Here is a 57,202-nt window from a genome sequence, read left to right on the forward strand (position 1 = left end):
TTTCACTTAAATCTTTTCCATCAGTCCTGATTGACAAAGAGCCACAATAGTTCATCACACTCTTTTATAAAAATTATTAAAAAAAGTAGTTGCCATAAATGACAACTACTGATTAATTACATTGATTAAGCTTTTTCAACGTTAGTAGCTTGAGGGCCACGTTGACCTTCTTCTACGTCAAATGTAACTGCTTGGCCTTCTTCTAAAGTTTTGAAGCCGTCACCTTGGATAGCTGAAAAATGTACGAATACATCGTTTCCGTCTTCTGCAGTGATGAAACCAAATCCTTTTTCTGAGTTAAACCATTTTACTGTACCGTTATTCATAATAACTTTACCTCCATGACACATTACGTGTTTAATTGTAATAATAGATGATGTGAAATGAAGAATGTACCAGTATTGGATAACTCAAGATTTGCATATCAATTTATTACACTACTACCATAACACGAATTCTACTATATCACAATGATTTTTACTGATTTTCCTTAAATTATTTCTTTTAACCATGTATCCGTTTGCTCAAGATAGTTTTCTAACTCATTTTTAGTCAGATAAGGGACGCGTCCATAAAAATGATGCCCAATGATTTGAACGTCTGTCCCGTTAAAGATCCATCCAGAAGTGAGTAATTTTATAGCTTTTGTTAGCTCCGTGTCCTCATTTGCTTGAGGCTAACCAGTCGGTGTCAAAAACAACGCCCTCTTCCCCGCAAAATTCTTTCTTAGGTTCTTCAGACTCAAAGCTATAGGCAAAGCCGTTTTGAAAGACACGATCAAAGTAGCCTTTCATGATAGCAGGCATCCCATTCCACCAAATTGGAAAAACATAGATAGGTAAGCCAATTTGCAAAATTTTTTCTTGTTCAACTAAGACATCTGGTGGAAATATTTCTTGGTCTCTAACAAAATTACCCTCTTCGACGTGAATCGTATCCTCACCTGCCAGAACTGGTTGGAAATTTAGTTGATACAAATCACGTACTTCTACTTCCAGTCCTTTTTCACATAATGTATGCTGGACTTACTTTAGCAATGCGGGCGAAAAGCTTTCTTTTCTAGATGGGCATAAACAATCAGTGCCTTCATTTCATCTTCCTTCTTTCTGTTTACTTTCTACTTTTATTTTACCGTTTTTTGGTGTTAAATAGATAAATACCGGAAATTATTTTTTGCAAAGGAAGTTGTACTATGAAACGTTATCTTGCCCCCATCTTTCTGATTGCCGCCTGTGTAGGCGATGCTTCACTGCCGTATATCTTAGGATTCGTTTATCCGTCCTTCAGTCAGAGTGCGGATATCATTAGTATCCTGGGGGAGCCAAATAGCCCAGTCCAAACTCTCTTTAATCAGTTATCGATTGTGACTGGTTCACTTTTTGTCTTAGGAGCACTGGGATTGCCGGGATGCTTTAAGCAAGATCATAATCGTCTAGCTATTAATTTAATGAGTATATCGATAGGTGCTTATGGACTATTCGACTGCATCCTTAGTGGCTTAGTTGTCATCAATGACAGAGAAACTTTTTTCAATCCAATCTATCTTTTGCACTCAGCTGTTACTGGTATCGGTATGCTTGGTTTACTGGTTGCTGCTTTAATCAGTGGCTGGCTTGCTAAAGAACGCGGACAAATGAAGTGGGCTACTTTCTTTTGGACCTGTTTGACACTTGGCAGTTTATGCATCGTTTTCTTTCTTACTTATTATGTACCATTCTTACATGAAATCTTTGCTACCACACGTGGGCTGTGGCAGCGTGCAAGTCTATTCTTTTTATATAGTGCTGCAATCGGCGTCTCTCAAAAAGCTTGGTCTACTGTCAAAAAGGATATCTATCAATTTTCATAAAACGGCGCGCAAAAAGACCATACCATCCAAAAGATTGAGAATCAATTTCTGGATGGTATGGTCTTCTTTTAGCTGAACAATCCTGTCTCAGCCTTTTTTTTGAAATAAATGATTATTTCAATGTTACTGAAGCGCCAACTTCTTCTAAAGTAGCTTTTAATGCTTCTGCTTCTTCTTTAGAAATGCCTTCTTTAACTGGTGCAGGAGCGCCGTCAACTACAGCTTTAGCTTCTTTCAATCCTAAGCCAGTAGCTTCACGTACTGCTTTGATAACTTTCACTTTTTGGTCGCCAGCAGCTGTTAACTCAACAGTAAATTCTGTTTGTTCTTCAGCAGCAGCAGCACCAGCTGCAGCAACAGCTACAGGAGCAGCTGCAGATACGCCAAATTCTTCTTCGATAGCTTTAACTAAGTCGTTTAATTCTAAGATTGTCGCGCCTTTTAACTCTTCGACAATGTTTTCAATGTTCAATGCCATGATTGGTTTCCTCCATTTAGTTGGTTTTTTCTTTGTTTTTTATTCAATGATTATGCGGCAATTAAGCTGCATCGCCATCTTCTTTTTCTGCAACTGCATTGATAGCATAAGCCACGTTGCGGACTGGTGCTTGCAGTACAGATAGTAGCATAGAAAGTAATCCTTCGCGACTTGGCAATTTCGCCAATGCAGTGATTTCTTCAACTGATGATACTTTGCCTTCGATGATACCACCTTTGATTTCTAAGGCTTTTGCATCTTGTGCAAATTCATCAATAATCTTAGCTGGTGCAACAACATCTTCATTACTGAATGCAACGGCAGTCGGACCAGTAAATACTTCTTCTAATCCTTCAAGACCTGCTGCTTTAGCGGCACGAGTTAAAATTGAGTTTTTGATCACTTTCATTTCAACGTTCGCATCGCGCAATTGTTTACGTAAACGAGTCACTTCGTCAACAGTCAGACCACGGTAATCTACAACAACAACAGATGATGCTGTTTTAAATTTTTCCGTTACTTCTTCAACGATAGCGGCTTTTTTAGCAATAGCTGCTTCACTCATTTTTTTCACCTCCTGATTTTGATGGAAGAGTTTCTTTAAATAAAAAAACTCTATGCCACCGTAGACATAGAGGGACAATTGAATTATCTTCAACGTTTGTCCTCGGTAGGAATTATGACTAGGTCACCTACTGTCTTCGGTACAGTTAATTATTAACCTTAGATACCTTACCATACGCAAGGTATCTAAGTCAAGTTAATTAGCTAATTAAAAAGAAGTTGCATCCACGTGAATACCAGGTCCGAATGTAGTCGTTACTGTAATGTTCTTCATGTAAATACCTTTAGCAGCAGCTGGTTTCGCTTTTACTAATACATCGTGAATTGTTTTGAAGTTTTCTACTAATTTAGCATCTTCAAATGAAACTTTTCCGATTGGTACATGGATATTTCCAACTTTGTCCACACGGTATGTTACTTTACCGGCTTTTACTTCGTTGATTGCTTTTGTTACGTCCATTGTTACTGTACCAGTTTTAGGGTTAGGCATTAATCCTTTTGGTCCTAAAACGCGTCCAAGTTTACCAACTTCAGCCATCATGTCTGGCGTTGCAACAACAACGTCAAAGTCAAACCAGCCACCTTGGATTTTTTGAGCTAGATCAGCTTCGCCAACGTAGTCAGCACCAGCAGCTTCTGCTTCTTTTGCTTTTTCGCCTTTAGCGAATACTAAAACTTTTTGTGTTTTACCAGTTCCGTTTGGTAATACAACAGCACCACGAATTTGTTGGTCTGCTTTCTTAGGATCGACATTTAGACGGTAAGCAACTTCAACTGTTGCATCGAATTTTGCGATATTTGTATCTTTTGCTAATGCTACAGCTTCTTCAACAGAATAAGCTTTAGTCGCATCAACTTTTTTTAATGCTTCTTGCATTTTTTTGCTTTTTTTAGCCATGTGTGTTTCCTCCTTGAATGTGGTTATAACGGTAGAACCTCCCACGTGTTCTTTATCTTTCAATAAAGAGCCGACTGAGAAGCTACTTCCTTAGGGTTGGTTGAAACTTATTCAACAACGATCCCCATGCTTCGTGCAGTTCCTTCAACCATGCGCATAGCTGCTTCGACGCTAGCTGCGTTTAGGTCTTCCATTTTTAATTCAGCGATTTCTTTTACTTGATCGCTAGAAACAGTTGCAACTTTAGTTTTGTTAGGCTCACCAGAACCTTTTTCGATTTTTGCAGCTTTCTTCAATAATACTGCAGCTGGTGGTGTTTTTGTTACGAATGTAAATGAACGGTCTTCATATACAGAGATAACAACTGGAATAATTAAACCTGCTTGATCAGCTGTACGAGCATTGAATTCTTTTGTGAATCCCATGATGTTCACACCTGCTTGACCTAATGCAGGACCTACTGGGGGAGCTGGTGTTGCTTTACCTGCAGGAATTTGCAATTTAACGATTTTTTCAACTTTTTTTGCCACGAGACATACCTCCTTAAGTCCGTGATGTGGTTAATTGGAGATACGTATTTCTCCTCCCACGTAAACCATGCCTATAAATAATTATTTACACGCACGATGATATTATAGCAAATTTTCAAATCATTTCAACTAATTTTTCTTATTTTCTTGCTTTTATAGGTAAACTAGTCGCTCCTCTTTCTATACTATGCTACACTACAATCGTAACTTTAAGATAAGGTGGAAAAATATGGAACAATTAAATTATCGCAGTGTATTTGATATTATTGGACCAGTAATGGTGGGACCTAGTAGTTCACACACGGCTGGAGCGGCACGCATCGGCAAAGTCGTTCGCAATATTTTTGGTGAACAACCCGATACTGTGGATATTTATTTATATGAATCATTTGCCAAGACGTATCGCGGGCATGGTACGGATATTGCTTTAGTTGGTGGCTTGTTAGGAATGGATCCAGATGATAGCCGGCTAGGAGATTCCTTAAAAATTGCCTATGAATCAGGAATGGAAGTCCTATTTACTCCAAAAAAAGAAAAAGCTGAGCATCCAAATATGGTCCGTATGGTCGTCTATAAGGGTGAGCACAAGCTTTCCGTCACAGGCATCTCGATTGGTGGCGGCAATATTCAAATCTCTGAAGTGAATGGCTTTAAGCTCTCACTTTCACTGGGAACACCTACTTTCATTATTGTTCACCAAGACGTACCGGGAATGATTGCCAAAGTAAGTCAATTATTGTCTGAGGCGACCTTAAATATCGGTACGATGACCGTGACTCGTGAATCAAAAGGTGAAAAGGCCATTATGATTATTGAAGTAGATGAACGCAACAGTGACGTGTTAGAAAAAATCCGTAAGTTAGAGCATATCTATAGTGCCGCTTACTTTGATTAAGGAGTCAAGACATGTTTTATTCAATTGCAGATTTAGTCGAGCAAGCTAGTAACTACCCGACTGTGGCCGAGTTAATGTTGGCGACTGAAGAAGAAATGACTGGCCGAACGCGCGAGGAAATATATCGCTTGATGGAGCGTAATTTAACCGTTATGGAACAATCCATCGAAGAAGGTGTCGCTGGGGTAACGTCAGTGACCGGTCTGACTGGTGGCGATGCGACCAAAATGAATCACTACTTAGCAAGTGGCAATTTTATGAGTGGAGAAACCATTTTAACCGCAGTACGCAACGCCATCGCCGTGAATGAAGTCAATGCCAAAATGGGATTAATCTGTGCAACGCCGACTGCTGGTAGTGCTGGGGTCGTCCCTGGAGTTTTAATGGCTTGTCGTGAAAAATTACAGCTGACACGCGATCAACAGCTTGATTTTCTATTTACCGCTGGAGCATTTGGTCTGGTGATCGCTAACAATGCATCTATTTCTGGAGCTGAGGGCGGCTGCCAAGCTGAAGTCGGATCTGCTAGTGCGATGGCAGCTGCAGCATTGGTGGCAGCGAATGGAGGTAGTGCCCATCAATCCGCACAAGCAGTGGCAATTACGCTAAAAAATATGATGGGGCTGATTTGTGATCCAGTAGCTGGCCTAGTGGAAGTCCCTTGTGTGAAGCGTAATGCACTAGGTTCATCACAAGCTTTCATCTCGGCTGATATGGCATTAGCCGGAATTGAAAGTGTCATTCCACCAGATGAAGTCGTGGCAGCAATGTATCAAGTCGGTCGTCAAATGCCATCGATGTTTCGCGAAACGGCAGAAGGCGGCTTAGCCATGACACCTACTGCTCAAAAATTAACCAAATCCATCATGGGCTAATAAAAATGAGAGAGGATCAGCTACAAGTAAAAAGACCAGTAAATCCTTACGTTGTTTCTCAGCCTTTGGATTTTCTGGTCTTTTTCGTAAAAGCTATACACGTTCGGCACATCCTTTTTACTGCCATAAGAAATATACAAGCAAGTTGTCGACTGTTTGATTTTCATGGAGCTGGCTATGTTGTGCCTTCGACCCTTTTACTATTTTATAAGTCACTGAGATGCCTTGGTTTTTTAGCAATGGAACAATGGCTAAACTACTCGCTAATGGAACAATCCCATCGCTCAAGTCGGTATCACTTAGTTGACCGCTAATGACTTCCACCACAAGCGAGCGATCTAATCTAGACGCATCGACTAAAAATTGTTGATAGCGTGCGGATTGTTCACTCGGACCATTCGCCAACAAATCTGTTTGAGACTGCGAAGAAAACGTATCGAGAAACTCATTAAACGGACCAGCAATCAAGACAACTTTGGCAACATTGGGTTGTTGATCTTCTTTTGCATGCTGCTCTAGATAATCAATCGTACTGACCGCTCCCATCGAATGACCGACAAGATTCACCTTATCAATCTGATACGTTACATTGAGGTAATGCAAGACTGCCGCAATCCAAAGTGATTGATTGGTTTGGGTGCTTTTGTTGCTTTGAAAAATCACTTGAATCATGGTATTTCCTTTGTCATCTGACAATTTTCCTTCTGCCGAAATGGTGCCATCTTCTTGAACAGTTAGCGTTAATTCTTTTTTAGCCTCACCCTTGTCTTTTAAGCGTTGCATCATCGAACCAAAAGAAGAAGGCCCCCCACCATAGCCATGAAAAAAGACAGTCGGTGTCTGGCTTTCTTTGGTCGTCTTCTTCGTTGACTGGGAAGAGCTACAAGCACTCAGAACGAATAAAACAAGTATGATGACTATTCCATAGCCAATTCGTTTCATTTCTTTCCCCTCCCTAAAAAAAAGCCGCTGTTTTACAAACAGCGACTCAGCGACTAGATATCATCTACTTGATCAAAATCAAGTTCTGTACTTGTTTCACGACCAAACATATCAATATTTACTTTTAATTTTTGACGTTCTTCATCAATTTCAGTCACTTGTCCTTCTAATCCAGAGAAGGCACCTTCGATAATTTTTACCGTTTGGCCCAAGGCAACTTTTAATTCTACTGTACGTGTGCTCATGCCTAATGAACGCAAAATGCTGTTGATTTCTTCTTGCAATAATGGCGCTGGCTTGCTTCCGGCACCATGAGAACCGACAAACCCAGTCACACCTGGTGTATTACGGACAACATACCAAGATTCATCAGTCATAATCATTTCAACTAGCACATAGCCAGGAAAAGTCTTATGCACGATTTCTTTTTCTTTTCCATTTTTCACTTCTTTTTCGACTTCTTCTGGTACCACTACTCGAAAAATGTAATCACCCATACGCATACTTTGCGCACGAGACTCGATATTGGTTTTTACTTTATTTTCATAGCCAGAATACGTATGCAACACATACCAACTTTTTTCTACTGATTCCATCATTTGGACTCCTTTGTCTTTTTTCGTAAAATAAAAAAACCTCAGTACACCCGAAGTTTTTCTCTCGTCTGCATTATACCATGCACACCGTAATTCTGCCACTTTCCTTAAACAATTATTTAAGGATCCAAGCAAAGAGTTGTTGAATACCTGTATCCATCAAGAAGAATAATACCGCAAAAATCAAGGACGTCTCAATGACGACTAATGTATCCTTACGTAATTGTTTTCCTGAAGGCCAAGTAACTTTTTTCATTTCTTCTCTGACACTACGAATAAATTTCATCCCGATGCCTCCGTCTACTTTGTCTCTCTATGAATGGTATATTGATTACAATATTTACAGAACTTATTAATCTCTAAGCGAGTACCTTTTTTCCCCTCACTCACAGACTTAGAATAATTCCGAGAACCACAAACTGAACAAGCAAGTGCCGCTTTTTTGGTTGCCATAAACTTACCTCCTGCCCGTTTCTCATTCCACCAAGTAAAAATAGCATTTTTTCCTATTTCTGTCAAACGACACTTCATGTTACTTGCAATTCTTCTAGTTAAACTTTTAGGTGGAGTGTGTTATGATAAAAGTGAAAATTTATTATGGAGGTATGGTTATGCTTTTAAAAACGATGGTCTACAAAAAACAAGACCTAACAACAGTTACAGAGGACGCTTCATTAGAAGAAGCATTGCAAATATTAGAAGATTCCGGCTATCGTTGTGTGCCAATTTTGGATGCATCCGGAAAGATTTTTAGAGGCAATATTTACAAAATGCACATCTACCGTCACAAGGCAAACGGTGGCGATATGTCATTGCCAGTAACTCATTTATTAAAAAATGCAACCAAATTCATTTATGTCAACTCTTCATTCTTCAATGTCTTCTTTAGCATTAAAGAATTACCTTATATTGCTGTCTTAGATGAGAATAATTATTTCTACGGCATCTTAACTCATAGCTCATTACTTTCTGTCTTGGCTCAATCTTGGAACATTGAACAAGGAAGCTACGTCTTAACGATTGCTTCGACTGGTAAACAAGGTGACTTGGCGATGATTTCTAAAATTGTCTCAAAGCATTGCAGTATTGCAAGTTGCATCACACTAGATATTGGCAAGGATGAATTTATCCGTCGTACATTGATTACTTTGCCAGCGGGTATCTCTGTTCAATTACGAGACAAAATTATCGAACAACTCGAAAACAAATTATTTAAAGTAGTCGAAATTGAAGATCTTCAAGCTGACTTTTAATGGCCTAAATGCCTAAAAGTAGTACATTCAAAAAGGGAGTGTGACAAACTTTCGTCACACCCCCTTTACTTTTAAATTCGTTGGTCAAATTTAACGACTTTATTCACACCATACATAATTGGTGCTGAAATCGCCATAATGATTGCTTCACTTAAAGCTGTTGTGCCATAGGTCGGCCAGAATGGTAAATCCGCAGTCCACATTAACATTAACGCAATCAAGAACATACTTACTGTAAAGAAGACACAGTTCCAAACTAAACGCCAGATGTCACTTTTTACAAAGCGGCTAATACCAATTGTCGCAAGCAAAGCTAGAAAAGTCTGAGCCCCACCAAATAAAACATCCATTGGTCCATAGCCAAAAAAGAGATTGTATAAGACTACTCCACCAAAAACACCCCAAATAAATTTGCGATTAAAGACGACCAAGTGATTCAAGCTCTCCGAGAGTCGAAACTGAATGGCTCCCGATTGGTACGGTAAAATAAAGCATAAGACGACATACAACGCCATAATAATCGCGTTGCCTGCCAGTGTGCGAACAGAGCTGCTCGTTTTTTGTTGCATAGATTTTTCCTTCTTTCTCCTAGTTTTGATAACGCGGGATGGTTGATGAACCGCGAGAATATCCTTATTGATTTTAGGGAATCCCCTTGAAAAAGTCAAGAGGCAAAGACGACTCTTTTTGAGTATCTTTGCCTCTTTTTTTAACTTGCTTTTAGCCAACGCTCATCATTAGAAGTTTGTGGTGTTGGTTGATTAGTTGATGACGCAGGTTTTTTGGTTGTTTTTTTATTTGGTTTTACCAATACAAAGCCAATCATTAATAGACTATACGTAACAAGTAGCAATCCTTGTAATCCAATGAATAGATGGTTTACCGTCGCAGATGCTGACAGATGAAATATATGCTTTAAACAAAATTGTAAAAAAGCTAGTCCCAAAGAGCTGATAATTAAGTGATAATATTTCATTTTTTCTACTCCTTCTCCTCAAAGAAGTATACCAGAGGACGACGGATGTATGCAACTTTTGTTTCTCAGTCGTCCATGACGAACGCCGGATCATTTTCCAAAAATGGTCCTGACTTATCGAAAAGAATGCAACATGATATAATAGATTCCAGAAATGAAAGGATTGGAGTTAGCTATGAAAAGAATTTACCATGTCATCATCAATCCGGTTGCTGGTGGCGGCAAAGGACAGACAGTTGCAAAAAAAATTCTTTCTGAATTAAAAGAAAATGACTTTACTTATTATGATTATCAAACAGAATACCCAAACCACGAAGCTAGGATTGTTCAAACTTTATTGGAACAGCATCTACTACAAAGTTTTCCAGAATCTCGACGCTTAGGCGCTGAAGAGAAATTTCCAATGCTTTTAGTGATCGGCGGTGATGGCACGTTGCATCATGTAATCAATCAGCTCCATGCATATGGCGTGGATTACCCGGTCGCCTACATTCCTGCTGGTAGCGGCAATGATTTTGCCCGTGCTTGTCACTTACCAGAAGATCCTATTGAACGTTTTTGGCAAATTGTCCAGACCCGCTCCCCTCAGCTTGTTCCTATATTAAGCTATCAGGATCGAATTCAAGGTGATCGGCAAGTCTTCATGAATAGTTTAGGGATTGGCTTAGATGGAAAAATTGTCAAAAAAGCCAATGAACGATCCCGAAAGAAAAATTTGAATCGCTGGCGTTTGAGTCGCTTCAGTTACTTGAGTGTTGCTTTTAGTAGCTTTTTCAAGCAAAAAGGCTACCCTGCTCGCATAGAGTTTAATGGCCAGTCGATTACATTGGCAAAAACGTACCTTTGTACCATTGCAAATCATCCTTATTTTGGTGGCGGCGTTGCTATTGCACCGCAAATTGCGCTCAACAAGCCGGAATTTGAGCTAGTTATTGTTGAAAAAGTCGCTTGGTTTAAATTGGCTCACCTAGCTTATTGCGTAATACGAAAAAAAGATTTTTATTCGAAGCATTTCCATCACTACACGGCGAAAAAAATCCACCTGGTCACCACGACACAAGAAGATACCCAAATTGATGGTGAGTCGATGGGGACTCGTTGTTATGATTTGATTGTCGAAGTGACCAAACAAACTTTTTGGTAAAAAACAAGCACCTAATCTGAAACGTGCCAAATGCTGACGTTTGGCGACTACTCAGATTGGGTGCTTGTTAGGTTTGGCTGACAAAATCTTGTGGACGAATTCCTTCCATGCCAATCATAGGATCAATTGTTTGCTCCAAAATTGCCGTCAACGTTAACCGGGAATCTTTTGGCATATCTGGAGCTTGTTTTTTCTCATCTTTATTGGGTACGTCTCTCGTTGTTTTGACTTTCTCAAAAGGTTCATCTGTGTAAAGTGCTTGTTCAGTTTGATCCAACTGATTCATTTGCTCTTTCGTATAGCCAGCTACCTCTTGAATGCGTTCGACCAATGTCGTTAAGCGCAAATGAGATTCGACTTGCACACACCGCTGATAGGAATCATATTCCCCTAATAAAATCAGCATTTCTTTACTTCGCGTCACCGCTGTGTATAAAAGATTGCGTTGCAACATGCGACTGTATTGGTGCACCATGGGTAAAATCACCATTTTGAATTCACTACCCTGAGATTTGTGGATGGAACAACAGTACGCTAACGTTATTTTATGCCAGTCATTTCTTCGATAAGAGACTTCATTGGCATCAAATTGAATATGCAACTCGTCCACCTTGTCTTCAGAATCCTTGGCATATGTAATCCCAACAATAACGCCCATATCACCATTAAAGACATTGTCTTCAGGGGCATTGACTAATTGCAATACTTTGTCACCAATCCGATAAGCCGTCTCTTTGTAGCGAACTTCTTTTTTGCGTCCGTCGTTTGGGTTAAAGATTTGTTGCATCATATTATTCAAGGCATCAATCCCCGCGACTCCCCGATACATCGGCGCTAAAATTTGAATATCTTGGGCCGTGAAGCCTTTCGCTTTTGCTTTCTCTACAATTTTCGCAATAATGGGTTCAATTTGATGGGCCTGACATGGAAAGAATGAGCGATCTGGTTGATTGATTTGAAAGTTTGCTGGCAGCGAGCCATCTTTGATTTCATGGGCGAGCGGAATGATGGTCGATTCGACGCCTTGACGATAAATTTCTGTCAATTCTTTTTTCGGAAACTGCGCAATCTTCAATAAGTCATGCATCACCTGTCCAGGTCCGACAGAGGGGAGCTGATCTTTATCGCCGACTAAGATAACTTGCATATTGGTCGAGATTGCCTTAAACAGTGTATTCGCCAGCCACGTATCGACCATCGACAACTCGTCAACAATCAACAAACCACCTTCTAATTCCTTTGGTGGCAAGCTCGTCGTCGCTTGCTCGCGTCCATTTAACCCCAACAAACGATGAATCGTTCCACTTGGTAGGCCTGTCGTTTCATTCATCCGCTTGGCTGCTCGGCCAGTCGGTGCAGCCAGCAACACAGGAAAGGTCTCATCTGTATAACTAGCTGGATCCAAATCCAAGTCATTTAGCTCAGCAAACAGCTGGACGATGCCATTTATGACCGTCGTCTTCCCCGTACCTGGTCCACCAGTCAAAATAAAAAAAGGTGAATGGATTGCTTCAATGATGGCTTCTTTTTGTGACGGGCCATAGGAAATACCTAAGTTTTTTTCGATTTTTTTGAGCGTTTTTGTTACTTTTTTATCATCATACTGAATCGTTTTTTTGCGATTCATTAAGCGATGCAAGGACGTGGCAATCCCCCACTCCGCAAAATACAAACGATTGTCATAAATATTGGTATCTTGCTGCTGCAACTTTCCTTCTTCAATTAATTCAATCACACAATCTGCGACTTGCTGCGGATTCATCTCTACTGGCCGACTAGTTTCAAGTAAGGAGATGCTTTGCTCAAGCAGTCGCTTCGCCGGCACGTAAGTATCACCTGATTGGACAGTTGCTTGGATGATTTGATGCAAAATTGCCGCACGCATGCGCGCATTTGAAGTGGCACCAATACCGAGCTGTTCGGCAATCCCGTCCGCTTTTTTAAACCCAATGCCGTCAATGTCCTCTACTAATTGGTACGGATTTTCTTCGATAATTTCCAGTGCTTGATTGCGATATTTTTGATAAATAGCAAATGACAACTGGCTACCAAAGCCATACTTAGTTAAGCCAACTATAATCTGATCCATCCCGTGGTTCAGCCGCAATGTTTCTAAAATAACGCGACGCTTTTTGGCATTTAATTGTGTAATGGTATCCAGCAAATCAGGATTGTCCAAAATCTGCTCGATTGCATCATCGCCTAATGCGTTCACAATCGTCTCAGCTGTTTTCTTCCCAATACCGGGAAACTTATCACTTGATAAGTACGAAATCACTCCTGAGGCAGATGTCGGCTGTGCTTTTTGGTAGGAATCGACCTTTAGCTGTACCCCGTATTTCGGATGATCCACCAGTTCTCCGACAAAACGATACCCTTCTTCTTCTTGGACATCACCAAAACTTCCCGTAGCCACAATTTCCGACTCACGAAAATCAGCTGTCGTTGCCTCGATGGAGACGAGGAGGACTTTGTAAAAATTAGCGGGGTTTTGATAAAAAATAGCGGCAACCTTGCCCACAAATTCGACTTTTTCTGACAATTGGTTTCCGCTCCTTTCGTTTATAGCAATGAATCAAGTGATGCATCCTTCTCTAAAAACGAAGCATCATTCCAAAGTTTTAGTTGATATGGTAGTTGCTTGGTTTCAGTCTCTAGAATCGTTAGGCTATTGTTATACAATCCACCCATCGAACGATACTCTGAAGCTGGCTTGCCAAGCAATGCTTGCACGGCTGCAGTCATGGAAGAACCATGACCGACGAACAAGACGGGACCCGTATGCGCGCCGACTTTTTCGGTAATAAAAGCTGTCATGCGCTCAATCATCGCCGCGACTGTCTCACCTTCAAAAGGCGTAGGATCGTATTGATCCATATGAAACCGCATGTTTCCAAGCTCAGTCGGGTATTTGGCAAGCATCTCATCAATCGATTGCCCTTCTAAAATACCATAGCCCATCTCTAATAGAGCATCTGTCGGCGTAATCGCGACTGACTTTGTCAATTGCTTGTTAATTTCTTGTGCTGTGACTTGTGCTCTCGGAGCTGAACTACAATAGATATGCTCAAATGGCACATCCGCTATATGCTGCCCGAGCGCTTGTACCTCTAAGAAGCTACTTGGCAAAAGCGGGGAGTCCCCCTTCATGCCTTGAAAGCGACGCTCCAAATTCCACTCAGTCTTCCCATGTCTTGTAAAATAAAGATCCATCTGCCCTCTCCACTTCCATCTTAATAAGAATCTAATTTATCATTGGTGTAATGGTGCGCTTTTTCCAACTTAGGAAAATCTTGCTGACGCAATGCTTCATACAATACCAAAGCCACTGTATTGGATAAATTCAATGAACGAACGTGCTCGTCATTCATCGGGATACGTATGCACTTTTCTACATTCTCACGCATGAAGTCCTCTGGTAACCCTGTCGTCTCTTTGCCGAATAAAAAGAAATGCTCCTGATTGTCTGCGTAATTCACTTCCGAATAGGTCTGATTGGCAAACTTGGTCACTAAATGTAACGGCCGTTCCCCTAAATAAGTCAAAAAGTCGGCTAAACTTTTATGATACGTAATATCCACAGCATCCCAATAATCAAGACCTGCGCGTTTTAAGTGTTTGTCATCTGTTGAAAAGCCTAGTGGTTCAATTAAATGCAGCGGCGCATTTGTGGCAGCGCACGTCCGAGAAATATTACCAGTATTAGCTGGAATTAATGGTTCGTATAATACAATATGGTTCACAATGAAGACTCCTTTATCGTCTTGGTTTAATATATAAAAAAAACGTACCAACTCGGTGATCAAGCACGGCGAGTTGTTACGTTAGTGAAGCTTTTTTCACTAACTTTTATCAGAACAGGATGCTGATAAAAACCAATGAAAAATGACTTGAGAACAATATATCACTCCCGTGTTATTTATGCAAGGGTAAAATAAAAAAAATGTAACTATTTCATTCCTTTCGTTCCTATTAACAAATCTAAATCAATTGTTATTTTTTTCAAAGGATGTTGGTAGAGCTCTTCTTTCTTGGATTCAGTAGCATTCCACTCGAGCGGAGACATTTCAAGTAAATCTCTTTGACGCTCTTTTGGAATAGTGAAAACGTATGAAAATCTTTCATGGCTTGCGTCTGGAAACTCTTGGAAGAATTTAGCCAGTACGCGCTCATTTGAATAGGTCTGTTTGTGAAGGTCATCTGGATAAAACCCCTGGCGTAATTCTTTCAAGTAGTTCGCATTGGGTATTAGCTTGATTACCTTACCACCTGGAGAAAGTATCCGAGCAAATTCTTGGTAGTTCGATGGTGAAAAAAGATTTAAAACGGCCTCAAATGCACCATTCGTAAAAGGCAAATTCGTTAAATCAGCCGTACACCAAAAATCACCGTTCGGTTGACTTGATGCTTGGTAAACACCCTCTTTGGCAATATCAAAGCCAATACTTACCGAAGGAGTGCCTTGCTCCGTCAATAAACTCAAGAAGCTTCCTTCACCACAACCCACATCTAACACCCGCGTGTCGGCTAACTCTTTTGCAATCCTCTCTATAACAGGCCGATACATTCCCGAGCGAATCATTCGCCCGCGAGCATGAAACAACTCTGCATCATAGTCACTATCAATCGCATGAGTAAGAAAATACAGCGTGCCTTTCTTTGAGACGTCAAACTGATGATTCGATTGACATTTTAATCCTCGCGGTTGTTCACTCATTGGAGAAAAACAAATGGGGCAACGAAACAAGTCCTGATGTTGCCAGACAAATTGTTGTCCGCGTTCAATTTTTTTTAACATGCTTTCCCTCCACTCTTGTTCTTACTTTAGCATAACTTTATGGTAAAATGCTAGAGTAAGAACAAGAGTGGAGGAAACACAAAAATGATCCAAGAATTTTGCGCGGAAAACTTTACCGCCATCCCAAAAGCTTTGCGCGAAGGTGTACAACGAATTGAATTATGTGACAACTTAGCAGTCGGTGGCACCACTCCTAGTATCGGGGTGATGGCAGAGAGTCTAGCCTACACTTCAGAACAAGGCATCCCTCTAATGGTAATGATTCGTCCAAGAGGCGGTGACTACGTCTATAATGACATAGAGTTAAAAATTATGGAACGCGACATCCTCGAAGCCAAGAAAATCGGCATCGATGGCATCGTGATTGGCTGCTTAACCCAAGAGCATTTGATCGATGAAGATGCGATGCTAGATTTACTTGAGCAAGCTCAAGGATTACAAGTAACCTTTCATATGGCCTTCGACGAGATACCAAAAGACAAGCAGCTAGCGGCGGTAACTTGGCTGGCAGAGCAAGGTGTGACGCGCATTCTTACTCACGGCGGCCCACTCGATCAACCCGTTGAAACCTTTTATCCAGCATTAAAAGAACTGCTAGCCGCAGCCGACCCACGGATGACTTTTATTATCGGCGGGGGTATCACCGCTCAAAATAAAAATCAAGTCCTATCGACACTTGGTTGCGTCGAACTACACGGCACCAAACTCATCAACCTAACTGCTAAAGATACGAAATACTAGCAAAACACCACAATGAATTACAAACAAAGACCGGCCAATCCAAGTGGTTCAAAAACACTTTTGGATTGGCCGGTCTTTTTGTAGCTGATTTCGTCTCAGCTTCGTTTTATTTAATAAAATAGTTCATAAAGATACTCGCAATATTGAAATAAATCAACACACTAGTCAAATCGCTTAAAGTCGTAATAAATGGACCGCTTGCGACCGCTGGATCGAATCCTAATTTATCCATTAACATTGGAATCAGACTACCTGCTAAATTCGCGACCGTAATGGCACACATCATCGCCATCCCAATCACAAAACCTAAGATCGGGTTACCTTTCCAAACGGTGACAATCAAAAAGATCGTCAACCCGGTAACTGCTCCTGTCACTAGACCCGTCAGCACTTCTCCGATAATCGTGTTCCAGATTGTTTTTTCTTTGTCGTCATTGATCGCCAGACGCCGAACAGCGACCGCCAGTGATTGCGTCCCAGCGTTTCCGGCCGTACCAGTAATCAATGAGATAAAGACCGCTAAAATACTGGCCTCACTGACTAGTTCTTCATAGCGGCTAATTAACGAAGCCGTGGCCATCCCTAAAAACAATAGCGTAATCAGCCACGGAAGACGCCGGCTGGCAGCTTTTACTGGATTTTCATAGACTTCTTCTACGTTAACTCCGGCTAGTCCTGAGTAGTCACTCGCAGCCTCATCGTCGATAACGTCGATAATATCATCGACCGTCACAATCCCCAACAAACCACCATCATAATCAATGACCGGCAACGCTAGGAAATCGTAGTCCCGAAACGTTTGGGCGACGTCTTCTTGGTCGTCCCCTACATGGACACTAATGACGCGCTTACTCATGATATCTTCAATCATGCGATCATCGTCATTAACAATCAAATCTCTTAAAGACAACACACCCACTAAACGTTCTTCTTGATCAATCACATAAATATAGTAGATGGTTTCGGCCATATCTGCTTGCGATTTTAGCACATACATGGCCGAACGAACCGTTTGATTGGCCACAATTGAAACATACTCTGTGGTCATAATGGATCCGGCTGTATCATCCTCATAATGCAATAGATCTTTGATTTCAGTGGCTTCTTCACTATCCATCAGTGTTAAATATTGAGCTAGCTGGTGCTTAGGCAACGTCTTCATAATGTCAACGGCATTATCCGTATACATATGCCCAAGCATTTCAGCGGCATAGGTCGGGCGCATTTCTTCCAAGTAGTTCTTCATCTCGTCCGTGTCTTCCAATGAATCAAACATATCCGCTAATTCTTTTGGTGATAAGTAGGCGTAGACTAAGCGACGTTTGGCGGCATCGAGAGACTGGTAAAACTGCCCTTGTTCATATATATGGAGAGCTAAAAAATTTTCCCGAAAGGCTTGCAACTGATTCTCTTGCAATGCTACTTCCAGTTGTTGAAATTGTTTGGCTAAATTTTCTTGTGTTTCTTCCAATCCTCTCACCTCACTTAAAATGTCGCCTGAATGACGCGTGCCATATCTTCAGGTAATGGCTGTACAAATGACAATGCTTCCCCGGAAAATGGATGGGTAAAATGCAACTCATAGCAGTGCAATGCTTGCCGCATTATCCCTAAGTCTAAGCGACCACCATAAAGATCATCACCAAGCAATGGACACCCAATCGATGCAAAATGAACACGGATTTGATGGGTTCTCCCGGTATGCAATTGGATATCGACCAAGGCGATTTGCTGGTATTTTTTTTCTAACCAATATTCCGTCTTGGCATAACGTCCATCCGTTACGACTTGTCGTTGAATCAACGAAGCATCGTTGCGGCCAATTGGCGCAATAATTTCTGCATGATTCTCAAGCGCATTTGCTTCATCAAACACGAGCGCTTGGTATTTTTTAGTAAACGATTTGTCGCGTAATTGAACATCGAGCTTGGCATGAGCAAACCCATGCTTGGCAAAGACCATCAATCCAGTCGTATCTCGATCCAATCGAGTCACGATATGAACGACTTGATTCGGATAGTTCTTCCGCTTGTAATAACCCTTCACTCGATTGGCCATCGTTTGATTCGGATGATATTGGGCAGGGATGGATGGGACATTGGCTGGCTTATTGACAATTAAGAGATGATCATCTTCAAAAACAACCTCAATTGGTGCATTGTCTACCAACAATGTCTCATGTTCCTTTTCATCGGGCGTCACAATCGTCACTATATCCCCTTCTTGAAGAAAATACAAGACATTTTCAACACGCTGATTCACTAAAATCGCGCCACCTTGAAACTTAATTTTAGCAAGCAATCCCCGAGAAATGCCTTGCTCCTTTAAAAAATACTTCACTTGCTGTGTTTCAGCTTTTTGAAAGGTATACTCAAACCTCATTCTTCTATCTCTCCAATAAATGCATCGCGCACGCGACGCCAAAAATGTGTATGCCGATAAGATGCAAATTGAATCTTTTCTTCAGCAATTCGATAAAAGATCGACTTAATTTCCTCTTGTTGTAACTGAAATTGATCTACCGTAACCAAGCATTCAGCACTATCTTGCATCCGTAACTCGATCCATTCATGGCTGGCAATTACCATGGGTGAGCCAAGTGTCCGAAAAACACGGTTATTCAATGAGGCAATCTCGGCAAGCTGAATGGCATTGATTCGTGGATGCAAGACCGCTCCTCCAATGCTTTTATTATACGCTGTCGATCCTGTTGGCGTCGATACGGACAGGCCATCGCCACGAAAGCGCTCGAATAGTTCATCACGAATGTATATATCTGCGACCATCGTAGAATCAGTCCGTTTGACAATTGATTCATTCAGCGACAAGAAATGCTTCGTGGGCTTACCATTTCGATACGTAATCCGCACGTCTAATAAAGGATAACTGACACTCTCGTCTTTTCTTGTACTTAACAGCTCAATTAAATCATCCAACTCATAATCACGCCAATCAGTATAAAAACCTAAATGCCCCGTGTGCACACCAATGAAGCGCACTTGGTCCAATTTGTGGCTATACAAATGAAAAGCAGACAAAAGTGTACCATCCCCACCTACCGAAATAACTAGTTCTGGATTTCGTTGATCGATGGTATGGCCAGCAGCTACTAATTTTTCTAATAGTTCAGCTGTAATTTGTAAGGTGTGTTCAGTCTTATTGTGGACCACTGCTATCTTCAATTTTACCATGCTCTAGTGTCCTTTCTGTCTCGTCAGAATGCGCACGATGCTCGCCTTTACCTCTAATAAATAAATGTTGCGCTTCTTGAATTTCTTCGCGAATACTAGACATCTCTTCGTCTAATTGATAGGCTGCTTCCGCTGCTCGTCGCAAACGATTGCCGATTTCTGGTGGGAAATCTCCTTGATATTTATAGTTTAGCGAATGTTCAATTGTTGCCCAAAAATTCATCGCCAATGTGCGAATTTGAATTTCAGCTAATATTTTCTTTTCACCAGTAACTAATTGGACTGGATACTCGACGACTAAATGATACGACCGGTACCCACTGTTCTTTTGATTGCTGATGTAATCACGCTCAATTAATACACGCATATCATTGCGATTGCGAATAAGCTGCACGACTTGATGGATATCTTCTGCAAACTGACACATAATTCGTAAGCCAGCAATGTCAGACATCTCTTCTTCCAAGCGGTCAAATGGGATATTTCTTAATTTACTTTTGGTGACGATACTATCGACAGGCTTTACCCGCCCCGTCACAAATTCAATTGGTACATGCTTATTTTGTTCACGAAACTGTTTGCGAATGCCCCGTAACTTCACTTTCAATTCTGAGACGGTCTGCTCATACGGCGCTAAAAAATTATCCCAATCACGTTCCATTTGGATCCCTCGTTTCTTTTAAACATACAGGCTTATCTTATCATAATTTAGAGAAAATCTTTAGTCCTATTACTTTCTTTACAAAAAGGAAAGCTCTTAGAAAGTTGACAGATTGTCTTCTTTCAAGTAAAACCAAAGAAAACACACAGAAAGAAGGACCCTTATGAGTGAACAACTTGAAATCGAATGGAAAACTGCCTTAACCAAAGAAGAATATACTCGCCTTTTAACAAAGCTAAACATCACGGAATTTTTCATCCAGACAAATAGTTATTTCGATACCCCGACTTTTACCTTACAATCCAAAAAGTGTGGCTTGCGTATTCGTCTATTAGATACTTATGCAGAACTCACCTTAAAATCTCCTCAACCAGTCGGAAAGCTCGAAACAACCGATCAACTAACGCTCGCAGAAGCCAAAGAATTGTTGCAGCTAGGACGGATTCCAAATGAAGGCGCAGTGGCACAAGCTTTAGAGACACTTGGGATACATCCAGCTGAGGTCGTAAAATTTGCCGAATTGACCACCAAACGTGCCGAACTACCGATCAATGAAGGACTATTAGCCATTGATGAAAGCTGGGCTCATAATCTCCATGACTATGAGTTAGAGCTAGAAGTCGATGAGGCACATGCGGATCAGGCTCATTTTTTAAATCTTTTAAACAACTGGAATTTGACCTTTCATCCAACAAAAAATAAAATTCAGCGTGCAAAAGAAGCCGCTGATTCAACAAAATAAACCAGCGAGACACAACGAGCTACTACAATAAAAAGACCATAACATCCAAAAGTTTGAGAAACTACTTCCGGATGTTTTGGTCTTTTCGTTACTATTTATGAATGCTTTCTCAGCTTCTTTTATCAGAAGCTCGTTTTTACATAATTAGAAACAAATTAATTTTCTAATTCTTTTACTAATGCTTCCAATTCATTCAGACGTTGTTCAAAGACTTTCATCGCATCAACAATATAATCAGCTTTAGTCATATCCACGCCTGCTTTTTTCATTACTTCTACTGGATAATCACTTGATCCAGATTTCAAGTAAGCAAGATAGTTCGTTAATGCTTCAGGTCCTTCTGTCAAAATCTTGTGAGACAAAGCCGATGCAGCAGAGAAGCCTGTTGCATATTGGAACACGTAATAATTATAGTAGAAATGCGGAATTCTAGACCACTCAAGCTTGATTTCATCATCATTTGATAACGCTGGTCCATAATACTTGTTGTTCAATTCCCCATAAGATTCACTTAAAAACTCGGCCGTCAGTGGCGTCCCTTTGGCATCTTCCACATGCATAAAGTGTTCAAATTCAGCAAATTGCGTTTGACGGAAGATTGTTCCTTTAAAGCCATCTAAATAGTGATTCAAAATATACGCACGTACTTTTGGATCTGACTCAGTCTTTAATAGGTACTCTGTTAAGAGATTTTCATTTGTTGTTGAAGCAATTTCTGCCAAGAAAATTGGGTAATCACCGTAGACATATGGTTGGCTAGTACGAGTAAAGTAACTATGCACGCTATGACCCATTTCGTGAACCAAGGTAAACAATTGATCCAATGTATCATGCCAATTCATTAAGATGTATGGCAAGGTGTCATACGCACCAGAAGAGTAAGCACCACTGCGTTTGCCTTTGTTTTCGACAACATCAATCCAACGATTGTCAAAAGCAGACTTCACGACTGCTAAGTATTCTTCACCCATTGGCGCTAATGCTTCTAAAGCTTTTTCGACCGCTTCTTCATAGGTATAAGAAATTGACGCTTCGCCTAATAATGGTGTGTAGACATCATACATATGCAATTCATCGACAGCCAATAAGCGTTTGCGTAATTCCATATAGCGATGCAACAACGGTAAATGCTCATTTACCACGTCAACCAAAGTATCATAAACAGATTCAGGCACGTGGTTACTGCTTAGGGCCGCTTGGCGAGCACTCTCAAAATGGCGCGCAGATGCTTTGAAATTATGGGCTTTTATATTTGTACTTAATGTAGAAGCAAAGGTATTTCGAAATTGTTTATATACTTCATATAATCCCTTAAAGGCTGCTTCACGCACATCGCGATTCGTACTTTCCATTAATTGACCATAAACACCATGAGACAATTGAATAGTCTCGCCATTTTCACCCTTGATTGTCGGAAATACTAAATCAGCATTGTTTAATACAGAGAATGTTTTGCTTGGTGAGCCGAAAATTTCTCCAGAAGCTGCTAATAATTCTTCTTGCTCAGCAGGTAAAACATGATCACGATTCGCAACGATGGTCTCAATAAAATGACGATACGGTGCTAAAGCCGCTTCTTCATCAAAATATCCCCAAATCACATCATCCGCTAATGAAAGAACTTCTGGTTCAAACCAACTCAATGCGGCTCCTACTTGAGCAGCTAGATTTGTTGCACGTGCATTTAGCGCTTGATATGTCGTATTGGCAGTATCCTGATCATTTTTTAAATGACTATACACATAAAGTGTTTCTAATTTTCTGGAAATACTTAGCAAATAATCAATCGCACTTAAAAATGCACTTGCCCCATTTGTTAAGGTCCCTTTATATGTATCGGCTTCCTTCAATTCTTCTTGTACTGTGGCAAAAGCAGCTTCGAATGCTTCATCCGAGGCAAAAATCTTCGTTAAGTCCCAAGTCAATGCTTCAGGTACTTCTTCTCGTATTGGTAATTGTTGCACTTCTGACATAATTAAAAACTCCCCTTTTCGCTTATTTCTGTGATGATGGTAGCTTTTCTCACAGAAGACTTTATTGTATCATACTATATTTTTTTTAGTAGATGCATTTTATTTTTTCATATACTTGGCTAATTGCTGACACTCTTGATACAGTTCAACACATAACTGCTCGCAATCAAGATACGGCCACCCTTCTAATAGATTTGTCTTTTGACATGCGTGCCGCCAGTCATCAAAGGTTGACCAATAGCAAAAATAGGCCCGTAAGACCAATAGTTCATGTGTAAATAAAAAGCCATATCGACTCGGACTATAGCACCAATTAGGAAGCGAAAAAATTGACAGACCAAGCTCATAAACTTTTTGTTGCAATGTCAGAAATGTTGGGTTCAACTGCATAAGCTGCCGTTGTAACCAATGTGGATAAGACTCAGTCGTGTGTAGTGATTGACAGACCGCTCGTTCAAATTTCCACTGGTGCGCCGGTGTTTTTGAATAAACTTGCCATGTATAACCGACAGGATAAGACCATTGCATCCCTCGATAACAAAGCAGCTTCTCCTGACTCACATCTAAGCCAAAGCTATAAAAAGTAGTAGCAGAATTCAGTTGACAGCATGCTTTTTGGAAATGCGTCCAGTGGCGCTTCGGCTGTAACTTTGAGCCTAGGATCCAGATTGGTTGATATTGTGCCTGGATATACCCTAACGTCCGCTCCTGAAAGCGCGAAAAAGGTAAAGGAGAACATTGAAATTCAAGTGCCCGCTTATCCGCTAATAAATCAGGTCTTTGTTTCAGTTCAGGTAAATAAGCTTCAATTGTTGCAGATGAGACGAATTGTAGCAACAATCGCTTGCCCTGCAAATGTTCCACCGTCTCCCCTTCAGAATACGTCTGACAGGTCGTCCCTTTACAATGTGCAAAATGAGCAATTTTTTGCTCTCCTGCTTTTAGCAGGACAGGAGATTGACAGCCTGGACAGTGTAACCTTGGTCGCTCACGCTTCTTTTTTTTCGCCAGAAGTGCTGCGTCAATATATGAACCATCTTTCGACTGTGCCAATAACATTGTCATCCCTCCTGCCTATATATACGCAAAAAGGCCACCAAATCCAAAAGTTATATCTCAAACTTCTGGATTTGGTGGTCTTTTTATAGCAGCGCTTTTGTCACAACCTAGTTTAAACGGTGTTCTAAAGCAGCTCTCTTGAAATAACTAAAAAATTCCCAAAATTTGAAAAAACAATTTTTGAAATTTCTGAGTTATTGCTCAGAGCTAAGCGCTTTTGTCACAACCTAGTTTAAAGGGCAAATTGTTCACGGATAAATGGTAAGGCGTCATTTTTTACAATTACTTGACCATGCTCGTCCAGAACAGCTTTTGTAATTGTGGATTTTCGGCCAAATTCTGAAACATGTGCTAGAATATTTTTCTTTTCTGCTTCAAGAACATCCTCACCTAAAAACTGAATAGCCAAATAATATTGTTGGTTCATCGCGTAGAGGGTCGTATCGACCTCTTCAAGTTGAACTTCGTGGGCCAACCAGACAACCATTTCAAAATTGGCTATTTCAATAATAAGTGATTGCTTTGGTAAAAGTACAGGGTGCGTCGGCTTCTTATCAGCATCTTCTTTTTGTGCTGCAAGCTCTTGCTCCAACTCTTCTAACCCAGCCTCTTCGAAATCACTCTCATCATCCATCTTGCCAAACCATTCAGGTAATTCGCCATCTTCGTCACGGAACGCTTTAAATGATTCATTTAACTCTTCAGCATTGCTTTTGCTAATAAATAATTCAAGGCCGTCCCCTTTTGGCATGACTTGAAACGTCACAGCTTCACTACCTTTGAATTCTTCATTGACATCTACTTCTTCTAAAATGCTATAGAAAAAACTCTCAATTTCGTCTTTATTTCCTAATAAGTCTAAAAAAGTGAATCCTCTCGCAGCTAAATCTTCGCCTTTTATTAAGACACGGATTGTATTTTCATTGATGTGCTCCATTTCCATCTTAGCTACACCTCACTTTACGATTTCTAGCTACTTTCATTGTAACGAATCTTACCAAAATGTAAAGGATTTATCACTAACTCAATGTTAGGAAACACAAAAAAAGATGTAGCTACTCACTCGTAACTACATCCGATCGCTGCCTATAAACCAGCCATCAATTGCGCTTGCCGCAACTCTAATTGACGAACATCTCTTGGTAAGAAACGACGAATTTCATCTTCGTTAAATCCAACTTGCAGGCGCTTTTCATCGACCATAATTGGACGACGTAACAATCCTGGATTTTCTTGAACGAGCTTTAATAACTCATTCAATGGCAAATCATCTAAGTCCATATTTAACTTTTGAAACACTTTAGAACGGGTAGAAATAATTTCTTCTGTCCCATCTTCAGTCATCTGTAAAATGGTTTGAAGCTCATCAATATTTAATGGCTCTGAAAAAATATTTCGTTCGACAAAAGGAATTTCGTGTTCTTGAAGCCATGCTCTGGCTTTTCGGCAAGAAGTACAACTTGGGGAAGTATACAATGTCAACAACGTAATCACTCCTTTTTCTATTCAACCATATGCAACATATTGTTTCAATTTCATAAGTTTATTATACAGGACAAAAAATTAAATTACTAGCTATTTTTTCATGCTTTTTCATTTCATCATCGTAAAAATTGATGAAAAACTTTGTGATTGTAAGCTTTCTTTCATATGTTAAGACTGTGTTAAAACTAGGTAACTATCAGAAACTTATTATATAACAACTACAAAAAACTGTTTTATTCACAAAGTTTATTAAAGCTGAATTCTATTTTTCTTATTAGACTTAGCAAGACAAAAAAGTCAGGTATCCTTTTTTCTTTATGAAATATAGGTTTTCTTTCTTTTTAGCTTCCTTTCGTAATCAATCACTTCGTCACAGGCTCCTTCACCTGTCCCCTTATGTGTCACTTCTCCCAAACTGAGATTCATACAATCGTCGATAGGCACCATGAGTAGCCATCAATTCTTCGTGTGTCCCTTGCTCGACAATCCCCGCCGGACTGACCACAATGATCCGTGTCGCATGACGTATGGTAGCCAAACGGTGGGCGATAATCAAGGTTGTTCGCCCTTTTGCAAGTTGATTTAAGGATTCTTGAATCACTTGTTCTGTCTCGGTATCTAGTGCCGAAGTTGCCTCATCTAATATTAAAATAGGTGGATTCTTTAAAAACATACGGGCAATTGCTACACGTTGCTTTTGACCACCGGATAACTTAACGCCGCGCTCCCCAATAACCGTATCCAAGCCATCAGGTAATTGATTAATGACAAACTCTAAGTGAGCTAGCTTGACTGCGCGCTCTACTTCCGCCTCTGCCGCTTCTAATTTCCCGTATAATATATTTTCTCGTATCGTACCGGGAAATAAAAAGACATCTTGTTGGACGGTACCGATTTGTTCCCGTAGTGATTGCAAGGTAATGTCTTGAATGTCTATGCCATCAATCGTAATTTTTCCACCCGTGCGCTCATAAAAGCGTGGCAGCAAATTACAGACTGTCGTTTTCCCAGAACCACTTTGTCCGACAAAAGCAATCGTTTCTCCTTTTTTGATGGAAAAGGAAACATGGTCTAAGACTGGATGCTGTGGATCATAGGCAAATGATACATTGTCGTAGTGTATATACCCAGCTAATTTTGTGACAGGTTTCGCGGTTGGTGAGTCTTGAATTGCTGGTTTGCGGTTAAGCTCTTCATTTAAACGTTTGAAGCCGGCAATTCCTTTTGGGTAACTCTCAATCATAATATTGACTTTCTCAATCGGTCGCACAAAGACATTAGACAACAAGATAAAACTCACAAATTGCCCACTAGTCAGCTCACCGCGCAAAGTGTAGTATGACCCAAATACCAATGCAAACAAATTCATTAGGCGAATCAGAAAATAATTATACGCTGAACTAATACCCATCACACGATAAAACGTGTGTTTGGACTGGCGATACAACTCACTCAGATGATGAAATCGTTGCTTTTCATGCGCTTCATTGGCAAAAGATTGTGTTACACGGATGCCACTGACTGATGCTTCAATCCCCGCATTAAATTCACCGAGATTTTCATAAATCTCAGTATTGACAGTCGTCATCTTCTTATTAAAGAAATACATGGAAAATGTAATAAAGGGCACCAGTAGAATCATGGCAATCGCCAAGGAAGCATGCATTCGAAACATTAAGTAAAATGAACCAACCAACGTCATAATTGTTATAAAGACATCTTCGGGCCCATGGTGAGCTACTTCGGATATTTCAAACAAATCCGTCGTCAACCGACTCATCAATTTACCAGTCTTCTGGTTGTCGTAGTACTCAAATGATTGCTTTTGTAGATGAGAAAATAACTTCCGTCGCATGTCTGTCTCGATGTTCACACCTAATGCATGACCGAAATAGACGACAATATATTGCAAGAACGTATTCAAAATATAAAACAATAATAAGCCCAAACAGGCTAGTAAAATATAGCGGAAATTATTATGTGGCATAATATCATCGATCACCACATTCACAGCGACAGGAAATGCTAACTCAAGCGCCCCTGCCAATACAGCACAGCCAAAATCTAATAAAAATAAGCCCTTATAAGGCTTGTAGTACGCAAAAAACTGTTTCATGACACGCAATAAACTCACTCCTTTTCTTTCTCAATGATTATACCTTAACTGAGAATAATCACCACCTTCACTTGCTTGGCGAAAAAAATAAGGTCGTGGCAAAAGCAGATCCATCGGCTTTAAGTAAAAAATCCTCAAAAATTTTAAAATCAATTTTTGGGATTTTTGTACTTATCGCTCGGATCTATGCGCTTTTGTCACACCTCTATTCGTCGCCCATACTTAATATCAAACGAATATCTTCTTCGGTCATTTGTTGTAGCTGTGCTTCGTTTCCTTGGATTACTTTTTGGAATAATTCTCGTTTTTCATTTTGCAAATCATCCATTCGTTCTTCAATTGTGCCTTCAGAAATCATGCGCCAAATTTCGACCACTTGCTTTTGACCCATCCGATGCGCACGACCTGCTGCTTGCTCTTCAACAGCAGGATTCCACCAAAGATCATAGAGAATCACGGTGTTGGCTCCTGTAAGATTCAGTCCCGTGCCGCCAGCTTTTAAGGAAATCAAGAAAACATCAGCTTCACCTTCATTAAACGCATCGACCATCTCAATTCGATCTTTCGGCGGCGTACTACCACGCAAGTAAAAATGACTCAGCCCCATCTCATCTAACTCATCGGCAATCAAGCTCAACATACTTGTAAATTGAGAAAACAATAAGACTCGACGCTTGTTTTCCTTCGCTGCAAGCAATAAATCTTTAACTTGCTCTAACTTACCTGAACCACCTTGATACTCGTCCACAAAAAGTCGTGGGTCGCAACAAATTTGGCGCAAACGGGTCAATCCAGCCAAGATACTGATACGGTTCTTTTTAAAGGTGCTCGAGTCCATCTGACTAATTTCTTCTTGCATTTGCCGCAAGTAGGCTAAGTAGATCGTCTTTTGGTCGGTCGTCAGTGTGCTGTAATAATTCATCTCAATCTTTTCAGGCAAATCACTCAATACCGTCGCTTTGTCTCGACGAAGCACAAACGGCTGAATCATTTGTGCAATCTTTTCGGCTGAAAATTGACGATATACTGCTTTAGCTGGGAAGAATCCTGGCATAATCAATTGGAATAACGACCACAATTCATCCAAGTTGTTCTCAATCGGTGTCCCACTTAATGCAAAACGCTGACGAACAGATAGCGAGCGCAGTGCTTGAGCCGTCTTCGTGCCACTGTTTTTCACCATTTGCGCTTCATCTAAAATCAAATACTCTAATGCACGCGCCTGATACTGGTCTATATCTTGACGCAGACTAGCGTACGAAGTGATGTAAATATCTGCTTTTTGCTGCAACAACGCTTCACGTTCTTCTTTGGTGCCATTCACTACGACTGCATCCAAACTCGGTGCAAACTTACGAATTTCTTGCAACCAATTGTACGTCAAGCTGGCAGGTGCGACAATTAATGCTTGTAAAGATTCGTTTGCTTGCTTTTCCGATAATAAGTAACAAATCGCCTGCAATGTCTTACCAAGTCCCATTTCATCGGCCAAAATCCCGCCAAATTGATAGGAACTTAACATTTTTAGCCAACGATAGCCGGCCACTTGATAATCGCGCAACTGCGCATTTATGCCTTGAGGTAACTCGGCCGCAAATAACTCTGGATGGACCAAATTTTGTGTCATTTGCTTAAAGTCGTCACTGTATGAGACGTTCGTACCCAATACTTGCTGGACATGGATACTTTGATTTTTCGGTAGCTGAACAACCCCATTCTCAAACTGAAAGCCCGCTCGCAATTGGGCAAGGACTTGTGCCGTTTGTTGGAATGCTTCTGTTTCTAACGATACGACTTGACCACTTTCCAACGTATAAAACCGATCGTGCTGCATCAGACTGCGTAACATCGCATCAATTTCATGATCTTGAATCCCGGTCACATCAAAACGAATCGACAACCACGAAGACTCTTCATCCACCAAGACATCCGGCGCTAAAAACTTGCCATCCAAATACAATTCACGCAACTTTTGACCAATCTTCACTGTCCCCATTTGGCGTAATTTCGGAATATCCACTCGGAAAAAGTGATACAATGCCTCACCTGTCGGAATGGGTCTTTGCCAACTCGTTTCATCTTTTTCAAAGCCTAGTGTAGCCAAAAGTGTTAACACAGCTTGCTCATTTTCTAAGTCACGCAAGACTTGTTGCGTACGTATTGGTTTGACAGATTCTTTGTCATCGGTTGAAAAGATCGAGTCGCCATATTGAAAGTGCACTTTTGTATCGATCATGCCGCGTCGTTTGCGCAAATAAAACGTCACCTGTAATGCTTCTTCCGTCACCAATTCTTGGACTTCTTGAGCCACAGTCACTTGACCAACCGTCCGTAAGACGGGGACAACTTGGCGAAAGAGACTTGAGAAATGCTCACGATCAAATGATACTTCCGGCTCTGGCAATCGTTTGATTAATTGTTCAATCGTAGTATAGGCAGTCAGTTGTTCATCAGATAGCCGATAGAGATGCCCATCTTTAAGCGCCCAGTGATAATAACGATAGACTTTATCAAACGCATCTGCTACATCTAAGACTGCTTTATCCCCTTGCTTTTTGATAAAATACAATAGTGGTGCCTCGTGAAACTCAGCCGTCATAGTGGTCCACTCAGACGGTCCGCTAAATTGAAAAGGGACCGTCTGTAACGTAGCAAGGACACTTTCTGCTTGTTCTACCGGTAATAGCAAATACTTTTTGTCTAATTTCCCTTTTACTTGCAAACCTTGTTGGCCAAGTAGTTGTTGAGTTTGCGCAATCGCTTGTAAACAATCAAGTAACGCAACCGTCTTTGAATCAAAGGCTTGCTTAGCTAATAAGAATGTATGTTTTTTATTGGCTACATATTTCTTCTCTTCACTCACCATTTGCAAAAATTTATAAATATTTTTCACAACATATTTGCGCTCTTCTAGTAGCCCTACTTTAATCGAAATCCCCAAAACATCCATATCATCGTGGTAAGGATTCGTAGGCAATGACTCAAGTAAGACTTCTATCCCTAATTTCGGTGCCGATACTGATTTTGTCCGCTCGTGAAGATTTTTTAACCCATTCGCAAATAAATCGACTGGTGAAAAAACGCGAGGAGCCGTAGTATCGTCCTTTGGCAACTGCCGAGTCTTGCCCTGCTGGCGCAAGTATAGCTCAGCCGCTACCGTATGCTTGCAGTATTTATGTTCTTCCCAGTACGGACACTGGCAAAAATCTTCTTCTTTAGCTGTCGCATCAAGTTCTACTTGATACAATTCACTCCCCAAAACTTCTGCATGCCAGACTTGCTGCGCGGGATCAGGTGTGATAGAAAGAACCCGGCCACTTTCTAAATAGGCCCTTCCTTTACCGATGATGCGTTCTGGAATACTCCATTTCATAAAGATGTAGCTCCTCCCGTAAAAATGATTCTTTCTCTATTATACCACCAAGCAAGACAAATGCAGAAAAACTTACTTATAAATGACAAGAAAAAAACAGGTCGGGCATTTTCGCACCTTCCTGCTTTCTTTGTTACTTATTTTTCTTCAATTTTGTAAACAAAATCGGGATTTGCTGCTTGATCGATTGCTGTGAATGCGGTTTGGATTCGTCGCTCGACTTCAAGCATGCCGGCATCATTCATTTTGGGAATATCACTAATATCAATCGGCTCACCAAAGCGAACAATGACGCGTTTGCGCTTAAACAACTCTTTGAGCGTCAGTGGTCCTTGGTAGACACATGGCACCACGCGGACTTTCGCCATCTTTGCAATCAAGGCCATGCCTCCTTTTAGATCCGTCGAGTGCCGGGTCCCACTTGGAAACATAATCAAGCTCAGATCCGTGTTCTTTAAAATTTTGACAGGTGTCTTGATTGCACTTGGCCCAGGATTTTCGCGATCCACAGGAAAGGCATTCGCATGACGCAAAATAAAAGACAATACTGGATTTTTAAAGAGCTCTTTTTTCGCCATAAACGCAAACTTCTTCGGTCGTGCCGCCACAGCTAAGTACAATGGGTCCCACCACGTACGGTGAGGCGCAACCAAAATATAATTTTCATCTTGCGGAAGTGCTTGGCGATTTTGATAGCGGGCGTTGCCGTTAATAACAAACAAAATCACGCGCACCAACCCGCGCATAAACGTAAAAAACATCGTGTCGTTCCTTTCTCTCTTTTAACAGTAGTATGCAAGAAAAGGGCTTGATTGACAAGTCTTTTTCTCAGTTGCTTCTTTGAAAAAACAAGGTATAATGTTGAACGTAGTCTTCGGAGGTGAAAAAATGGTTCAATTATATGCGAATGAACGTATTGATCAACTATATGCAGATGATATTAAAATTATTCAAAGCAAGGAAGTTTTTTCCTTTTCATTAGATGCGGTTTTGCTAGCCAATTTCCCGCGCATTCCTAAAAAAGGACGGATCGTCGACTTATGTGCGGGCAACGGCGCAGTCGGCTTATTTATTAGCCGAAAAACCAATGCCGAAATCATCCAAATCGAATTACAAGAACGCCTAGCTGATATGGCGCAACGTAGCATTCAACTTAACGACTTAGCCAATCAAATGAAGATTTATACGGCCGATTTAAAAGATAGCTTAGCCTTTGTTGCCCCGGACTCGGTCGACTTATTGGTCTGCAATCCGCCTTATTTTCCTCATCAGCCACAGAGCGTCAAAAATCCCAATCCTTACTTGGCGATTGCTCGACATGAAATCCATACAAACTTAGAAGAAATCGTTGCAATGAGTAGCAAATTACTCAAAACTAACGGCCGCTTGGCATTGGTCCATCGTCCAGATCGCTTTTTAACGATACTAGATGCGATGCGTCGCCAACGCCTTGTACCTAAGCACGTCCAGTTCGTCTATCCCAAAAACGGCAAAGACGCAAACATCTTACTCATCGAAGCCATTAAAGATGGAAAAGAAGAAGGCTTTAAAGTCAATCCGCCGCTCTTTACCTATGATGAAGACCAGGCCTATACGCCAGAGATTCGGCAGATGCTTTATGGCAACTAAGCATTATTTCTATGTACTCCTATGTAAGGATGGATCGTACTATGGCGGCTATACGACAGATCCGGATCGCCGCTTAAAGGAACATAATGATGGCATTGGCGCGAAGTATACACGCCTCCAGTCCCGTCGCCCACTGACGATGATCCACACGGAATGCTTCGCCACTCGCAGTGAAGCCACCAAGGCTGAAGCTGCTTTCAAAAAACTAGCCCGTAAGCAAAAAGAACGCTACCTACAAATAAATAAAAAGAGAAAAGAGTAAACGAGCGACTCGTTTACTCTTCTGTTAATTTCCCATCTTGCATACGTAACACGCGATCACATGCTTGAATTAAGCGCGTGTCGTGGGTCACCATTATTGTCGCTTTGTTTTCTTGTTTTGTTGCCTCTGCAAGTAGTTCCACTACTTCAAACGCACGATCAGAGTCCAAGCTAGCAGTCGGTTCATCCGCTAAAATTACAGTCGGCTGATGATACAATGCACGCGCAATCGCGATACGCTGCCGCTCCCCTCCAGACAATTCACTCGGGTATTTGTTTACAAGTCGCTCAACACCTAGTCGCTCCAATAACATCTCTCGTCGCTCGCTTTGTTTTTTCTTAGTAATGTCGTCTACTAATTGAAATTGTTGCTTGACCGTCAAGAATGGTACCAGATTCGACGACTGCAAAATAAAGCCGATTTCATCGAATCGCCGGCGTGCACGTTTCTTTTCTGATTCACTGCTAAAGGACGCACCATTAATCAATACTTCCCCTGTAGATGGCGTCTGCAAGCCACCAATTATTGTTAATAAGGTACTTTTCCCCGATCCAGAAGGGCCGATAATCGCCACAAACTCTCCAGCTTCAACGGCTACGTTCGTTTCTTTTAATGCATCAATGGTCTCATCGCCATCGATGAACTGCTTGGTAATTTCTCGTAATTCAATTGCACTCATCTGCTTCCTCCTAACCGATTGCCTGAATCGGATCAATCGTAACAATCGTCCGCACTGAAAAGGCCGATCCGATTACTGCTGTGACAATCATCAAGATAGCTGATCCTAGTAAAAAATACCAATTATTTTCATAAGGAACCGCCGCTGGTAAAATAAACGACCCACCGACACTAATCACCAAGCCTAAGATAGTACCGACTGTCGCCAAAAGAAACGTCTGGACCATAATGGACTTTGCGATGTATCCATTGGCAATTCCTTGCGCCTTCATAATGCCAAAAATCGTGCGTTTTTGCATCGTCAAGACATAAATAAAAATGCCAATCACGATTGCGGCAATCAGTATCAATGCACCAATCATAAAGCCAAACGTCAAGACTTGCGCACTATATCCTGGTAAATCATTAATAAAATCAGCCACGGACACATTGGCCAATTGGTCGTTATCATAGCTTGTCACCTTCCCGCGATAGACAATAGCATTTATTTTCGCCTCGCCCTCTGGAAAGCTCTGATCATAGCGAATCTTCTCAAAATTGGCCAAAGAAAGATACACTACTGGCGCCACATTAAACTGTGCATTTTTGGTAAAGCCGACGATTTTCACCGTCTGATCACTTCCTGAAAGACTTAACGTATCACCGAGCTTAAAACCATCTTGCTTTAAGGACTCATCGGCCACTACCTCTCCATCTGCAGAAAAAATCTTTCCTTCTGTAATCTCAGGTCGTAAGAAACTCTCTTTGTCAATCGCAAAAAGACTGACACTCGCCTTCTCATCGCTATCAGCTTTTGAAGCAATAGCGGATAGTTGTGCAAGATAGGTCTTATCCGTTGCTTTGACATTGGCTAACTCTTCTTCAGAAAACGTTGATAGATTCAAGCTATTATCCGAATCTTTCGCCAGCAATAACCCATCTATCCCCCATGTATCGACGGCTGTGCGATTTTGTTGGGCGAGCCCATATGATAGTCCCGTTAAGAAAAATACCAAGAAAGCCACTAAAAAAATGACCCCCGCTACCAATCCATACCGTAATTTCGTATGACGAATCTCATTCCAAGCTAAAAACATGCTTTCACACCCTTACTTTTTTCTTCCCATAGCATAGCATGCAGCGCCTTTCTTCGCTATTGATTAGCCTAACTGAGAATGATTCTCTAAAAAAAGAACCAGCGACTCCGCTGATTCTCATCTTACCTTATCAAAGCAACCTACTTATTTGCTGCCCATTCATTTTGGTTCACAGTAAAGTCTTTACTCATTTTGCCATCTTTTTGTTCGTATACGACTGACTTTTCCGACATCGGCAAGACAACTTTGGTCAAAAAATTATTCGTTTCCGAAAAAAAGCCCAATTGTTTAAAGCCCGCAGCACTCGCTTTCAAATGATATTGAACCCCTATCAACTTGGCTGTAGCATTCTCCTGAAACTCAGGTGTCGTGCGTAAATAATACTGCTGGGCACCCACTTTAAAATATACTGATCCATAAGCATACCCCAGATACTCGATCTCTCGTTCCACTGGTTTTGCTTCATAGATACCTAGTTTTTCGATGCCTGCTATGTTTTGGATATGCGTATAGGCAGTCATCGTCGCTCCATCGTAATATTTATAGCCAATAAATGCCCGTTCACGATCACGAATATTGGGTTGCACATCTGGCATGTATGTATAATACGCACCATAATAGCTATTTCCCACAAGATACACCACTCCACACATAAGTAGCATGCCACCAAAAATTGCTAACGAACGCCCTTTATGCGATTTTACATACAATAAAAAAATACATAAAAATAACAAACAAACGACAGCCAATAATAATAGACTCATCACACCCGTGTGATAAAAGAATTCTGCGTGACGCCACTTTTCAGGTGTAAATACCTTTCCAATCAAACCTTTTCCCCCTTATGCTACACAAATGATCCGCAAATAATCCCCAAAAAACTTGCCAATAAACCTAGCACATACGTACTAATAAAGTACCAACGAAACAGGTGTTTATTTTCTTTTAACAATAAAAATAATTCAAAATTCATCGTCGAAAATGTGGTATAGCCGCCCATAAGACCTGTCCCCAAAAAAAGATACCTCGTATGGTTCATCTGCATCCCAACAAAAAAACCTAAAATAAATGCTCCAGTCAAATTGATAAACAAGGTCGCCTTTGGAAAAGGGTGCGGACGTCTCTCAAAGAAGCGATTCATTGCATAACGGCAAGCAGCACCTAAAGCCGAACCAATCCCAACAAGTAAGAGTGTCATTCGCTCACCCTCCTTCTTACAATCACTTCACCTAACCACACAAAAAAGAGCCCTCCAATAATCGACGCAGCCAAATACAGAAATGCTAGTCCGTATGCTTGTTGCTGAACAAGCTGAACAGCATCCAAGGCAAAGGAAGAAAAGGTCGTTAACCCTCCACAAAAACCAGTCCCCACGCCTAGTATTAGGCGACCATTTATATCACGATCGACCATGATGTGCTTTACCAACCAACTAAATAAAAAACACCCCAGGTAATTAGCAACCAACGTCCCGATTGGAAAAAGATCAATCTTCGGTAATTCAATCGCTAGCAAATAACGCAAAATGCCACCAAAAAAAGCAAAAAAAGCGACAATAACATAATTCATATCGATTTCTCCTAAAAAAAGACTGAGAAAATCCGCTCTCAGCCTTTTTGATTTTAATTATTTGTTGGCACGTTTTACATAAGTACCTTCTGTCGTATTGATTTCAAGCGCTTCGCCCGCTTCAACAAAGTCTGGTACGTTCACAACTAAACCAGTTTCCATTGTAGCTGGTTTACCTGAACCAGTAACAGTCGCACCTTTGATTGATGGTTGTGTTTCTTGTACAGTTAGGACAACCGTTGTTGGTAATTGAATACCAATCACTTCGTCACCGAAAAATTGGATTTTTACTTCCATATTTTCCAAAATATATTTCATTTCCTCTGCAACTGTATCGACTGGAATTTCATATTGATCGTATGTTTCTAAGTCCATAAAGTTTGCTGTGTCGTCCATTGTATACAAATATTGTACTGTTTTTGTGTCAATGTGTGCTTTTTCAAACTTTTCTTCAGGTCTAAACGTTGTATCATATGTCGCTCCAGAACGTACATCGCGAAGTTTCATACGCATAACTGTATTCCCTTTACCTGGTTTGTGGTGACTTGCTTCCAATACTTTGATTAATTTACCATCTTGAACAAATGTCATACCAGCTCTTAAATCACTTGCTGTAATCATGTTTAAACGTCTCCTTTATATAAAAATAGTCCTTGTCCATTGTAACAAAAAGGAACAAATTAAGCTAGTATTCTCAGCTCTTTACTAAAAGAGGTTGTGGAAAAAGCGTTTTGCTCCAAGCAATAAGACAGAAATTCCGAAAATTGTTCCTTAAATTTTTGAGGATTTTTGTCTTATAGCAACGAGAGCTGCTTTTGACACACCATTTAAAATGAAGGGATTAACGTATCGCTATGCTCTTTTTCTAAAAACTCTTTTACTTCATCGCTTGTCATCGCTTTTTTCAACGCTTTAATTTTAGCAGAGTCTTGGTTGTCTTCACGAGCAACTACTTGAATAGAAAAGCGTGTATCGATTGTTTTTTCTAACAACAAAGCATCACTTGGTTTTAAGCCGATTTTGGCGATGTACGTCGGATAGTTGTAGACCATCGATACATTTGGTTCACTATATGCTTCCGCCAAATTCAGTAAATCGACAGATAAAAAGTCAAAGTTCTTAGGATTTTCCGTAATATCTTTGACTGTCCCGTCTGTACCGACACCATCTTTTAATGTAATCAAGCCATAATCAGCTAAGATTGCTAGCGCACGTCCTTCATTCGATGCATCACTTGGAATCGCTACTTTGGTTCCAGAAGGGATGTCATCGACTGATTGATAATCTTTTGAATAAAAGCCGACTTTTGCATCATAGATTGGTTGAATAGCGACCAAATTCGAGCCTTTTTCTGAGTTGTATTTTTCCATAAAGGGCTTGTGTTCGGCAAAACTCGCATCTGCTTCTTTGCTCGCTACCATATCATTGTATGCGACATTGTCATTAACTTGAATCAATTGAATGTCCCAGCCATCTTTTTTCGCCACTTCTGCCGCTACTTTTACGACATCGGTCATTGGTGTTGTTTGTGATGCTACTTTAATCACTTTGTCTTCACTATCAGAACTACTGGTTGAGCTTGACTTTGACCCACACGCTGCCAAACTAACTGCAATACCTAGTGTTACAAATCCCAAAACTATTTTTTTCATCGATTCTCCTACTTTCGTTTGTCTAATTTTCTTGCTAGTAGATTGCCGATCAATTGAATTAAAAATACTGTGACAATCATCCAAATAATTGCGACATACATAATGCCGTATTCATAGCGTTGATAGCCATAACGAATGGCAAAGTCACCAATCCCGCCACCACCGACGATTCCCATCACCGTCGAATAGCTTACCATACTCACTGTCGTAGTCGTAAAAGCCAGTACAAGCCCACTTCGCGCTTCGACTAATAAAAAATGCCACACATATTGCCATCCTTTTACTCCCAGTGAATCAGCCAAAAGTCGAATATCACTCGGGACATCTAGCAATACTTGTTCGACCAAGCGAGCAAAGATGGCCACCGCGACAATACTTAGTGGCACGGCTGCTGGGATTGGGCCAAATGCGAATCCTATCAACCACCGAGTAAATGGAATTAGCGTCACAACGAATAATAAATATGGAAACGACCGAATCAACGTAATCACCAAATTGATCAGCCAATACATACCCGAATGACGCTTACTTAATTGCGGATTAACCAAATATAATCCAATCCCTAATGGCAAACCACCTAGTAAACAGATTGTCAAAGAAATCCCCATCATGACACCTGTTTCTTTTAATGATGTCACAAGCTCTGGCCAATAATATTGAATGGTCTCAACTGTGGTCATTCACTCATCCTCCGTTTCACAAGCGTCAAGTACGATTCTTCGGATTCTCGTAGATTGGTCGGTTGATTCGCAATTTCTCCTAACAGATGACCATCCTCCATCACCAAGACGCGTGTGCAGACTTTCTTGACTGTCTCTAGCTCATGACTGACAAAGACGACGGTCAAATCCCGTTCACGTTGCACGTTTTGCAATAATCGGAGCATTTCTTCGGTATTGGCTTCATCTAGTGAACTGGTCGCTTCATCACATAGTAAGACGCTTGGCTTACGGACGAGCGCTCTAGCGATAGCTACACGCTGCTTTTCCCCACCCGATAAGTCTTTTGGATAGCGTTTGGCTTTGCCAGAAAGTCCCACAAATTGTAACAATTCTTCTACAAGTGCCGGTTGTTTCTCACCGACTAACTTTAAAGGCAACGCGACATTTTGCTCGACGGTCAAATTATGTAATAGATTGTATTGTTGGAAGACCATCGCTACTTCTTGTTTGACTCGTCTCAAGTCCTTATTGTTAAACTGACTGCCCTCTTTGCCCATAAAAGAAATCGTTCCATCAGAAGGCTGTTCCATAAAATGCAGCAAACGCAATAAGGTACTTTTGCCCGAGCCGCTTTTGCCAACGATTCCTAAAAACTCCCCTTTCGCTATATGAAACGAAAGATCCTCAAGGGCGACTGTCTGGCCGTACTGCTTCCCCACTTTAGCTACCTTGTACATAGCGCCCTCCTAATCAAATAATAAATCCAAACACGCTTGCTTGGTGAAATGAAGTATGTACTCTTCCAATGGTTGAGTAGCTAAAAATGCTTGCACCGTCTCATAGACAAAAGGTAGACCAATCATCGCCTGCTCCAACTGCTCAATTGGCAATACGCCAAAGAAGTCACCTGAAAACTGAATGCTCGCAATTTCCCCTGCTTGCGTGGCCATTTTTACATCGACGATCCCGACATTCGGTATCCGCGTACGCATGTGGCGATCAAAATCTGGTGTCTCTCCATAAATCCATTGATCGTTTGCATATTTTTCATCAAACAAGACCTGAATGGCTTGGCGATCTTCCACTGTCAACAGCAGCTCTTTATCTGAAATCTCAGTAAGTTCTGTCACTTGGTACAGCTCACACAATAACTGCTCGTGAAATTCTTCAGTAGTGAGTTTTTGCCATTTTGCATCGAGATACGGTCGGACATTGGTGACATTTTTGCGGACTGATTGCGTCGCTTTTGACGCTATCTTTTCTTTTGCCACCGTCAGTAATTGATCGAGCACCGACACATCCACATCATACATTAGCGTCCCATGCGAATAGGTACGACCATTTTTGGTATACATCGCATTGCCTGAAAATTTTCGACCTTCGATATACAGATCATTACGCCCACCTGACGTTGCCTGTGTCGCTCCCATGCGATGCAATGCTTCTAAAATCGGCTGCGTCACACCTTGATAGTCACCAAATGTCGTCGCATTTTTTTGCGTTACAAAACTAAAACTCATATTACCTAAATCATCATAGACTGCCCCGCCACCAGATGTTCGGCGTGTCAGGACAATTCGATGCTCACGTAAATAGCGAAGATTAATTTCTTCATAGACATTTTGGTTGCGACCAATTATAACACATGGCTCTTGTATATATAACAGAAGAAGAGGTTCATCCACATTGGCATGATCCATTAAATATTCTTCTGTCGCTAAATTCATTCGAATATCCTTGCTTTCCATTAGATGATATCGCATACAATTCCTCCTTTCGAAATAATTTTAGGAATGAAACGATGGCAACCTGTTTCTTTCTCCATATAAAACTGTAACATTTCAAGTAATAGGCTGCAACTGTTTTTTCATAAACACATAAAAAAACCAAAAGAAGATTTACTTTACAGAAATCTTCTTTTGGCTTACCTCATGTTACTTAGACATTTGCTGTATCGTGTGACTTTTTATACCAGATAATCGCACCTATCATCAACGCAGCACCGATAGCTAAGAAAGCATAGATCCCTGTGCCACCAGTTGAAGGAAGAACACCTTTTTTCACGTTCAAGATTTTTGTTTCATTTTCTTTTGTACTTGTGTAGGTCCCATGACCGTCTTCATTTGTGACAACAGAAAAGGCTGTCTCAGGATTGTCAGGAAGTACATATCCGTCTACCGTTGCCGTTTCAATTAAAGTATAATTTCCTGTCTTCAATCCTGTCACTGATAATTTACCGTCTGCCTGTGATTTAATGGTCGTTGTAGCCCCATCAGTTGTATCTGACAATACCCATTCATTTGAAGCATTTAATTTAAAGGATAATAAGTTATCTGATTCATCTTTCACTTCAAACTTCACTCCTGCCAATCCAGCTTTAGAATTTGCATCTTGTTTAATAAAGTTGTAGCCACCAGTGAAAACTTCAGGTGTTGGTGTATCAGGCTCATTTCCTTTTTTCGTATCTGTATCTACCGAAACCTTATTCACCATACCTTGATCTATAGGTGCTGCTGAAGTAACCATCATATTGTATTTAATAACTAATTCCTTACCAACATATTCTTTCGGATTAGACAAGGTTAACGTGTAGCCTCCACTAGCGTTTAGCGTTACTGTATAGTCTGTGTCTTTCACTAAAGTCTTATCTCCATCCTTCACAGTAAAGTTGTCATCGACTAGTGTTTGTAAACCAGTACTAGGTGTATCTGTTACTTGGAATAGAGATTGTGCATCGCCAGGTACGTTCACCGTAACCGTATAGCCAATCGTTTCGCCTACTGAGTAACTTAAAGTAGTGTCGTCTTTCTTCTTTGTAACCAACTCTTTTTCTTCATTCTTTGGATATAAATTAATTGTAGATAAATCCTTTCCGTTGCTACTATTTCCCTCCATAAAAGCTACGTCACCATTATAAACAGGCATTGCAATCACTAATGGAATAGCTTTTTCAGTGACACCGCTTGGTACTTTCGTTTCTACAAAAAGATACGCTTTAAAATTCGTCCCATCTGCAAGTTTCACACCTTCAAAAGAGGCAACTCCCTCACCAGCTGTTGTTTGTGTACCAAGTGCTGTCGTTTGAAAATTTGTATACCCCGACTGAATTGCTTCTACTGCTTCTTTAGCTGTTTTCCCTTCACTTAATAACCGATTATACTCAGTTGACACATCATACATCGTGAATTCTGCACCATTCAAAGCAGTTGAACTTACGCCAAAGTTTGGTTTTTCTAACCCGTTATTTTCTAGTTGGTCTGGCGTTTTTCCTTGTTCGAATAAAAGTTTATGCAAATCAATCGTTACCGTCTGCTCCGTACTCTTTGGATCCGGAGCTGTAACGCTATCATCTCCTCGTACAAAAGATCCTCCACCTAGTAATAAAGGTATTGCTACCAATGCTGTTAGTATTGCCCCCATTAATTTCTTCATCTTTCTTCCTCCTCTTGATGGTCATTCTTTTTTCGCATCCATAAATAACTACCTACTCCTAATAAAATGAGCACCCCACTCATCGCCAGCATAGAATTGACTTGCCCTGTATTTGGCAGAATAGAACCAGTTTTAGGGATTAATTTTTCTGGTTTAGTTGTATTGGTAGGCTCAGTCGGTGTCAGTGGTTGCTTACTTGTAGCAGAATTTTTTAAATAAATATTAATCGTTTTTAAATAGTTGTTACTATTAGTAGGGTAGTAAGGAACAACAATCATCAACGGGGCACTATCCTTCACTCCAAACTGCAACACATTAGACTGAACTGGTTGTTGTACGAATAGATAGGCATGGGACGAGCCTTGTGGTAAAACAAAGGTTACTTCGCCCGCATCATTCGTTGTTTGCATTTCACCGATTTGTGGTAAGTCTGCTTCTTGGATGTCAGTTGTTGATTTTTTTGCCCACTCTGTAATCCATTCTTTCGGTTGAAAATCAGTTTGCTTGGAAGCTTCATCGTAGACTTCCGTTGCATCATAGACAGTGAAACTGACATCAGCGAGGGGCGTCCCACCAAACGATTGGTTCACCAAACCAGTATTAGTCAGATTTTCAGGTATTGCCTGATCAATCCACACCCGCTTATGCAAAATAATGGTCACTTCATCACTTTGTTCATCTGCTCTACTCATCAACGGAAAGCTGAAGAAGAAACATGATAGAAAAATAAGTCCAAGTAATAAGAAATTTGTTCTTTTTTTCATACTCATCGTTCCCCCTTCCGATTACGATAGATGTAATAAACCCCTAATAACGAAGCTAGACCGAATATTCCACTAGATCCTAGGACAAACATCGCTTTTCCTTTACCACCTGTCGCCGGTAATTCCCCTTTTTTCGTATTTGCTAAGGTCAGTTGAATTGTATTCGTCCCATCATTCGTGAGTGCAACCTCAGCCAATGCATCCGTGACATCTCCTCCTTGGTAAGAAAGAGTGATCGTTCCATCTTCTTTAATGGTTAAGTCAAACGAGTCAGGTAAAAGCACGTAGCCTTCAGGTGCAGCTAATTCTTTAATGACATATTCGCCAGCAGCCAAGCCGAACGACTCACCAGAACTACCATCCGCCTGTTTGAATACCCCTTGTCCGTTTGCATCTGTCTCAAGAGTAGCCAATTGGGCATCAGGATTGTCCTTGGCCGCCAAGCCAAAGGTAGCACCGGCTAATTTTGTTTTTGTTTGATAGTCCTCTTTTAAAATAGAAACAGTAAACAAGCGTAGTTGATTGTATTTTGCAAATACCAAGACACTCTCTTGACTTGTCTGTTTCGTGTACCACCCATTCTTGGTTGGTAATGTCGTAGCCGAAAGTGTCTTACCACTCTCATCTAATACGTTGCCATCTAGCGTTACTCTAAATTTATAGGACGTGTCATCTGCTAAATAACCTTGTGGAACTGTGGTTTCTTGTATGCTGTAATACCCCGATAAGAGCGACTTAAACGAGCTCACTTCATTACCAAGTAAATCATTTTGCGAACCAACTATCGTACCGATACCTTGCCAGTTTTCTTCATATTGCTTCAAGGTGAATTTTGCACCTGACAATTGTTCAGTCGTACCCGTCCGATATTTTTCAGTTCTAAACGTAATCTTTTTGAACTCATTAGTGATGGTATATAAGATGGTATGATCTTTCAGTTGGACTCCATCTTTTGTATCATTAATGGTCACTTCACCAGTCTTACTTACCGTCACTTGCCACGTTGTAGTGGAAATTTCATGGCCACTTGGGGGACTGACTTCCGTTAGTTTATAGGTACTATCTAGTTGTAATTTTGTATTGGTAGGTAATGAATACGTACCGTCCTGTTGATCGACTAGCACTACACCATCTGCTGGAAGTGAACCTCCTGTTAATTTGAATACCGCTCCTTTTAGCGGCGATTGATTCACACTAGATACTTTTGTGATTTTTAATCCTAATGGATTGAAAATTTTGCTATTCGTCCAAATCGAGCCATCTGCATTGGAACTTGCTTCATAGCCTTCTGGAACAGTCACTTCTGTAATCTTGTAAGTAAAATCTTTTCCTTGGTTGTTAAACTTCGGTAGCCAGATAGTCTCAGATCCACCAGTATTACTTGCCACTCGGGTAATGTTTTGTTTACTCCAATCTGGTGCCGAGAGTCGCACATACCCTTTCGTCCACGCACCACTTGCCGTCGTGGTCGAGCGTTCAATTGAGAAATCCAGTGTTGCCGGACGTTGACTCTGGTCATTGTCATATTCTTGCCACCGCTTCTCGATTGCTAGTTTCACCCCAGCAGCCTTAGCTGAAGGAACACCAAACTCAACCTGATTATTCGGATTATTTATGTTTGGTTTAAAGGTGGTCTTGCCATTCATCGGATACCAAGTTTCTGGAACAAACGTACTTGATTCTGTATTCATGCGTACTTGATAATGCAGCTGTACTTCTTGACCTTTACCCAAATTAATATTCGAAACAGAGAGTTGATTGTTGGCTAATGTAGCATTCGGAAGAGTCGCTATAGCAGTTGACCCAACACTTTTCACATCGACAGTCGAACCATTGGCATTGAATTGCGCACCAATCGGATCTGATATACTTCCTTGATTTACAGTATTAAAGGCACTTACTACATTAGCAGCTTGATTCTCAAGATACGTCTTGATGTCATCTGCTGTATTTGCATCAAGGTAATGACCATCAGAAGCCATCAGACTTGTATATGCACGTACTTGATTTTGAGTTAAATAATTTTTATCCGGACCAAGCTGTATACCAAGGACATGAAGTTGCGTACCACCATCTTTTGTTATCTTGGCTTGACCTAAAGTTGCAGCAAATGTGTCATTAATTTTATGATTTGAATTATCAATATAGGGATAATTCAATTTAGAAGTATCACCAGGATTATCTAAAGATGTATTAAATTTCGTCCCATATAAAGTGCCGTTGATAGTAGTCGATTCATTCACCTTGTATGAATAAGTCGGTACACCATCAGTTAGCAAAATCATCATTTTCTCATTTGTACTATTGTAGCTAGTGAGCATATCTGCTCCTGTCTTAATTCCAAGTTGAGTAAATGTTCCACCTATGAAGGTTCTGTTTAATTTCGTATTAATATTATTAGTATGTGTAGTATTCGAAATAGGCTGAATTCCCTCTTGAATAAGGCCTACATAATTTGATTGATTAATACTGGAATATCCGACAAACCCTACATTGACATACTGGGAAACTCCAGCATCTTGGATATATTTAAAGAAGTCTTTGATACCTTGCCTAACTGCTGGTGCTCGCGATGGTTCCATTGATCCAGACATATCTATAACTAGTACAATATCGATTGGTTTAATATCCTTGATCTCATTCCCTCGTACGTTAAGGTAGACATCGTAAAGACCTGGAGTACTTGTTTCTTTCGCATACTTACGAATGGCAAAATTAGCGTTCCCACCCGTACCGCCATATTCGATATATGAATTCGTTTTATTCGAAGCATCTCCATTCCACGTAGTCACGCCATCCCAACTAGTAGCACCGTAGAGCTTTCCTTGATGGTTACGGACGGTTGTATTGCCCGTGGGTGACCAGTAGCTTTTCGGATAGATACCTGTCGCATCGGTCGTATATTCAGGTGAAACATTCGAGTAACTGGTCGTTGCGCTTAATGATTGAATGCTATCGAGCACTGATTTTGCCGAAAAATTTGCGACTGAGGCTCGATCTGCTTGCACTTTACTACTTTCTTTATCCTTTGCTTTTGAGGATGCAGTCGTACTTTCATTAGTAAATTCTTTCTCTTGCGTCACGTAAGATTTTGCAGTTTCTGTGGACACTTCAGTCATACTCTGAGTTACTTGTTGCTCACTTGACGATTGACTTGTTGCTTCACTAGACACTGTTGTTGCTTCAACAACTTTTTCTGGTGCGGTGATTGTATAGTTCTTTGCACTGATATCTGGCAAACTATTTTCTGTAATGACTGATTCTCCAGATTCATTGGACTGGCTATCAGCTTGGATAGCTAGTTGAATGCTAGTCACCGATCCACTCGTTTCGAATGAGAGTACTCCTTCATCTGAATCGTGAAAGGCACTGACAAACCAGCTACTCTCGTCAGTCGTCCACCCTTCTTTTTGTGTCGGTGCTACTACTTGTCCCGCTGAATCCGTTACTTGCACTTTCAAACGCTGCTGTTGATCCGTACTCGCTAAAGAACGGTAATAAATATCCCAAATAATTTTTTCATCTGATCTTATCGCAACACTCCTCACATTTAATTGATTGCTCTCAATTACCTGTTGTTTGGCCTCTTGTGTCGAGTCTGCAAACGCCTTGGATGCCAGTATTAAATTAGGAAAAAATCCTACCATCAGCAAAAAGACACTCAGCCATACAGGCCACCTTCTTCTCATATTCTCACTCCTTTCTCCGACTACACTTCCTTTGTTCTCCCCGCAAACAACTAACTAGAGCGGCTAGCTTCTTCATTAGAAAAGCTTTTCCTCCTATAAATCAAGTCTATGCGACATTCAAAAAAATATGATTTTTCTATGAATCAACAGCGATAGAAAAATAATAATAATAAAATCAAACCAATTTACTTGACAAACTTTCAAAATTTTTTAAGAAATGAAATTTATCAGAAAAACATTCTAAAATTTTCGACAAAAAACGCTGATGTTACGCTCTTTCTCAGAAAAGATACATTTTTTCATTTAGGATTTCCGTATTATTCTTTTTCACTCAAAGCACTTTTTTTCACTCAATATTTATTAAAAAAAATTTTTAGTGATTTATTTCAATACAAAAACCATGACTCAAATAAGTCATGGCTTTCAAGTTATCTGATTCACAGTTGCGCAGCGCTCTTATGTGGTAAATTTGATTTGTTTTTTACAAATGGTAAACCTTAATTAAATAAAACAATCAAAATAAAAACATTATTTTATTTACTGAGTTTTTTATAAAATAAGCGTGTCTTTTAACCAAACACCCAGTCGAACAATATCTGTCAATGACAAATAATCACTTACTAGAAATTGTCTTTCAGCACTAATCTCTGGCAGTATGTCAGTTGTTAGAATGTACGATCCTTTTTCATCTTGCAACTCATCACAGGTCTTTACATAGATGACACTAATTTTCGTATCAAAGAATGACAAGAGCGGCTCGACTTCTTTTAATATATAGTATGCATGATTTTGACCAATAGATGAGTAGATTTGGATAATTGCTGGCTTAAATTTCTTCTGGTAAATATTTTTATTCGTTAGTAAAAAGAAACAGGCAGCCTCTTCCCGCTTATGAAAATCAACACGTAGTACCCGCGATGCTTTATAAAGAAATGAATCCATAATTGCATACTCCTCGGGTTCAGCATGCAAAAATTTACTTCTAAAAAAATCCAGTCGCGGCGATGTGGATACTGGATAAGGAAATAACTTAATCTGCACCATAGTTGAAATCAAGATTGCCTTCACTTCAGAATAGTGATTCGAATGGCTCTGACCGGAAAAATCTAAAGGTAGCAGTTCATGAAAATTTTTTTCCACCTTCACTGCCGCTTCCAGATAGCTTTCTTTTAGCCATCTATTCAGCTTTTCTACTATAGTCTCTGCACGGCATTGATCTTTTACGTCTACCTTTCTTTGGTTGCTATAAATCACTGCTGCTAAAAACAAATAATGGATAAATACATTCTCGAATTCAGAATGAACCAGCAACATCGAATCAAAAGACAGCGCATCAATTTCCTCAAGTCGCTTCTCTCCATCAAGGGTAGTGACGATTTTCCTTAATTCAGACAATGGCCAGCGATAAAAAAAAGCCAATTGTGTAATGAATCCAATAACCAGTAATTCTTGCTTCGCTTCTAGTCGATACCCTTTATTAATTAAGAGGCGAATGTCAAATCGCGCCAAATCCGCACGTAATTGCGCAATTAAGCGAGAAAATGTAGCATCACTCAGTTTCAATGATTCTTTATAGAAGGAGGAAGATTCCCCTGAATGAAAAATAATTGCTTTTAATAACCTTAGTTTTATCGATTGGCTAGCTAATTCATCTGTTACATTAACAAGTGCATGTGAATTATAAAGAATGCCGTTTGTTCGAAAGTTTTGATACAAATTTTCAACTTCTTTGACATACTGCTGAATGGAACTTGGCGATACAGATAGTTTTCTCGCCATTAATCTATCGGTCGTCTGTCCATTATTTAAGTACAAATGTTCTGCCACTTTAATTCTCTTCTCCAAGTGTCTCTCTAGAAAATTCAACATTAGAATCGCCTCCTTTACAAAAAGTATAAAATTTTTTCTACAAAGAAAAAAACATAACCGTTGTTACCTTAAAAAATTTGTTATTTAATGATTCATATTGCAAAGAAAACAATGTCTATGTTTCCGCATACAAACGAACTAACTTTTCCATATGCATTTTTTAACAAAAGAAAGCACCGGGAAATTCCGATGCTTTTTTACTTATATTATAGTAACTATTTTAATTCGTAATAACAATCATGTCTGCGACTTTCTCGACATGATCATCAATTACTTTGAACAATCGAACCTCCGTCTCTTTCACTTTTTTCATGCCGACGATTGCCTTTTGACGTGGGTGTTGTTCTTCGACAAGTGCTACGCGATACACCCCTCGTGGCAAGTCTGTGAAGATGGCTGTACCTGTCTCATCGGTCACTCTAATGAACAACTCGCCATCGCGCTTCAATTGCTTTTTGCCTCGGCGATCGAACAAGGTTACTGCTTGACCTACCTTTACTTGACCTGCTCCATCTACTACTTGCACTTGGATGGCCATCTTTTTACGCTTCATCAAATACGCGTGAATCGTACGTGCCAAAAAGAGCAAGCAGAGGATGATTGCGACCACTGTCCCCGCCAGGATCGCCGCTTCTTTGTAGTTTGCTGTTTTTTTACTTTTGACGACTTTTTTGGCGATCGCTTCAGTATACGGAACGCGATGCCCTGTGACCAATAGTCGATCCGTATTAATCATATATGGCGTACAAGTAAGTAACGTCACCAAATCACTATTGGCTTCAATCTTCAAACTATCTGTCTCATCTGGTTTCACGACGATAATCTTGTCGACTTGATAGGCCATCTTTTCACTTAAGACCGTCAAGACAAACTCATCGCCCAACTTCACATCCTCTAAGTTAGTAAATAACTCACGGTCGGGCAAGCCACTATGCGCTGCAATCACCGAGTGCGTATTTGCCCCACCTGTCGGATAGGACGTACCTTGGACCACCGTCGCTCCTAATTGTAAGAGTGAGTCATTCGTCGTATCAAATAACGGAATATCCACATTGATACTCGGAATACTGATTGATCCGATGAGGTGTTCTTTATAGTAGGCATCCGATACATCCGTCCCATCCGTATCAAATGACACCGATCCGGCATTGATCCCTTGCTCGGCTAGCTCGGCATTCTTCTTCGCTAATGCTTTCGCTCGAGCGGTATTTTCTTCTTCCGTCTGCTTTTGGACAATTTCCAGTCGCTGCTGATCCAAAAAATTATTTAAAGCATTAATATAAAAAGGATACAAAAATAGCAACATCCCAATCACAAACAAACAAAACACAAACAAACGACCAAGTAAGCGTCTTACTGGCGATTGCTTCTTCTTTTGACGTACACGCTTGGCGATGATGACCCCTTCCCTTCTATGCGACAATCCGCAGTTTTTATTTTTACCGCTAGTTGACTCTCGCTTAATTTCTTTAAGCGTACGTTGATTTTTGGCCATCTTTTGGGCTCACCGACAAATTGCACCCGATAGTTGCCCCCAGGTACATCAGTGAACTGCACCAGACCAGACGCCGTACTCGCTACTTCGACTTGCTGACTAGCGACGCGCACTGGCCGCTTGTTAAATCCTTGTACCAAGCGTACAGACTGCCCGCTCACCGCTTGCCCTTGTTCTTCTAAGTAGAATGCTACGTCATAGCGACGCTTCGACCCACGATAGAGCCAAATCTTGCGTCCCACCCACGCAAAGAAAATCGCAAAAAAGAGGCCTACACCCGCCATCACAGCGTATAATTTCCAACGATGGTAGTTTTGAGTCTTCTTGATTGTCTTTTCGACACTCGTCTCTTCATACGGCACGCGCTCAGCTGTCACGAGCAAGCGATCCGTATTAATCATATATGGTGTACACGTCACAAGCGTAATCAGATCTTCTCCTTGGACAATCTTCAAATCATCCAATTCATCCGGCTTCACTACTTTAAACGAGCGAATCTTATAGGCTAGCTTTTTCTCGAGGACGTGTAGGTAAATCATGTCGCCCTTTTTTAAATCTGTCAAATCAGTAAACAACGTCTTATCCGGCAAGCCGGTATGTCCTGTAATCACCGAGTGGGTACTCTCACCGCCTATTGGATAGGACGAGCCTTGCAAGACGGTCGCTCCTTCAGCGAGTAATGTGTCATTTGTCGTATCAAATAACGGCAAACTCACCTCAATCGAAGGAATAAATATCGCGCCAATATTGTGATTTTGATAGTATGCTTTCGTCGGCTTGTCCGCTTCATTGTTAATATCAGCGAATGGATCTTTCACATCGGTCATGCCAGGTACGGTATACTCACTCGCCATCTTCGCATTTTCAGCCGCTAGTTTTTCCGCTTGTTCCTCAATCTTCGCTTTATTTTCTTTTTCGGTCTGAGTTATGTAATAGTTGATGCGTTGCTGGTCGAAATAGTTATTCGCCGCATCTACAACAAAAGGATAGAAGAAAATGATCGCCCCTAAAATAAAGAGAAAGGCCATTAAAATCTTTAAAAAGAGATTCACTTTTTCATCCGTCGTCGCTTTATTCGTCTTTGCTTTGCGTCTCATTTTCTCACCTCCTATTAGTTATATCATGTTCATTAGAAAAAACGAAGAGTAGCGCCCAAGGCAACTACTCACCGTCTTATTATTGGGCGTGGAGCCCTGTTGAGGTCGCACAGCGTCCGAAACAAAAAACTACCCGCTATGCGTGTAGAGAATCAGAGGCTATGCCAACAAAAATCCCATTCCTGTCGTACAATTGGGTTGTTCGGGCTCAATTGAAAGGACTGGGATTTTTGGCAAATAAAACAAATAGCTTAGCGCATACAAAATGGATGTGTAAGTATCATATTGTATTTACACCAAAGTATAGACGGAAAATAATTTACAATCAAGTAAGGCGAGATTTAATTGAGATTTTCCAACTCTTATGCAAGTACAAAGGAGTCGAAATTATCGAAGGACATATGATGCCAGATCATGTTCATATATTGGTAAGTATTCCACCCAAAATTAGTATCTCTTCATTTGTTGGCTATTTAAAGAGCAAAAGTGCCTTACAAATTTTTGATCGTCATTCCAACTTGAAATATAAGTATGGCAATCGAAAATTTTGGGCAGAAGGATATTATGTTAGTACCGTGGGATTAAACGAAAAAACAATCGCAAAGTATATTCGGGAACAGGAATCACACGATATCACACTTGATAAGTTAAGTGTACGAGAATATGAAGATCCATTTTCAGATGGTGGCTTCAGAAAAAAATAAACCGGTTTGACCGGTAAGTGAAAGTGCCAAGGGCATTGAGTCTGAACAAAGTGAAGGATAACGTCTTTAGGCGTAGCCATAGCAACAAGGGGTTACACCCGCAGAGCAAACCACCCGTTAGACGGGTGGTAATGATTTTAGTTAGGATAAATGGTATCACTTTCTGGGCTACAGATGAAAAAGGTCAAGCAACGAAAAACGCTGCTTGACCAAAGAATCTTTTCAAACGATTAAAGATCGTCTAAAAGTTTATCATCATCACTGGTTAAAGGTCTCAATAACAACATTATTTGACAAGAAACACTTTATATCAACGACTCTTTTACCCTTAATTAACCTTTCTTCTTATAACTATTACAACTGCTACAAAAGCTATTAAGAATAATCCTAGAACCATCGTCCAACTAGTAATTTTTTGGCCAGTATTTGGTAACTTCTGTCCATTATTAGTCTTGTTAGTATCTGGTTTTACTGGAATCTTTGTATTAGTTACTTTAACTTGAGCGATTTTCTTTGTTGTTTGTAATTCAACTGTAAAGCTGTATTGTTTCTCTTTGTCAAACTCGTAACCTGCTGGTGCGGCCGTTTCTACAAAGTATTAGTCTTCTGGCTTCAAGTTGTCATAACTAATTTGACCTTCGGCGTTCGTCTTCAACCCTTCTGCTACTTCTGTTCAATCTTTCTTATAAAGATTGAATACCGCATCAGATAAAACTTATTCGTCTCGCTATCTGTCTTTGTCAAGACTACCGAGCCTGTCTTTTGTGATTTTCTGCAGAAACTGTGGCAACTTTAGTTGTTTTTTGCAATTCAACTGTAAAGGCATATTGTTTCTCTTTGTCAAATTCATAGCCTGCTGGTGCATATGTTTCTACAAAGTAGTAGTCTCCTGGCTTCAAGTTGTCATAACTAATTTGACCTTCGGCGTTCTTCTTCAACCCTTCTGCTACTTCTGTTCCATCTTTCTTATAAAGATTGAATACCGCATCAGATAACACTTTATTCGTGTCACTATCTGTCTTTGTTAAGACAACTGAACCAGTTTTTTCAGCATTTTCAACAGACACTTTCGTAACTTTGGCTTCGGTTGGATCTACAGGTTTTCCATTTTGATTGGTAAAACCAATTTCAGCAGAATCAATTAATGTTCCATTTGCACCATCTGGTAAAACTGTCGAAATATCTACTGGCGCTGAATCTTTCACATTGTTTTTAAATTATTTTACCTTACTAGGACTAGTATCTGGTTCATTTTTTTCTTCAGTGCTAGAAGTTGTCGTAGTTGTTATTTTACTTGTAGTTGTTGTTTCACTTGATTCTGATGTTGCCAATGAAATAGTTGTTGCTTTTCCATCGTTGATTAATGTTATCTCTTTTAAATCATCGCTAGCTAAAGCTAAGCTTAAATCAATCGAAGCTTGTACTTTTGGCAAAATAGTAAAGGCTATTTGTATTCCACTAACCTCGTACGTTCCTATTTCATTGCCAGCAGTGTCTTTTAATGTTGCACTCTCTTCTTTTGTTAAACTATTTTCTGGATCTATAGTCACTGAGAAAGTTGTGCTTTCTGCATCATTATTGACTACATTTGCAGAAATTTTGATTTCTTTACTGTTGTCACCTACCTTAGCTGAATTAATTGTTAAGCCTCTATTCTCCTGTGTCACCGCGCCAACTTGTGCTATTGGTGCTAAATAGAAAACTAGCAGTATTAGCAATGAAATCCAATTTGCAATTTTGTAAATTTGTTTCTTACCTTCTTGTTTTTGTCTCATATACTCACCCCAAATATTTCTTTTGTGCGCTTTTAAAAGATAGCGTAAAATATTTTGTGTAAATAGAAATTTAGGGTAGAAAAAAAGAAAGTCCATTCTGTAAAATTAAAGTTACCGCACAGAAATTTTATAGGAGGACTTTCTCATGATTAATTTTACTACAGAAATTATGCAAACTCTACTCAATAAAGGGGATTTAGATGAATTATTTCGGGAGCATTTAGAACGAGCGATTAACTCGCTCCTACAAGCAGAGCTAACTGCTTTTTTAGATTACGAAAAATATGATCGAAATGGATTCAATTCAGGAAATTCCCGTAACGGGAATTATTCACGTACATTTAAAACAGAATATGGAGAGTTGAATTTAACTATTCCTAGAGATCGGAATGGCGAATTTTCTCAACAAACACTACCAGCATATAAGAGAACCAATGATTCGTTAGAAACGACCATTATCCAATTATTTCAAAAAGGCATTACTATGGCTGAAATCTCCGAATTAATTGAAAAAATGTATGGTCACCACTATAAGCCACAAACGATCTCCAACATGAGTAAATTGGTGTCTGAAGATGTTTTAGCTTTTAAAGAAAGAACGTTAGAAGCCAATTATTCCGTTATATTTATGGATGCGACGCATATCCCTGTGAAGCGACAGACTGTTTCGAAGGAAGCCGTGTATATTACGATTGATATTCGTTTGGATGGAACCAAAGAGGTTCTTGGGTTTACTATTGCCCCAACTGAGTCTGCTTATATTTGGAAAGAAGTTCTTCAAGATTTTAGAAACCGTGGGTTAGAAGAAGTTTTATTAGTCGTGACAGACGGATTAAGCGGTATTGAAGAAAGTATCCATAGTGTGTATCCGAATGCCCAATTTCAACAATGTTGTGTGCATGTATCTAGAAATATCGCTCATAAAGTTCGTGTTCGAGATCGAAAAGAAATTTGTGAGGACTTCAAATTGGTTTACCAAGCGAATTCAAAAGAAGAGGCATTGGATCACATCGACTTTATGATTAGGAAATGGAAAAAGCAGTATCCAAGAGTCGTCAATTTACTCTTGAATCCTGCCCTATTAACCTTTTATAATTTCCCTCACGCCATCAGACGAACAATTTATTCGACGAACCTGATTGAAGGCTTTAATAAGCAGCTAAAACGATATACTCGAAGAAAAGAACAATTCCCTAATGAAGAATCTCTAGAGAGATTCTTAGTTTCGCAATTTAATCAATATAACCAAAAATTTTTAGGGAGAATTCACAAGGGATTTAAAGAAATTCAGGATACATTAGAGTCGATGATTTAACTGTAATTAACAGAATGGTTCTTCCCTACTGTAGATTGTTTCTAATTCTCCATCGGTTGACTCAGCATTTGTTCGAGCTCGCCTTCGGCCTGTTGGAAACCTTTATGACTGCGACCTAGGAATTTTTGGTTGTAAGTATCAAAAGACGAGACTAAGAGACGTTCCATCGACTCTTCATTTTGGAACTGTTCCTTGCGGTGGCTGTATTTCTTGATTTGCTTATTAAAGGATTCAATCAAGTTCGTAGAGTAAATAGTCTTGCGTATGGCTAATGGGAAATCATAGAAAGTGAGCAGGTAATCGTTCGAAAGGATCGATTCCACCATTTTTGAATAACTGGTTTTCCATTTTTCCGCAAAAGCATCACGTGCTTCCAATGCCGCCTTTTTAGATGACGCTTGATACACCTAAAATCATCACAGACTTCCTTACGATTATCGACACGCACTTTGTGACTGATATTACGGGAAACGTGCACACAGCAATGTTGAAAACGGGCTTTGGGGTAGAACCGCTGCACGGCCCCTACCATCCCCTTTAAGCCATCCGTGATGAAAAGGAGGAGGTTTTTCACGCCACGTTCCTGGAGGTCTATTAAAATCTCTTCCCAAATCGTGATAGATTCAGTTGGTGCAATCGCATAGCTCAACACTTCCTTTGAACCGTCCGGGCGAATGCCAACTGCGATATGAATGGCTTCCTTGGCGACGGTTTTCCGCTTTAAAGGGATATAGGTTGCGTCCATATAAATAGCGGCATAACGGTCATGAAGCTCACGTTCCTTAAATGAAGTGACTTCTTCCGTAAATGATTTAGTCATATTGGACATAGTTTAGGGCGTGTAGTGATGCCCATACATTTTCTCAATCAAGTCTGCGATTTCCGACATGGTAATACCTTTTCGGAAGAGGTGAATGACGGTCTCCTCTAAGGTATTATTCGTCCGTCTATAAGCAGGAACAGTCTGTTGCTTGAACTCGCCGTTGCGGTCGCGCGGAATCTGGAGATGAAGTTCCCCGTACTCGGTTTTGACCCTACGGTCATAGGAGCCGTTACGAGAATTACCCGTGTTAAAACCAATGCGATCGTACTTTTCGTAATCGAGGAAAGCCGTTAACTCTGCTTGTAGGAGCGAGTTAATCGCTCGTTCTAAATGCTCCCGAAATAATTCATCTAAATCCCCTTTATTGAGTAGAGTTTGCATAATTTCTGTAGTAAAATTAATCATGAGAAAGTCCTCCTATAAAATTTCTGTGCGGTAACTTTAATTTTACAGAATGGACTTTCTTTTTTTCTACCCTAAATTTCTATTTACACAAAATATTTTACGCTATCCTATCATTTTTTTTAATCACAAACTTTATTTGATATTAATTATAAAAAAAGAATGAAACTAAAAAAGTCATTTGTATAGCAATGGATATGCTACGACAAATAACTCTTTTTTAAATATACATATAAGAAGATTTTTCTCTTAGCCACAATATAATACGTACAAAGTCTGAGATTGATACAAAATCACTAATCAAAAGCTGTTTATTACTTGAAATGGTGGATATCTTCTCAGTGGTCAGCAAGAAACAATATTTATTATGATTAATCTCTTCATGATTATCTGTATAGAATTGAAAGTCTATTTGAGAATGAAAAAAACCTTGTATTTAAGAAAGTTGATTGATTAAGTAGCGCTGATGGTTTTCCCCAACACTTGAGTGCACATATACCTTCAATGACTGAAGTCTTTCAAAGAAAATTAAATTTTCTGTTACTAAGAAGTAAACAACCATAGACAAGCGTAACTCAAAATCAACATGATAATAGTCCTTCGCACTGTATAAAACTGTCTGAATAGACAAAGCTCTTGATGGATTAGTGTGAAACATTTTTTTTACAAAAAAAGATGTTCTTAAAGGTACCTGGCCCATAACATATGGAAACAGCTTAATTTGAAAGGTCGTCAATACAATCAGTTGCTTTGAGCGTTCTCGATTAACTAGTATCATACTAGGAAAGAAGAAGCCTTCACATGACATAGTCATCTTTAGTGAATACATAATTTGTAAAATCTAAGCAAAAAATATCATCCATCACATGAGTTACCACGGCACTTCTAACTTCATCATATAATAACTGACTATCCCATCTAAAAAAAGTCAATAATTGAGTAAACAAGATACCTACATACGCTTCATTGTCTCCTCTTATTCGATAGCCATTTGTAATGACAATATATGTATCAAATGGTTTAAGATTTTCTTTTAATTGAGCAATCAATCTAGCAAAGGTTGCATCTGAGAGCGACAATCTTTCTTTATAGAATTTCGCATCTTTTCTAGGATATAAAAATAACTCATAAAGCAACCGGCTCTTAACTGACTCCCCCATGAAATGTAAC

General features: G+C 40.2%; 58 protein-coding genes, 1 pseudogene and 1 other annotated feature (1 of these 60 running past the window's edge). Of the genes and pseudogenes, 11 read left to right on the plus strand and 48 right to left on the minus strand.

Annotated elements, in window-relative coordinates; all coding sequences use genetic code 11:
* Window positions 1-125 precede the first annotated feature (125 nt).
* Window positions 126-326 (minus strand): cold-shock protein, encoded by a 201-nt coding sequence (locus HMPREF9088_RS00780; protein ID WP_007207183.1) that lies wholly within the window; start codon window positions 324-326, stop codon window positions 126-128.
* A gap of 336 nt (window positions 327-662) precedes the next feature.
* Entirely contained in the window at window positions 663-977 is a 315-nt protein-coding gene (locus tag HMPREF9088_RS12275; RefSeq protein ID WP_007207184.1) for an NAD(P)H-dependent oxidoreductase, read from the minus strand.
* A gap of 215 nt (window positions 978-1,192) precedes the next feature.
* Between HMPREF9088_RS12275 and HMPREF9088_RS00790 the strand changes: the two genes are divergently transcribed.
* On the plus strand, window positions 1,193-1,849 hold the full coding sequence (locus tag HMPREF9088_RS00790; RefSeq protein ID WP_007207185.1) for a DUF998 domain-containing protein: 657 nt from the start codon (window positions 1,193-1,195) through the stop codon (window positions 1,847-1,849).
* Window positions 1,850-1,961: 112 nt separating this feature from the next.
* On the opposite strand, the gene rplL is transcribed toward HMPREF9088_RS00790, so the two are convergent.
* The 4 genes from rplL to rplK form a co-directional block, all read right to left on the minus strand.
* Window positions 1,962-2,327 (minus strand): 50S ribosomal protein L7/L12, encoded by a 366-nt coding sequence (rplL, locus tag HMPREF9088_RS00795; RefSeq protein ID WP_007207186.1) that lies wholly within the window; start codon window positions 2,325-2,327, stop codon window positions 1,962-1,964.
* Between the two features lie 61 nt (window positions 2,328-2,388).
* Complete coding sequence (gene rplJ, locus HMPREF9088_RS00800; protein WP_007207187.1) at window positions 2,389-2,892, minus strand: 50S ribosomal protein L10; 504 nt, start codon at window positions 2,890-2,892, stop codon at window positions 2,389-2,391.
* A 32-nt stretch (window positions 2,893-2,924) separates the two neighbouring features.
* Window positions 2,925-3,050 (minus strand) — a sequence feature (ribosomal protein L10 leader region).
* Window positions 3,051-3,099: 49 nt separating this feature from the next.
* Window positions 3,100-3,789, minus strand: coding sequence for a 50S ribosomal protein L1 (gene rplA, locus HMPREF9088_RS00805; protein ID WP_040366000.1), 690 nt, complete (start codon window positions 3,787-3,789; stop codon window positions 3,100-3,102).
* Window positions 3,790-3,896: 107 nt separating this feature from the next.
* Window positions 3,897-4,319, minus strand: a complete 423-nt coding sequence (rplK, locus tag HMPREF9088_RS00810) for a 50S ribosomal protein L11 (RefSeq protein WP_007207189.1) — start codon at window positions 4,317-4,319, stop codon at window positions 3,897-3,899.
* A 229-nt stretch (window positions 4,320-4,548) separates the two neighbouring features.
* Here rplK and sdaAB point away from each other — a divergent pair, with 229 nt between their 5' ends.
* Together sdaAB and sdaAA are read left to right on the plus strand one after the other, a co-directional pair.
* On the plus strand, window positions 4,549-5,214 hold the full coding sequence (gene sdaAB / locus HMPREF9088_RS00815) for an L-serine ammonia-lyase, iron-sulfur-dependent subunit beta (RefSeq protein ID WP_040366001.1): 666 nt from the start codon (window positions 4,549-4,551) through the stop codon (window positions 5,212-5,214).
* An 11-nt stretch (window positions 5,215-5,225) separates the two neighbouring features.
* Window positions 5,226-6,089, plus strand: coding sequence for an L-serine ammonia-lyase, iron-sulfur-dependent, subunit alpha (sdaAA, locus tag HMPREF9088_RS00820; protein WP_007207191.1), 864 nt, complete (start codon window positions 5,226-5,228; stop codon window positions 6,087-6,089).
* Window positions 6,090-6,206: 117 nt separating this feature from the next.
* On the opposite strand, the gene HMPREF9088_RS00825 is transcribed toward sdaAA, so the two are convergent.
* The 4 genes from HMPREF9088_RS00825 to rpmG form a co-directional block, all read right to left on the minus strand.
* Complete coding sequence (locus tag HMPREF9088_RS00825) at window positions 6,207-7,031, minus strand: alpha/beta fold hydrolase (RefSeq protein WP_007207192.1); 825 nt, start codon at window positions 7,029-7,031, stop codon at window positions 6,207-6,209.
* A gap of 53 nt (window positions 7,032-7,084) precedes the next feature.
* Window positions 7,085-7,627 (minus strand): transcription termination/antitermination protein NusG, encoded by a 543-nt coding sequence (gene nusG / locus HMPREF9088_RS00830; RefSeq protein WP_040366002.1) that lies wholly within the window; start codon window positions 7,625-7,627, stop codon window positions 7,085-7,087.
* Between the two features lie 115 nt (window positions 7,628-7,742).
* Window positions 7,743-7,913: a preprotein translocase subunit SecE gene (gene secE / locus HMPREF9088_RS00835; protein WP_007207194.1), complete on the minus strand. Its 171-nt coding sequence runs from the start codon at window positions 7,911-7,913 to the stop codon at window positions 7,743-7,745.
* A gap of 14 nt (window positions 7,914-7,927) precedes the next feature.
* Entirely contained in the window at window positions 7,928-8,080 is a 153-nt protein-coding gene (gene rpmG / locus HMPREF9088_RS00840; protein WP_040366003.1) for a 50S ribosomal protein L33, read from the minus strand.
* Window positions 8,081-8,238: 158 nt separating this feature from the next.
* Here rpmG and cbpA point away from each other — a divergent pair, with 158 nt between their 5' ends.
* Window positions 8,239-8,880, plus strand: coding sequence for a cyclic di-AMP binding protein CbpA (gene cbpA / locus HMPREF9088_RS00845; RefSeq protein WP_040367078.1), 642 nt, complete (start codon window positions 8,239-8,241; stop codon window positions 8,878-8,880).
* Between the two features lie 71 nt (window positions 8,881-8,951).
* On the opposite strand, the gene HMPREF9088_RS00850 is transcribed toward cbpA, so the two are convergent.
* Window positions 8,952-9,449 carry a QueT transporter family protein gene (locus HMPREF9088_RS00850; protein ID WP_040366005.1) on the minus strand — a complete coding sequence of 166 codons (498 nt, stop codon included), beginning with the start codon at window positions 9,447-9,449 and terminating at the stop codon, window positions 8,952-8,954.
* A gap of 140 nt (window positions 9,450-9,589) precedes the next feature.
* Window positions 9,590-9,856: a hypothetical protein gene (locus HMPREF9088_RS00855; protein WP_007207198.1), complete on the minus strand. Its 267-nt coding sequence runs from the start codon at window positions 9,854-9,856 to the stop codon at window positions 9,590-9,592.
* A gap of 175 nt (window positions 9,857-10,031) precedes the next feature.
* Here HMPREF9088_RS00855 and HMPREF9088_RS00860 point away from each other — a divergent pair, with 175 nt between their 5' ends.
* Complete coding sequence (locus HMPREF9088_RS00860) at window positions 10,032-11,000, plus strand: diacylglycerol/lipid kinase family protein (RefSeq protein ID WP_040366007.1); 969 nt, start codon at window positions 10,032-10,034, stop codon at window positions 10,998-11,000.
* Between the two features lie 67 nt (window positions 11,001-11,067).
* Here the strand turns inward: HMPREF9088_RS00860 and recD2 are convergent, their stop codons facing one another.
* From recD2 to HMPREF9088_RS00880, 4 genes are all read right to left on the minus strand, one after another.
* Complete coding sequence (gene recD2, locus HMPREF9088_RS00865) at window positions 11,068-13,542, minus strand: SF1B family DNA helicase RecD2 (protein WP_007207200.1); 2,475 nt, start codon at window positions 13,540-13,542, stop codon at window positions 11,068-11,070.
* 20 nt (window positions 13,543-13,562) lie between these two features.
* A complete protein-coding gene (locus HMPREF9088_RS00870; RefSeq protein WP_007207201.1) occupies window positions 13,563-14,213 on the minus strand; it encodes a histidine phosphatase family protein in 651 nt (216 codons plus the stop codon).
* A 20-nt stretch (window positions 14,214-14,233) separates the two neighbouring features.
* A complete protein-coding gene (gene trmL, locus HMPREF9088_RS00875; protein ID WP_040367080.1) occupies window positions 14,234-14,746 on the minus strand; it encodes a tRNA (uridine(34)/cytosine(34)/5-carboxymethylaminomethyluridine(34)-2'-O)-methyltransferase TrmL in 513 nt (170 codons plus the stop codon).
* 203 nt (window positions 14,747-14,949) lie between these two features.
* Window positions 14,950-15,798: a putative RNA methyltransferase gene (locus HMPREF9088_RS00880; RefSeq protein WP_007207203.1), complete on the minus strand. Its 849-nt coding sequence runs from the start codon at window positions 15,796-15,798 to the stop codon at window positions 14,950-14,952.
* 84 nt (window positions 15,799-15,882) lie between these two features.
* On the opposite strand from HMPREF9088_RS00880, the gene HMPREF9088_RS00885 reads away from it, so the two are divergent.
* Window positions 15,883-16,539: a copper homeostasis protein CutC gene (locus HMPREF9088_RS00885; RefSeq protein WP_007207204.1), complete on the plus strand. Its 657-nt coding sequence runs from the start codon at window positions 15,883-15,885 to the stop codon at window positions 16,537-16,539.
* A gap of 106 nt (window positions 16,540-16,645) precedes the next feature.
* On the opposite strand, the gene mgtE is transcribed toward HMPREF9088_RS00885, so the two are convergent.
* Genes mgtE through yjbM form a run of 4 tightly spaced genes read right to left on the minus strand, consistent with a single transcriptional unit; the run spans window position 16,646 to window position 20,391 of the window.
* Complete coding sequence (mgtE, locus tag HMPREF9088_RS00890) at window positions 16,646-18,010, minus strand: magnesium transporter (RefSeq protein ID WP_040366009.1); 1,365 nt, start codon at window positions 18,008-18,010, stop codon at window positions 16,646-16,648.
* 14 nt (window positions 18,011-18,024) lie between these two features.
* The gene (locus HMPREF9088_RS00895; RefSeq protein WP_007207206.1) at window positions 18,025-18,921 is read right to left on the minus strand and encodes an RluA family pseudouridine synthase; all 897 of its coding nucleotides are present in this window, start codon (window positions 18,919-18,921) and stop codon (window positions 18,025-18,027) included.
* Window positions 18,918-19,730 carry an NAD kinase gene (locus HMPREF9088_RS00900; protein ID WP_007207207.1) on the minus strand — a complete coding sequence of 271 codons (813 nt, stop codon included), beginning with the start codon at window positions 19,728-19,730 and terminating at the stop codon, window positions 18,918-18,920. Before HMPREF9088_RS00900 ends, HMPREF9088_RS00895 begins: the two co-directional genes overlap by 4 nt.
* Entirely contained in the window at window positions 19,696-20,391 is a 696-nt protein-coding gene (gene yjbM, locus HMPREF9088_RS00905; protein WP_007207208.1) for a GTP diphosphokinase, read from the minus strand. Before yjbM ends, HMPREF9088_RS00900 begins: the two co-directional genes overlap by 35 nt.
* Window positions 20,392-20,554: 163 nt before the next feature.
* On the opposite strand from yjbM, the gene HMPREF9088_RS00910 reads away from it, so the two are divergent.
* On the plus strand, window positions 20,555-21,133 hold the full coding sequence (locus HMPREF9088_RS00910) for a CYTH domain-containing protein (RefSeq protein WP_007207209.1): 579 nt from the start codon (window positions 20,555-20,557) through the stop codon (window positions 21,131-21,133).
* A gap of 155 nt (window positions 21,134-21,288) precedes the next feature.
* On the opposite strand, the gene pepF is transcribed toward HMPREF9088_RS00910, so the two are convergent.
* The 7 genes from pepF to HMPREF9088_RS00945 all read right to left on the minus strand — a co-directional run bounded on the left by pepF (window position 21,289) and on the right by HMPREF9088_RS00945 (window position 31,900).
* A complete protein-coding gene (pepF, locus tag HMPREF9088_RS00915) occupies window positions 21,289-23,106 on the minus strand; it encodes an oligoendopeptidase F (RefSeq protein WP_007207210.1) in 1,818 nt (605 codons plus the stop codon).
* 99 nt (window positions 23,107-23,205) lie between these two features.
* A complete protein-coding gene (locus tag HMPREF9088_RS00920) occupies window positions 23,206-24,171 on the minus strand; it encodes a competence protein CoiA (RefSeq protein ID WP_007207211.1) in 966 nt (321 codons plus the stop codon).
* A gap of 226 nt (window positions 24,172-24,397) precedes the next feature.
* Complete coding sequence (locus tag HMPREF9088_RS00925; protein ID WP_007207212.1) at window positions 24,398-25,108, minus strand: adaptor protein MecA; 711 nt, start codon at window positions 25,106-25,108, stop codon at window positions 24,398-24,400.
* Window positions 25,109-25,251: 143 nt separating this feature from the next.
* Window positions 25,252-25,650: a transcriptional regulator SpxA gene (gene spxA, locus HMPREF9088_RS00930; protein ID WP_040366011.1), complete on the minus strand. Its 399-nt coding sequence runs from the start codon at window positions 25,648-25,650 to the stop codon at window positions 25,252-25,254.
* Between the two features lie 394 nt (window positions 25,651-26,044).
* Complete coding sequence (locus HMPREF9088_RS00935; protein WP_040367082.1) at window positions 26,045-27,766, minus strand: ABC transporter ATP-binding protein; 1,722 nt, start codon at window positions 27,764-27,766, stop codon at window positions 26,045-26,047.
* Window positions 27,767-27,971: 205 nt separating this feature from the next.
* Window positions 27,972-31,139, minus strand: a complete 3,168-nt coding sequence (locus tag HMPREF9088_RS00940; RefSeq protein WP_007207215.1) for a DEAD/DEAH box helicase — start codon at window positions 31,137-31,139, stop codon at window positions 27,972-27,974.
* Window positions 31,140-31,276: 137 nt separating this feature from the next.
* Window positions 31,277-31,900, minus strand: a complete 624-nt coding sequence (locus HMPREF9088_RS00945) for a lysophospholipid acyltransferase family protein (protein ID WP_007207216.1) — start codon at window positions 31,898-31,900, stop codon at window positions 31,277-31,279.
* A 127-nt stretch (window positions 31,901-32,027) separates the two neighbouring features.
* On the opposite strand from HMPREF9088_RS00945, the gene HMPREF9088_RS00950 reads away from it, so the two are divergent.
* Both HMPREF9088_RS00950 and HMPREF9088_RS00955 read left to right on the plus strand, forming a co-directional pair.
* A complete protein-coding gene (locus tag HMPREF9088_RS00950; protein ID WP_040366012.1) occupies window positions 32,028-32,768 on the plus strand; it encodes a tRNA1(Val) (adenine(37)-N6)-methyltransferase in 741 nt (246 codons plus the stop codon).
* A complete protein-coding gene (locus HMPREF9088_RS00955; RefSeq protein WP_007207218.1) occupies window positions 32,758-33,030 on the plus strand; it encodes a GIY-YIG nuclease family protein in 273 nt (90 codons plus the stop codon). The genes HMPREF9088_RS00950 and HMPREF9088_RS00955 overlap by 11 nt, the downstream gene beginning before the upstream one ends.
* A 13-nt stretch (window positions 33,031-33,043) precedes the next feature.
* Here the strand turns inward: HMPREF9088_RS00955 and HMPREF9088_RS00960 are convergent, their stop codons facing one another.
* The 16 genes from HMPREF9088_RS00960 to HMPREF9088_RS12280 all read right to left on the minus strand — a co-directional run bounded on the left by HMPREF9088_RS00960 (window position 33,044) and on the right by HMPREF9088_RS12280 (window position 51,013).
* Window positions 33,044-33,709: an ABC transporter ATP-binding protein gene (locus tag HMPREF9088_RS00960; RefSeq protein WP_007207219.1), complete on the minus strand. Its 666-nt coding sequence runs from the start codon at window positions 33,707-33,709 to the stop codon at window positions 33,044-33,046.
* Between the two features lie 10 nt (window positions 33,710-33,719).
* Window positions 33,720-34,784, minus strand: a complete 1,065-nt coding sequence (locus HMPREF9088_RS00965) for an ABC transporter permease (RefSeq protein WP_007207220.1) — start codon at window positions 34,782-34,784, stop codon at window positions 33,720-33,722.
* A gap of 140 nt (window positions 34,785-34,924) precedes the next feature.
* The gene (locus tag HMPREF9088_RS00970) at window positions 34,925-35,614 is read right to left on the minus strand and encodes a hypothetical protein (RefSeq protein WP_007207221.1); all 690 of its coding nucleotides are present in this window, start codon (window positions 35,612-35,614) and stop codon (window positions 34,925-34,927) included.
* A gap of 17 nt (window positions 35,615-35,631) precedes the next feature.
* Window positions 35,632-35,982 (minus strand): fluoride efflux transporter FluC, encoded by a 351-nt coding sequence (locus HMPREF9088_RS00975; RefSeq protein WP_007207222.1) that lies wholly within the window; start codon window positions 35,980-35,982, stop codon window positions 35,632-35,634.
* Window positions 35,979-36,353 carry a fluoride efflux transporter FluC gene (locus HMPREF9088_RS00980; RefSeq protein WP_007207223.1) on the minus strand — a complete coding sequence of 125 codons (375 nt, stop codon included), beginning with the start codon at window positions 36,351-36,353 and terminating at the stop codon, window positions 35,979-35,981. The genes HMPREF9088_RS00975 and HMPREF9088_RS00980 overlap by 4 nt, the downstream gene beginning before the upstream one ends.
* Window positions 36,354-36,410: 57 nt before the next feature.
* Window positions 36,411-36,974, minus strand: coding sequence for an elongation factor P (efp, locus tag HMPREF9088_RS00985; RefSeq protein ID WP_007207224.1), 564 nt, complete (start codon window positions 36,972-36,974; stop codon window positions 36,411-36,413).
* Between the two features lie 206 nt (window positions 36,975-37,180).
* Window positions 37,181-38,005 (minus strand): MetQ/NlpA family ABC transporter substrate-binding protein, encoded by an 825-nt coding sequence (locus HMPREF9088_RS00990; protein WP_007207225.1) that lies wholly within the window; start codon window positions 38,003-38,005, stop codon window positions 37,181-37,183.
* 8 nt (window positions 38,006-38,013) lie between these two features.
* Complete coding sequence (gene emtB, locus HMPREF9088_RS00995; RefSeq protein WP_007207226.1) at window positions 38,014-38,685, minus strand: metal ABC transporter permease EmtB; 672 nt, start codon at window positions 38,683-38,685, stop codon at window positions 38,014-38,016.
* Complete coding sequence (locus tag HMPREF9088_RS01000; protein WP_007207227.1) at window positions 38,682-39,404, minus strand: ATP-binding cassette domain-containing protein; 723 nt, start codon at window positions 39,402-39,404, stop codon at window positions 38,682-38,684. Before HMPREF9088_RS01000 ends, emtB begins: the two co-directional genes overlap by 4 nt.
* 9 nt (window positions 39,405-39,413) lie before the next feature.
* A complete protein-coding gene (gene lplA / locus HMPREF9088_RS01005) occupies window positions 39,414-40,430 on the minus strand; it encodes a lipoate--protein ligase (protein ID WP_007207228.1) in 1,017 nt (338 codons plus the stop codon).
* Window positions 40,431-40,605: 175 nt separating this feature from the next.
* Window positions 40,606-42,099: a SpaH/EbpB family LPXTG-anchored major pilin gene (locus HMPREF9088_RS01010; RefSeq protein WP_007207229.1), complete on the minus strand. Its 1,494-nt coding sequence runs from the start codon at window positions 42,097-42,099 to the stop codon at window positions 40,606-40,608.
* Window positions 42,096-42,863, minus strand: a complete 768-nt coding sequence (locus tag HMPREF9088_RS01015) for a pilin N-terminal domain-containing protein (RefSeq protein ID WP_040366013.1) — start codon at window positions 42,861-42,863, stop codon at window positions 42,096-42,098. Before HMPREF9088_RS01015 ends, HMPREF9088_RS01010 begins: the two co-directional genes overlap by 4 nt.
* 2 nt (window positions 42,864-42,865) lie before the next feature.
* Window positions 42,866-46,552 carry a SpaA isopeptide-forming pilin-related protein gene (locus tag HMPREF9088_RS01020; protein WP_007207231.1) on the minus strand — a complete coding sequence of 1,229 codons (3,687 nt, stop codon included), beginning with the start codon at window positions 46,550-46,552 and terminating at the stop codon, window positions 42,866-42,868.
* Window positions 46,553-47,101: 549 nt separating this feature from the next.
* The gene (locus tag HMPREF9088_RS01025) at window positions 47,102-48,421 is read right to left on the minus strand and encodes a helix-turn-helix domain-containing protein (RefSeq protein ID WP_007207233.1); all 1,320 of its coding nucleotides are present in this window, start codon (window positions 48,419-48,421) and stop codon (window positions 47,102-47,104) included.
* Window positions 48,422-48,641: 220 nt separating this feature from the next.
* Window positions 48,642-49,751, minus strand: coding sequence for a class C sortase (locus HMPREF9088_RS01030; protein ID WP_282634707.1), 1,110 nt, complete (start codon window positions 49,749-49,751; stop codon window positions 48,642-48,644).
* 23 nt (window positions 49,752-49,774) lie between these two features.
* Window positions 49,775-51,013, minus strand: coding sequence for a class C sortase (locus HMPREF9088_RS12280; RefSeq protein WP_007207235.1), 1,239 nt, complete (start codon window positions 51,011-51,013; stop codon window positions 49,775-49,777).
* Between the two features lie 230 nt (window positions 51,014-51,243).
* Between HMPREF9088_RS12280 and tnpA the strand changes: the two genes are divergently transcribed.
* Complete coding sequence (gene tnpA / locus HMPREF9088_RS01040) at window positions 51,244-51,717, plus strand: IS200/IS605 family transposase (protein WP_040367092.1); 474 nt, start codon at window positions 51,244-51,246, stop codon at window positions 51,715-51,717.
* A 328-nt stretch (window positions 51,718-52,045) separates the two neighbouring features.
* On the opposite strand, the gene HMPREF9088_RS12625 is transcribed toward tnpA, so the two are convergent.
* The 3 genes from HMPREF9088_RS12625 to HMPREF9088_RS01055 form a co-directional block, all read right to left on the minus strand.
* Window positions 52,046-52,225, minus strand: coding sequence for an LPXTG cell wall anchor domain-containing protein (locus HMPREF9088_RS12625; RefSeq protein WP_083429547.1), 180 nt, complete (start codon window positions 52,223-52,225; stop codon window positions 52,046-52,048).
* Window positions 52,226-52,463: 238 nt separating this feature from the next.
* Window positions 52,464-52,922 (minus strand): SpaA isopeptide-forming pilin-related protein, encoded by a 459-nt coding sequence (locus HMPREF9088_RS12285; RefSeq protein ID WP_007207238.1) that lies wholly within the window; start codon window positions 52,920-52,922, stop codon window positions 52,464-52,466.
* 12 nt (window positions 52,923-52,934) lie between these two features.
* On the minus strand, window positions 52,935-53,492 hold the full coding sequence (locus HMPREF9088_RS01055; RefSeq protein WP_040366014.1) for a hypothetical protein: 558 nt from the start codon (window positions 53,490-53,492) through the stop codon (window positions 52,935-52,937).
* Window positions 53,493-53,637: 145 nt separating this feature from the next.
* Between HMPREF9088_RS01055 and HMPREF9088_RS01060 the strand changes: the two genes are divergently transcribed.
* Window positions 53,638-54,807: an IS256 family transposase gene (locus HMPREF9088_RS01060; protein ID WP_007207240.1), complete on the plus strand. Its 1,170-nt coding sequence runs from the start codon at window positions 53,638-53,640 to the stop codon at window positions 54,805-54,807.
* Between the two features lie 41 nt (window positions 54,808-54,848).
* Here HMPREF9088_RS01060 and HMPREF9088_RS01065 read toward each other — a convergent pair.
* Both HMPREF9088_RS01065 and HMPREF9088_RS01075 read right to left on the minus strand, forming a co-directional pair.
* Window positions 54,849-56,011: pseudogene (locus HMPREF9088_RS01065) on the minus strand (IS256 family transposase).
* 818 nt (window positions 56,012-56,829) lie between these two features.
* Window positions 56,830-57,202, minus strand: partial view of a helix-turn-helix domain-containing protein gene (locus HMPREF9088_RS01075; RefSeq protein ID WP_276326771.1) — the 3' portion only. It continues 71 nt past the right edge of the window; the window shows 373 of its 444 coding nt (coding positions 72-444); its start codon lies beyond the right edge, outside the window; it ends in the stop codon at window positions 56,830-56,832.

The sequence above is a fragment of the Enterococcus italicus DSM 15952 genome (genome assembly GCF_000185365.1).
Taxonomy (GTDB): domain Bacteria; phylum Bacillota; class Bacilli; order Lactobacillales; family Enterococcaceae; genus Enterococcus_G; species Enterococcus_G italicus.

What these genes read in the sequence shown, in the direction of transcription:
- HMPREF9088_RS00780 (WP_007207183.1), bottom strand. Translation starts at nt 326, where the DNA reads ATGAATAACGGTACAGTAAAATGGTTTAACTCAGAAAAAGGATTTGGT.
- HMPREF9088_RS00790 (WP_007207185.1), top strand. Translation starts at nt 1,193, where the DNA reads ATGAAACGTTATCTTGCCCCCATCTTTCTGATTGCCGCCTGTGTAGGC.
- rplL (WP_007207186.1), bottom strand. Translation starts at nt 2,327, where the DNA reads ATGGCATTGAACATTGAAAACATTGTCGAAGAGTTAAAAGGCGCGACA.
- rplJ (WP_007207187.1), bottom strand. Translation starts at nt 2,892, where the DNA reads ATGAGTGAAGCAGCTATTGCTAAAAAAGCCGCTATCGTTGAAGAAGTA.
- rplA (WP_040366000.1), bottom strand. Translation starts at nt 3,789, where the DNA reads ATGGCTAAAAAAAGCAAAAAAATGCAAGAAGCATTAAAAAAAGTTGAT.
- sdaAB (WP_040366001.1), top strand. Translation starts at nt 4,549, where the DNA reads ATGGAACAATTAAATTATCGCAGTGTATTTGATATTATTGGACCAGTA.
- sdaAA (WP_007207191.1), top strand. Translation starts at nt 5,226, where the DNA reads ATGTTTTATTCAATTGCAGATTTAGTCGAGCAAGCTAGTAACTACCCG.
- HMPREF9088_RS00825 (WP_007207192.1), bottom strand. Translation starts at nt 7,031, where the DNA reads ATGAAACGAATTGGCTATGGAATAGTCATCATACTTGTTTTATTCGTT.
- nusG (WP_040366002.1), bottom strand. Translation starts at nt 7,627, where the DNA reads ATGGAATCAGTAGAAAAAAGTTGGTATGTGTTGCATACGTATTCTGGC.
- secE (WP_007207194.1), bottom strand. Translation starts at nt 7,913, where the DNA reads ATGAAATTTATTCGTAGTGTCAGAGAAGAAATGAAAAAAGTTACTTGG.
- rpmG (WP_040366003.1), bottom strand. Translation starts at nt 8,080, where the DNA reads ATGGCAACCAAAAAAGCGGCACTTGCTTGTTCAGTTTGTGGTTCTCGG.
- cbpA (WP_040367078.1), top strand. Translation starts at nt 8,239, where the DNA reads ATGCTTTTAAAAACGATGGTCTACAAAAAACAAGACCTAACAACAGTT.
- HMPREF9088_RS00850 (WP_040366005.1), bottom strand. Translation starts at nt 9,449, where the DNA reads ATGCAACAAAAAACGAGCAGCTCTGTTCGCACACTGGCAGGCAACGCG.
- HMPREF9088_RS00855 (WP_007207198.1), bottom strand. Translation starts at nt 9,856, where the DNA reads ATGAAATATTATCACTTAATTATCAGCTCTTTGGGACTAGCTTTTTTA.
- HMPREF9088_RS00860 (WP_040366007.1), top strand. Translation starts at nt 10,032, where the DNA reads ATGAAAAGAATTTACCATGTCATCATCAATCCGGTTGCTGGTGGCGGC.
- HMPREF9088_RS00870 (WP_007207201.1), bottom strand. Translation starts at nt 14,213, where the DNA reads ATGGATCTTTATTTTACAAGACATGGGAAGACTGAGTGGAATTTGGAG.
- HMPREF9088_RS00880 (WP_007207203.1), bottom strand. Translation starts at nt 15,798, where the DNA reads ATGTTAAAAAAAATTGAACGCGGACAACAATTTGTCTGGCAACATCAG.
- HMPREF9088_RS00885 (WP_007207204.1), top strand. Translation starts at nt 15,883, where the DNA reads ATGATCCAAGAATTTTGCGCGGAAAACTTTACCGCCATCCCAAAAGCT.
- HMPREF9088_RS00895 (WP_007207206.1), bottom strand. Translation starts at nt 18,921, where the DNA reads ATGAGGTTTGAGTATACCTTTCAAAAAGCTGAAACACAGCAAGTGAAG.
- HMPREF9088_RS00900 (WP_007207207.1), bottom strand. Translation starts at nt 19,730, where the DNA reads ATGGTAAAATTGAAGATAGCAGTGGTCCACAATAAGACTGAACACACC.
- yjbM (WP_007207208.1), bottom strand. Translation starts at nt 20,391, where the DNA reads ATGGAACGTGATTGGGATAATTTTTTAGCGCCGTATGAGCAGACCGTC.
- HMPREF9088_RS00910 (WP_007207209.1), top strand. Translation starts at nt 20,555, where the DNA reads ATGAGTGAACAACTTGAAATCGAATGGAAAACTGCCTTAACCAAAGAA.
- pepF (WP_007207210.1), bottom strand. Translation starts at nt 23,106, where the DNA reads ATGTCAGAAGTGCAACAATTACCAATACGAGAAGAAGTACCTGAAGCA.
- HMPREF9088_RS00920 (WP_007207211.1), bottom strand. Translation starts at nt 24,171, where the DNA reads ATGACAATGTTATTGGCACAGTCGAAAGATGGTTCATATATTGACGCA.
- HMPREF9088_RS00925 (WP_007207212.1), bottom strand. Translation starts at nt 25,108, where the DNA reads ATGGAAATGGAGCACATCAATGAAAATACAATCCGTGTCTTAATAAAA.
- HMPREF9088_RS00935 (WP_040367082.1), bottom strand. Translation starts at nt 27,766, where the DNA reads ATGAAACAGTTTTTTGCGTACTACAAGCCTTATAAGGGCTTATTTTTA.
- HMPREF9088_RS00940 (WP_007207215.1), bottom strand. Translation starts at nt 31,139, where the DNA reads ATGAAATGGAGTATTCCAGAACGCATCATCGGTAAAGGAAGGGCCTAT.
- HMPREF9088_RS00945 (WP_007207216.1), bottom strand. Translation starts at nt 31,900, where the DNA reads ATGTTTTTTACGTTTATGCGCGGGTTGGTGCGCGTGATTTTGTTTGTT.
- HMPREF9088_RS00950 (WP_040366012.1), top strand. Translation starts at nt 32,028, where the DNA reads ATGGTTCAATTATATGCGAATGAACGTATTGATCAACTATATGCAGAT.
- HMPREF9088_RS00955 (WP_007207218.1), top strand. Translation starts at nt 32,758, where the DNA reads ATGGCAACTAAGCATTATTTCTATGTACTCCTATGTAAGGATGGATCG.
- HMPREF9088_RS00960 (WP_007207219.1), bottom strand. Translation starts at nt 33,709, where the DNA reads ATGAGTGCAATTGAATTACGAGAAATTACCAAGCAGTTCATCGATGGC.
- HMPREF9088_RS00965 (WP_007207220.1), bottom strand. Translation starts at nt 34,784, where the DNA reads ATGTTTTTAGCTTGGAATGAGATTCGTCATACGAAATTACGGTATGGA.
- HMPREF9088_RS00975 (WP_007207222.1), bottom strand. Translation starts at nt 35,982, where the DNA reads ATGACACTCTTACTTGTTGGGATTGGTTCGGCTTTAGGTGCTGCTTGC.
- HMPREF9088_RS00980 (WP_007207223.1), bottom strand. Translation starts at nt 36,353, where the DNA reads ATGAATTATGTTATTGTCGCTTTTTTTGCTTTTTTTGGTGGCATTTTG.
- efp (WP_007207224.1), bottom strand. Translation starts at nt 36,974, where the DNA reads ATGATTACAGCAAGTGATTTAAGAGCTGGTATGACATTTGTTCAAGAT.
- HMPREF9088_RS00990 (WP_007207225.1), bottom strand. Translation starts at nt 38,005, where the DNA reads ATGAAAAAAATAGTTTTGGGATTTGTAACACTAGGTATTGCAGTTAGT.
- emtB (WP_007207226.1), bottom strand. Translation starts at nt 38,685, where the DNA reads ATGACCACAGTTGAGACCATTCAATATTATTGGCCAGAGCTTGTGACA.
- HMPREF9088_RS01000 (WP_007207227.1), bottom strand. Translation starts at nt 39,404, where the DNA reads ATGTACAAGGTAGCTAAAGTGGGGAAGCAGTACGGCCAGACAGTCGCC.
- lplA (WP_007207228.1), bottom strand. Translation starts at nt 40,430, where the DNA reads ATGCGATATCATCTAATGGAAAGCAAGGATATTCGAATGAATTTAGCG.
- HMPREF9088_RS01010 (WP_007207229.1), bottom strand. Translation starts at nt 42,099, where the DNA reads ATGAAGAAATTAATGGGGGCAATACTAACAGCATTGGTAGCAATACCT.
- HMPREF9088_RS01015 (WP_040366013.1), bottom strand. Translation starts at nt 42,863, where the DNA reads ATGAAAAAAAGAACAAATTTCTTATTACTTGGACTTATTTTTCTATCA.
- HMPREF9088_RS01020 (WP_007207231.1), bottom strand. Translation starts at nt 46,552, where the DNA reads ATGAGAAGAAGGTGGCCTGTATGGCTGAGTGTCTTTTTGCTGATGGTA.
- HMPREF9088_RS01025 (WP_007207233.1), bottom strand. Translation starts at nt 48,421, where the DNA reads ATGTTGAATTTTCTAGAGAGACACTTGGAGAAGAGAATTAAAGTGGCA.
- HMPREF9088_RS12280 (WP_007207235.1), bottom strand. Translation starts at nt 51,013, where the DNA reads ATGAGACGCAAAGCAAAGACGAATAAAGCGACGACGGATGAAAAAGTG.
- HMPREF9088_RS01055 (WP_040366014.1), bottom strand. Translation starts at nt 53,492, where the DNA reads ATGAGACAAAAACAAGAAGGTAAGAAACAAATTTACAAAATTGCAAAT.
- HMPREF9088_RS01060 (WP_007207240.1), top strand. Translation starts at nt 53,638, where the DNA reads ATGATTAATTTTACTACAGAAATTATGCAAACTCTACTCAATAAAGGG.